50 protein-coding genes, 1 tRNA gene and 1 pseudogene (1 of these 52 cut by a window edge) are annotated in these 56,773 nt (G+C 64.7%); 28 read left to right on the forward strand and 24 right to left on the reverse strand.

Features of this window, described 5'->3' with window-relative positions; all coding sequences use genetic code 11:
* The first annotated feature begins 337 nt into the window (after window positions 1–337).
* The 3 genes from XI03_RS09280 to XI03_RS09290 all read left to right on the forward strand — a co-directional run bounded on the left by XI03_RS09280 (window position 338) and on the right by XI03_RS09290 (window position 2,192).
* Window positions 338–427 (forward strand) — tRNA-Ser (locus XI03_RS09280).
* Between the two features lie 49 nt (window positions 428–476).
* A complete protein-coding gene (locus tag XI03_RS09285) occupies window positions 477–1,220 on the forward strand; it encodes a DUF7168 domain-containing protein (protein WP_271591934.1) in 744 nt (247 codons plus the stop codon).
* Window positions 1,221–1,448: 228 nt separating this feature from the next.
* A complete protein-coding gene (locus XI03_RS09290; RefSeq protein ID WP_050995549.1) occupies window positions 1,449–2,192 on the forward strand; it encodes a cation transporter in 744 nt (247 codons plus the stop codon).
* Window positions 2,193–2,394: 202 nt separating this feature from the next.
* Here the strand turns inward: XI03_RS09290 and XI03_RS09295 are convergent, their stop codons facing one another.
* Window positions 2,395–3,003, reverse strand: coding sequence for a hypothetical protein (locus XI03_RS09295; RefSeq protein ID WP_271591935.1), 609 nt, complete (start codon window positions 3,001–3,003; stop codon window positions 2,395–2,397).
* Window positions 3,004–3,271: 268 nt separating this feature from the next.
* Between XI03_RS09295 and XI03_RS09300 the strand changes: the two genes are divergently transcribed.
* The 3 genes from XI03_RS09300 to XI03_RS09310 all read left to right on the forward strand — a co-directional run bounded on the left by XI03_RS09300 (window position 3,272) and on the right by XI03_RS09310 (window position 6,347).
* Complete coding sequence (locus tag XI03_RS09300) at window positions 3,272–5,305, forward strand: VTT domain-containing protein (RefSeq protein ID WP_271591936.1); 2,034 nt, start codon at window positions 3,272–3,274, stop codon at window positions 5,303–5,305.
* Window positions 5,305–6,024, forward strand: a complete 720-nt coding sequence (locus XI03_RS09305) for an endonuclease/exonuclease/phosphatase family protein (protein WP_038946790.1) — start codon at window positions 5,305–5,307, stop codon at window positions 6,022–6,024. The genes XI03_RS09300 and XI03_RS09305 overlap by 1 nt, the downstream gene beginning before the upstream one ends.
* Before the next feature lie 131 nt (window positions 6,025–6,155).
* Complete coding sequence (locus XI03_RS09310) at window positions 6,156–6,347, forward strand: hypothetical protein (protein ID WP_028144630.1); 192 nt, start codon at window positions 6,156–6,158, stop codon at window positions 6,345–6,347.
* A 58-nt stretch (window positions 6,348–6,405) separates the two neighbouring features.
* Here XI03_RS09310 and XI03_RS09315 read toward each other — a convergent pair whose 3' ends face one another.
* Window positions 6,406–6,630, reverse strand: a complete 225-nt coding sequence (locus XI03_RS09315; RefSeq protein ID WP_028144631.1) for a hypothetical protein — start codon at window positions 6,628–6,630, stop codon at window positions 6,406–6,408.
* Between the two features lie 258 nt (window positions 6,631–6,888).
* On the opposite strand from XI03_RS09315, the gene XI03_RS09320 reads away from it, so the two are divergent.
* Entirely contained in the window at window positions 6,889–7,209 is a 321-nt protein-coding gene (locus XI03_RS09320; RefSeq protein ID WP_038970337.1) for a DUF1476 domain-containing protein, read from the forward strand.
* A gap of 17 nt (window positions 7,210–7,226) precedes the next feature.
* Here XI03_RS09320 and XI03_RS09325 read toward each other — a convergent pair whose 3' ends face one another.
* Entirely contained in the window at window positions 7,227–7,805 is a 579-nt protein-coding gene (locus XI03_RS09325) for a TIGR00645 family protein (RefSeq protein ID WP_271591937.1), read from the reverse strand.
* A gap of 158 nt (window positions 7,806–7,963) precedes the next feature.
* On the opposite strand from XI03_RS09325, the gene XI03_RS09330 reads away from it, so the two are divergent.
* Window positions 7,964–8,254: a hypothetical protein gene (locus tag XI03_RS09330; protein ID WP_028144633.1), complete on the forward strand. Its 291-nt coding sequence runs from the start codon at window positions 7,964–7,966 to the stop codon at window positions 8,252–8,254.
* A gap of 19 nt (window positions 8,255–8,273) precedes the next feature.
* Here the strand turns inward: XI03_RS09330 and XI03_RS09335 are convergent, their stop codons facing one another.
* Entirely contained in the window at window positions 8,274–8,402 is a 129-nt protein-coding gene (locus XI03_RS09335; RefSeq protein ID WP_256379428.1) for a hypothetical protein, read from the reverse strand.
* A 790-nt stretch (window positions 8,403–9,192) separates the two neighbouring features.
* On the opposite strand from XI03_RS09335, the gene XI03_RS09340 reads away from it, so the two are divergent.
* Complete coding sequence (locus XI03_RS09340) at window positions 9,193–10,119, forward strand: septal ring lytic transglycosylase RlpA family protein (protein WP_271591938.1); 927 nt, start codon at window positions 9,193–9,195, stop codon at window positions 10,117–10,119.
* On the opposite strand, the gene XI03_RS09345 is transcribed toward XI03_RS09340, so the two are convergent.
* Window positions 10,116–11,069 carry an alpha/beta fold hydrolase gene (locus XI03_RS09345; RefSeq protein ID WP_038970320.1) on the reverse strand — a complete coding sequence of 318 codons (954 nt, stop codon included), beginning with the start codon at window positions 11,067–11,069 and terminating at the stop codon, window positions 10,116–10,118. The genes XI03_RS09340 and XI03_RS09345 overlap by 4 nt on opposite strands.
* Window positions 11,070–11,221: 152 nt before the next feature.
* Here XI03_RS09345 and XI03_RS09350 point away from each other — a divergent pair, with 152 nt between their 5' ends.
* The 6 genes from XI03_RS09350 to XI03_RS09375 all read left to right on the forward strand — a co-directional run bounded on the left by XI03_RS09350 (window position 11,222) and on the right by XI03_RS09375 (window position 17,944).
* On the forward strand, window positions 11,222–12,484 hold the full coding sequence (locus tag XI03_RS09350) for a D-alanyl-D-alanine carboxypeptidase family protein (protein ID WP_271591939.1): 1,263 nt from the start codon (window positions 11,222–11,224) through the stop codon (window positions 12,482–12,484).
* 2 nt (window positions 12,485–12,486) lie between these two features.
* Window positions 12,487–13,173 (forward strand): dTMP kinase, encoded by a 687-nt coding sequence (tmk, locus tag XI03_RS09355; protein WP_028144637.1) that lies wholly within the window; start codon window positions 12,487–12,489, stop codon window positions 13,171–13,173.
* Window positions 13,170–14,216 carry a DNA polymerase III subunit delta' gene (locus tag XI03_RS09360; RefSeq protein WP_271591940.1) on the forward strand — a complete coding sequence of 349 codons (1,047 nt, stop codon included), beginning with the start codon at window positions 13,170–13,172 and terminating at the stop codon, window positions 14,214–14,216. The genes tmk and XI03_RS09360 overlap by 4 nt, the downstream gene beginning before the upstream one ends.
* A gap of 109 nt (window positions 14,217–14,325) precedes the next feature.
* Window positions 14,326–16,344, forward strand: coding sequence for a methionine--tRNA ligase (gene metG / locus XI03_RS09365; RefSeq protein WP_271591941.1), 2,019 nt, complete (start codon window positions 14,326–14,328; stop codon window positions 16,342–16,344).
* Window positions 16,345–16,356: 12 nt separating this feature from the next.
* Window positions 16,357–17,133 (forward strand): TatD family hydrolase, encoded by a 777-nt coding sequence (locus tag XI03_RS09370; RefSeq protein WP_038946785.1) that lies wholly within the window; start codon window positions 16,357–16,359, stop codon window positions 17,131–17,133.
* Window positions 17,134–17,146: 13 nt separating this feature from the next.
* The gene (locus tag XI03_RS09375; RefSeq protein WP_095424155.1) at window positions 17,147–17,944 is read left to right on the forward strand and encodes an MBL fold metallo-hydrolase; all 798 of its coding nucleotides are present in this window, start codon (window positions 17,147–17,149) and stop codon (window positions 17,942–17,944) included.
* 113 nt (window positions 17,945–18,057) lie between these two features.
* On the opposite strand, the gene XI03_RS09380 is transcribed toward XI03_RS09375, so the two are convergent.
* The 4 genes from XI03_RS09380 to XI03_RS09395 all read right to left on the reverse strand — a co-directional run bounded on the left by XI03_RS09380 (window position 18,058) and on the right by XI03_RS09395 (window position 24,016).
* On the reverse strand, window positions 18,058–19,707 hold the full coding sequence (locus tag XI03_RS09380; RefSeq protein WP_271591942.1) for an acyl-CoA synthetase: 1,650 nt from the start codon (window positions 19,705–19,707) through the stop codon (window positions 18,058–18,060).
* A gap of 21 nt (window positions 19,708–19,728) precedes the next feature.
* Entirely contained in the window at window positions 19,729–21,618 is a 1,890-nt protein-coding gene (locus XI03_RS09385) for a TRAP transporter large permease (protein WP_271591943.1), read from the reverse strand.
* 15 nt (window positions 21,619–21,633) lie between these two features.
* Entirely contained in the window at window positions 21,634–22,653 is a 1,020-nt protein-coding gene (locus XI03_RS09390) for a TRAP transporter substrate-binding protein (protein ID WP_028144644.1), read from the reverse strand.
* 487 nt (window positions 22,654–23,140) lie between these two features.
* The gene (locus XI03_RS09395) at window positions 23,141–24,016 is read right to left on the reverse strand and encodes a ferritin-like domain-containing protein (protein WP_028144645.1); all 876 of its coding nucleotides are present in this window, start codon (window positions 24,014–24,016) and stop codon (window positions 23,141–23,143) included.
* Window positions 24,017–24,266: 250 nt separating this feature from the next.
* Between XI03_RS09395 and XI03_RS09400 the strand changes: the two genes are divergently transcribed.
* The 7 genes from XI03_RS09400 to XI03_RS09430 are packed head-to-tail and all read left to right on the forward strand — an operon-like array spanning window position 24,267 to window position 33,143.
* A complete protein-coding gene (locus tag XI03_RS09400; protein ID WP_244439097.1) occupies window positions 24,267–26,492 on the forward strand; it encodes a NosR/NirI family protein in 2,226 nt (741 codons plus the stop codon).
* 22 nt (window positions 26,493–26,514) lie between these two features.
* On the forward strand, window positions 26,515–28,461 hold the full coding sequence (gene nosZ / locus XI03_RS09405; protein WP_038974086.1) for a TAT-dependent nitrous-oxide reductase: 1,947 nt from the start codon (window positions 26,515–26,517) through the stop codon (window positions 28,459–28,461).
* A 24-nt stretch (window positions 28,462–28,485) separates the two neighbouring features.
* Window positions 28,486–29,841 carry a nitrous oxide reductase family maturation protein NosD gene (locus XI03_RS09410; protein WP_028144648.1) on the forward strand — a complete coding sequence of 452 codons (1,356 nt, stop codon included), beginning with the start codon at window positions 28,486–28,488 and terminating at the stop codon, window positions 29,839–29,841.
* Complete coding sequence (locus tag XI03_RS09415) at window positions 29,838–30,758, forward strand: ABC transporter ATP-binding protein (RefSeq protein ID WP_271591944.1); 921 nt, start codon at window positions 29,838–29,840, stop codon at window positions 30,756–30,758. Before XI03_RS09410 ends, XI03_RS09415 begins: the two co-directional genes overlap by 4 nt.
* On the forward strand, window positions 30,755–31,582 hold the full coding sequence (locus XI03_RS09420) for an ABC transporter permease subunit (protein ID WP_271591945.1): 828 nt from the start codon (window positions 30,755–30,757) through the stop codon (window positions 31,580–31,582). Before XI03_RS09415 ends, XI03_RS09420 begins: the two co-directional genes overlap by 4 nt.
* Window positions 31,579–32,151, forward strand: coding sequence for a nitrous oxide reductase accessory protein NosL (locus XI03_RS09425; RefSeq protein ID WP_271591946.1), 573 nt, complete (start codon window positions 31,579–31,581; stop codon window positions 32,149–32,151). The genes XI03_RS09420 and XI03_RS09425 overlap by 4 nt, the downstream gene beginning before the upstream one ends.
* Window positions 32,148–33,143 carry an FAD:protein FMN transferase gene (locus tag XI03_RS09430; protein ID WP_271591947.1) on the forward strand — a complete coding sequence of 332 codons (996 nt, stop codon included), beginning with the start codon at window positions 32,148–32,150 and terminating at the stop codon, window positions 33,141–33,143. Before XI03_RS09425 ends, XI03_RS09430 begins: the two co-directional genes overlap by 4 nt.
* Before the next feature lie 8 nt (window positions 33,144–33,151).
* On the opposite strand, the gene XI03_RS09435 is transcribed toward XI03_RS09430, so the two are convergent.
* The 5 genes and pseudogenes from XI03_RS09435 to XI03_RS09455 form a co-directional block, all read right to left on the reverse strand.
* Window positions 33,152–33,979: a hypothetical protein gene (locus XI03_RS09435; protein WP_271591948.1), complete on the reverse strand. Its 828-nt coding sequence runs from the start codon at window positions 33,977–33,979 to the stop codon at window positions 33,152–33,154.
* An 85-nt stretch (window positions 33,980–34,064) separates the two neighbouring features.
* A complete protein-coding gene (gene fsrB, locus XI03_RS09440) occupies window positions 34,065–35,354 on the reverse strand; it encodes a siderophore utilization protein FsrB (RefSeq protein WP_271591949.1) in 1,290 nt (429 codons plus the stop codon).
* 61 nt (window positions 35,355–35,415) lie between these two features.
* Window positions 35,416–37,404, reverse strand: a complete 1,989-nt coding sequence (locus XI03_RS09445; RefSeq protein ID WP_271591950.1) for a TonB-dependent siderophore receptor — start codon at window positions 37,402–37,404, stop codon at window positions 35,416–35,418.
* 626 nt (window positions 37,405–38,030) lie between these two features.
* A pseudogene (locus XI03_RS09450) lies at window positions 38,031–40,024 on the reverse strand (primary-amine oxidase).
* A 15-nt stretch (window positions 40,025–40,039) separates the two neighbouring features.
* A complete protein-coding gene (locus tag XI03_RS09455) occupies window positions 40,040–41,230 on the reverse strand; it encodes a serine hydrolase domain-containing protein (RefSeq protein WP_271591951.1) in 1,191 nt (396 codons plus the stop codon).
* A gap of 182 nt (window positions 41,231–41,412) precedes the next feature.
* Here XI03_RS09455 and XI03_RS09460 point away from each other — a divergent pair, with 182 nt between their 5' ends.
* Window positions 41,413–42,402, forward strand: a complete 990-nt coding sequence (locus tag XI03_RS09460; RefSeq protein ID WP_271591952.1) for a helix-turn-helix domain-containing protein — start codon at window positions 41,413–41,415, stop codon at window positions 42,400–42,402.
* A 14-nt stretch (window positions 42,403–42,416) separates the two neighbouring features.
* Here the strand turns inward: XI03_RS09460 and XI03_RS09465 are convergent, their stop codons facing one another.
* The 5 genes from XI03_RS09465 to XI03_RS09485 form a co-directional block, all read right to left on the reverse strand.
* Window positions 42,417–43,190, reverse strand: coding sequence for a MetQ/NlpA family ABC transporter substrate-binding protein (locus XI03_RS09465; RefSeq protein WP_271591953.1), 774 nt, complete (start codon window positions 43,188–43,190; stop codon window positions 42,417–42,419).
* A gap of 28 nt (window positions 43,191–43,218) precedes the next feature.
* A complete protein-coding gene (locus XI03_RS09470; RefSeq protein ID WP_038946766.1) occupies window positions 43,219–43,884 on the reverse strand; it encodes a methionine ABC transporter permease in 666 nt (221 codons plus the stop codon).
* On the reverse strand, window positions 43,874–45,013 hold the full coding sequence (locus XI03_RS09475) for a methionine ABC transporter ATP-binding protein (protein WP_271591954.1): 1,140 nt from the start codon (window positions 45,011–45,013) through the stop codon (window positions 43,874–43,876). Before XI03_RS09475 ends, XI03_RS09470 begins: the two co-directional genes overlap by 11 nt.
* Window positions 45,014–45,251: 238 nt before the next feature.
* Complete coding sequence (locus XI03_RS09480; RefSeq protein WP_038946763.1) at window positions 45,252–46,724, reverse strand: DASS family sodium-coupled anion symporter; 1,473 nt, start codon at window positions 46,722–46,724, stop codon at window positions 45,252–45,254.
* Between the two features lie 111 nt (window positions 46,725–46,835).
* Entirely contained in the window at window positions 46,836–47,642 is an 807-nt protein-coding gene (locus XI03_RS09485) for an enoyl-CoA hydratase/isomerase family protein (RefSeq protein ID WP_038946762.1), read from the reverse strand.
* Window positions 47,643–47,764: 122 nt separating this feature from the next.
* On the opposite strand from XI03_RS09485, the gene nthA reads away from it, so the two are divergent.
* From nthA to XI03_RS09500, 3 genes are read left to right on the forward strand one after another with little or no spacing between them, the layout of a single operon-like run.
* On the forward strand, window positions 47,765–48,400 hold the full coding sequence (gene nthA, locus XI03_RS09490) for a nitrile hydratase subunit alpha (protein ID WP_028144664.1): 636 nt from the start codon (window positions 47,765–47,767) through the stop codon (window positions 48,398–48,400).
* Window positions 48,397–49,059, forward strand: a complete 663-nt coding sequence (nthB, locus tag XI03_RS09495; protein WP_271591955.1) for a nitrile hydratase subunit beta — start codon at window positions 48,397–48,399, stop codon at window positions 49,057–49,059. The genes nthA and nthB overlap by 4 nt, the downstream gene beginning before the upstream one ends.
* Window positions 49,056–49,433, forward strand: a complete 378-nt coding sequence (locus XI03_RS09500; protein WP_271591956.1) for a nitrile hydratase accessory protein — start codon at window positions 49,056–49,058, stop codon at window positions 49,431–49,433. Before nthB ends, XI03_RS09500 begins: the two co-directional genes overlap by 4 nt.
* Before the next feature lie 207 nt (window positions 49,434–49,640).
* Here XI03_RS09500 and queC read toward each other — a convergent pair whose 3' ends face one another.
* Window positions 49,641–50,354, reverse strand: coding sequence for a 7-cyano-7-deazaguanine synthase QueC (gene queC / locus XI03_RS09505; RefSeq protein ID WP_271591957.1), 714 nt, complete (start codon window positions 50,352–50,354; stop codon window positions 49,641–49,643).
* A gap of 128 nt (window positions 50,355–50,482) precedes the next feature.
* Between queC and mazG the strand changes: the two genes are divergently transcribed.
* Entirely contained in the window at window positions 50,483–51,301 is an 819-nt protein-coding gene (gene mazG / locus XI03_RS09510; RefSeq protein ID WP_271591958.1) for a nucleoside triphosphate pyrophosphohydrolase, read from the forward strand.
* A 14-nt stretch (window positions 51,302–51,315) separates the two neighbouring features.
* On the forward strand, window positions 51,316–51,753 hold the full coding sequence (locus tag XI03_RS09515) for a GNAT family N-acetyltransferase (protein ID WP_271591959.1): 438 nt from the start codon (window positions 51,316–51,318) through the stop codon (window positions 51,751–51,753).
* A gap of 36 nt (window positions 51,754–51,789) precedes the next feature.
* On the opposite strand, the gene hflX is transcribed toward XI03_RS09515, so the two are convergent.
* From hflX to XI03_RS09535, 4 genes are all read right to left on the reverse strand, one after another.
* Complete coding sequence (gene hflX / locus XI03_RS09520; protein WP_271591960.1) at window positions 51,790–53,172, reverse strand: GTPase HflX; 1,383 nt, start codon at window positions 53,170–53,172, stop codon at window positions 51,790–51,792.
* Between the two features lie 11 nt (window positions 53,173–53,183).
* Entirely contained in the window at window positions 53,184–53,432 is a 249-nt protein-coding gene (hfq, locus tag XI03_RS09525; protein WP_007591126.1) for an RNA chaperone Hfq, read from the reverse strand.
* A gap of 292 nt (window positions 53,433–53,724) precedes the next feature.
* A complete protein-coding gene (gene ntrX, locus XI03_RS09530; RefSeq protein ID WP_212085276.1) occupies window positions 53,725–55,095 on the reverse strand; it encodes a nitrogen assimilation response regulator NtrX in 1,371 nt (456 codons plus the stop codon).
* A 17-nt stretch (window positions 55,096–55,112) separates the two neighbouring features.
* Window positions 55,113–56,773: the 3' portion of a sensor histidine kinase gene (locus XI03_RS09535; RefSeq protein ID WP_271591961.1), read on the reverse strand. The gene runs 736 nt beyond the window's last position; 1,661 of the gene's 2,397 nt are visible here — the last part of the coding sequence; its start codon lies off the right edge, out of view — the gene reads right to left on this strand; it ends in the stop codon at window positions 55,113–55,115.

Here is a 56,773-nt window from a genome sequence, read left to right on the forward strand (position 1 = left end):
TTGCGGCAATACTGGATGCCGATCCGCTACGCCCGCGCTCACTGATCACTGCGGACGTGGGAGCTCATGCCGGTTACGCTTGAGCGGGGCGGGCGCCAAGCTCCGAAGCGGCTTGGAGGATCTCAAGAGCTTGGGTAAAGCGGATCCAGCTCAGATCATCATCGCCTACAACGTCGAATGCCTGCCGAAGTAGGCCCTAGCCCGGGTGCCCGCATCTGTGGACGCGAATCGGCAATCGGCATGAGACCGCCGGCATCGTACCGATCGGTCCAAATTGGGTCCAAGTTCGCGTTGCGCTCAGTCCAAAGCTAAGCTAACTCCCTGGCATTGTTACGAGGGAAGGGTGGCCGAGTGGTTTAAGGCACCGGTCTTGAAAACCGGCGTGCCCGCAAGGGTACCGTGGGTTCGAATCCCACCCCTTCCGCCAGTCTATCCGAACGGGGTCTCTCGGTCGGGCTTTCCCGAGCAGGTGATCGGTGGACCAGGCGTTAAATCCGGACGGGCTCGGCAAGCTCAAGCTCCGCATTCAGGCGTTGCGCGCCAAGACCATCGCCAATGGCTGTACCGAGGACGAGGCCCTGTCTGCCGCCGCCAAGGTTGCCGAGCTGCTGGATCGCCACGATTTGTCGCTCTCCGACGTCGAGCTGCGCGCCTCGCCGTGCGAACGGAGGGTCTTTGAGACCCATGGCAAGAAGCGAATTCCGCTCGACGACTGCATCGGCGCGATCGCTCATTTCTGCGATTGTCGGGTCTGGCGCGAGAAGAACGCAGTCGGCGAGAACATCTATGTGTTCTTCGGTCTCGGCGCGGATGTCGAGGTCGCGCATTATCTGGCTGAATTGATCGACGGCGCCGTGCGCGCCGAACTTGGCCGCTTCAAGACGTCGGTCGACTACGCCCGGTTCCGGCACCAGGAGCGGCATCTGGCCAATGCCTCCTTCGCGCTCGGGATGGTGGCGTCCATCGCGCAAAGGCTGGTGGCGATGAAGGCCAGTCGCGATCAGGTCAACGAAAGCACCGGTCGCGGGCTGGTCGTCCTCAAGACCTCGGTGGTCGATGCAGAATTAGACAAGCTCGACCTCAAGCTCCGGACCGCGCGCAGCACCAGCCGGATGGTGTCGATGACGGCCTATGAAGCCGGCGGCGCCGCCGGCGCGTCGCTGGCCATCAATCCCGGCCTTGGCGAGTCGCAGTCAGAGACCGCTCGCAAGGGAAGCTGAGGGGCGCGGCTTCGGCCGGAGTCGAGAGCATGGCGATGTCGGTCGTCTATGCTGCCGGCGTGCTGATAACATGCAGCGTCACCGTAATTCGGCGGAGACTGTGAGAGCGGAAGCGACGAGGGGCGGTAGCGACTTCGTCGCGCAGCCGGCACCGGACTCGAAGTGGAACAGCAGCTACCGCGAAGCGTCAGTAGCTGGTAGGTTCGGCACGAAGTGAGGACCGACATCATGGCGACGGACTGCTGCGAACAGAGCGGCTCTTGCTGCAGCCCCCCACCGTTGAACCTCGAACCTGTTCGGCGCACAGAGTGCGGGTCCGCAGAGGCGGCGTGTGGTTGTTCCGGCGGTGTTCCGGTCTTCGACGGAATGGACCCCACGTACAAGCGGGTCCTCTGGACGGTAATCGCTGTCAACGGCTCGATGTTCTTGATCGAGATGCTTGCTGGGCAATTGGCAGGTTCACAGGCGCTGAAAGCCGATGCTCTGGATTTTCTTGGTGACACGGTGACGTATGGGCTCAGCTTGGCCGTGATCGGGGCGAGCCTGCGACGCCGAGCTACAGCCGCCCTTTTCAAGGGTCTCTCTCTCAGCGTGATGGCGCTCTGGGTTGTCGGGTCGACTGTCTACCAAACGCTCATTCTCGGTACGCCAAAAGCAGAAGTCATGGGAGTGATTGGATTTCTTGCTCTTGCGGCCAATCTCGGTTCGGTCTTGATGCTCAGGCCGTACAAGGATGGGGACGCGAACGTCCGGTCTGTTTGGCTCTGCTCGCGAAACGACGCAATAGGCAACGTGATCGTGATGGTCGCCGCCTTGGGCGTTTGGGGGACCGACACAGCTTGGCCCGACCTCCTCGTCGCTGCCGTGATGGGTGGCATCTTCCTGACCTCCTCGATCCAGATACTCCGACAGGCTTGGAGCGAGTTCAACGCGGATAACTCCGCAAGCCAGCAGACCGCTGCCGCTCGTTGACAACTCGGGCGGCTAATTAAGATTGGAAGCTTGTCCGCCAACATGAACAGTGATGCCTAGAACGTGCGCCTCTTGAACACCTGAGCATTGACCAAAGCGTACGAGGAAGGCGGATGATCTGCACCCTTCCTCGCGCAGCCGTGGCCCCACACGCTTGAGCCCCCCGTCTGTTCTGACGGGCAGCTCGACTGGAGAGAAAGCCTCAGCTCTTCGGATCGCCGCCCTTCAGCGCGTTCCAGGCGGCCTGGTTCGCCTGGTCGAACGCCTTGCGGGATTCGGCGAGCGCGGCGCTCAGGACCGACCAGGATTCGCTGCCGGCCTGCTTCAGCTTCTGCAGACGCGCTTCTGCTTCGGACGCATCGGATTTCATCTGCTTGAGCGCGGCATCGACATCGACGGTGCGAGCTGAGGCCACTTTACCCGCGGCTTCGCGGAATTTGTCCGCCGCTTCGCGCCACGCCTTTGCCTGGGCCGCTGCAACGTCCTTGAAGGTGGCCTGCTGCTGCTCGAACTGTTTTCCGGCGCCTTCGAAGTAGGTTTTCACCTGGGCCTCGAATCCAGCCCACTGCTTCTCCAGGTCGGCCTTGGCGTCCGTCCAGGCGGCTTCACCTGCTTGCGCCTGGGTCTTGAGCATCGCCTGAAACGCGTCACGGCGCGTCGTCAGATCGGACAGAAGTTGATCCGTCTTCACCTTGGACTCTGCCTTGGCCTGACCGGCCTTGACCTCGAACGAGGCTAATGCGGCGTCCATCTCGTCGATCCGCTCCTTGGCCCAATTGAGGTAGAAGTGCATGCTGCTCTGCTGTGACATGGCCGTCTCCATCTGCTTGCCGACGGCAGGTTCCCAGAGCTTCGGCTTGCTCGTATTGACCTGTCTCAATGATCGTGATCTCACGAAATTGCGACGGCGGCTTCGCACAGCGCAGACCCAGCGCCAGACCTCGACCTCCTGGATTTGTGGAACCCCTTGAGCGTTCAGCGCGTTTAGACGCGAATGCGATTGCGAGGTCCACCTGCTTCAGAGCTCATCCACCCTGATCCCCGGCGACACCGTCTGGCGGCGGTGCAAGGCGCGGCACGTGGCGGTTCTGAACGATGCTGCCGCTTATTTCGCGGCCCTGCGCGAGGCGCTGCTCGCGGCGGAAGGTATCGTCTACATCATCGGGTGGGACATCCACAGCGAGACCCGGCTGGTCGGAGCGTCGGGGCGGGCGGACGACGGCTTGCCGGAACTGCTCGGCCCATTTCTGCGCGCCCTCGTGCACCGCCGGCCGGACCTGCGGATCAACATTCTCGTCTGGGACTTCGTCTCGTTCTACGCCTCCGAACGGGAATGGAATTCCGCGGCCAAATTCACCGCCGACACGGACGGCCGCGTCCGATTTCATCTGGACTCCACGCTTCCGTTCGGTTCGGCCCAGCACCAGAAGATCGTCTGTATCGATGGTTCGCTGGCGTTCGTCGGCGGGCTCGATCTGACGATCAGGCGCTGGGACACGAGCGACCATCGCGCCGATCACGAACTGCGCTGCGACCCCCAGGGCAAGCCATACCCGCCGTTTCATGATGTTCAATGCGTGGTCGACGGGGATGCTGCCGCCTCGCTGTTCGAGCTGGCCGAGGAGCGCTGGCGTGCGGCAGGCCAACAAATACAGGATCGGCGTGCGCAAAAGGGGATGCGCTGGCCGGCGGATGTTCCGGTCGAGGCTGAGCTCATGCCGGTTGGGATCGCCCGGACCGAGGTGGTCTGTCCTGCAGGTTCGACCATCAGGGAGATCGAACGCTCCTTGATTGCAGCGATCCGTTCCGCGACGAGTTTTATCTACATCGAGAACCAGTTCACCAGCGCCATCAAGATCGCGCGTGAGTTGGCGGAGCAGATGCAGCGCGTGCCGTCGCTCCGGGTTCTGGTCGTCGCTCCAAAACTGCATTCCTCGTGGCTGGAATCCCAGGCCATGCAGAATGGCCGCGGCGCGTTCGTCGACTGCTTCAGCGAGGCCGGCGTGGCAGATCGCATCCGCTTCGTCTACCCGGTCTCACGAGAGGGAGACAAGCAAGCGGCCGTGATGGTGCACAGCAAGCTCATGATCGTCGATGACAGGATCTTGAGGATCGGCTCGGCCAATTTGAACAACCGGTCGATGGGCGCCGACAGCGAATGTGATCTGATCTTTGAAGCCGTATCCGACGAACATCGGGAGTCCGTCGCTTCAGTTAGGCATCGCCTGATAGCCCATTTTTGTGGCCTCGACGAACAGAGCGTCAGGCAAAACGACGATCGTCTTCTTGCTCTTATGGACGAGGTGTCGAAAGCCGATGGCCCGAAGACGCTGCGGGCAGTGGAAGCCTCAGTCCTGACCAGCACCCTTGCCACGATGGTTCAGCCGGTGGCGGACCCTGAGCGGCCCCTTCATCTCGAGCGGGCGGCATCGCGCATGTGGAGCACGAAGACCGTCATCGGGATCTTATCGATCGCCGTGTCGCTTTTTGGCTTGGCGATAGCCTGGTCGTACACCTCCTTGGGCGATTTCGCCGACACGGGCCGCATCTCGAATTTGCTGTCGACCTATTCCCAGTCCGTCTGGGGGCCGCCACTCGCAATCGCGGCTTTTGTCGTCGGCGGGCTGGTGGTGTTTCCGGTGCTCGTGCTCATTGCAGCAACGGCTGCCGCGCTTGGGCCATGGCTGGGTTTTGCCACGGCGATCGCCGGTGTCTTGCTCAGCGCCTTCATCCTTTTCGTGATCGGGCGCGCCCTCGGACGGCAGCGGCTCCAGCAGTTGCTCGGACGACGCGCCGCGCGGATCCAGGACCGCGTTGTCGGCAAGGGCGTCCTGGCTGTCGTCGTCATCCGGATGATTCCCATCGCACCGTTCTCGGTCGTGAATGTCGTGGCTGGCGCGAGCACGCTGCCTTTACGCGACTTCCTGCTCGGAACCCTGCTTGGCATGACGCCTGGTATTCTTGCCATGGCCGTGCTGGGGGCTCAGATCGCGGATTTGGCCCGCAATGCATCCTGGAGCAGCATGTTGCTGTTGGTGCTGGCGTTCCTGGGCTGGCTCGGCGTCTGCGCGGGCGCGCAATTCCTCGCGACCTGGCTCGCCGGGAGGCGCTGATGGCCCCGGTGCGTTTCATGACGTGGAATGTGCACGGCACGTTCAATCTCAATCCGAAGTTCGATCTGGAGGGGGTCTGCTCCATCCTTCGCAAATGGGCCCCTGATGTCGTCGCGCTTCAGGAGGTGGATTCGCGATCGAGGTCCGACGATCCGTTTGCGAAGCTGGCGAGTGTCGTCGGCGATCACCGCGTTCACGCCAAGTCGATTGTCACTGCGGATGGCGACTACGGTCAGATGCTGCTGAGCCGCTTTCCGTTCTCCGGGGTGCCCGAAATCGTCGACGTGTCGTATCGGGAGCGCGAGCCGCGCAGGGCCATTGCCACTGGCCTCCTGACGCCGGTCGGTGACGTGCGCGTGGTTGCCACGCATCTCGGCCTGAGCATCCACGAGCGGTATGCCCAGGCACAAACCCTGGTGAGCCTGGTGAAACCCGGAAGGACCGTCGTCCTCGGCGATTTCAACGATTGGTTTTGGGTCAAGTCGGTGCGGCGGGTGCTCGCGCAGGCCTGCCCCAACCGTACGCGGCTGCGCACCTTCCCATCGCGCCTACCCCTTATGCGGCTTGACCGGATTTATGCGACGTCTGATAGCCGGATCGAGAAGGTCTGGACCGACGTGGAGGCGAGAGCCTTCTCGGACCATCTGCCCGTCATTGCCGATGTTGAGATCCAGGGGCCTTCGAGAACCCAAGAAAATCTTTATTGTCCAATAGCATAGCTACTGTGCATGGGGTTGTTTTTCGATATTTGCTGGAGCGGCCTTCGGGCGGCGAACAGCTCGAGTTCCAATTTGCGGGTCCGCGGGGTCCACCTTATGGAACCCTTTCGCCGCGTCTGCGTTGTCTCCGCATGACTGAAGACCTTTCCTTCCGACGCAAACCCCTGACCCCCGAGCAGCGCCAGGCGCGCGATGCGGCACGCCGGATCGAGGCCGAAAAGGCCATGCGCGACCATGAAGAGGCGCAGAAGGCGTTTTACGCCAACAAGGAGCGGTTGAGGGCCGAACGGCTGGCGCGCGAGGCGGCGGCGGCGAAGGCCTGATCCTGTGCGGGTCCCTCCGGCAATATTCTGACGCGATCTGTCCGGGCGATGCCGCCGGCTAGTGCCTGTTCGGCGTCCTCGTCGCGCTCCAGGCCAGCCTCAGCGCCTGGACGGCACCGGTGAACGCGCCACGGGGCGATTGCGCTTCGATGGCTTCGGCTGCGATGCGGCAATCGTCGGCGACTTTGAGCAGCCCGCTTCGCGCGAGGTCCATGGTGGAGAGGGCGGCCTGCTCCAGGCAGACCCGTTCAAGCCGTCGAAACTCCCGCAGCTCTTTGTTCATGCGTCAGCTCTCGGTATGCCCCAAGCCATGCGGCGCTGAGTCTGCTTAACGATCGGTAAACGGTCTCTGCCTAGCCAAGTCGGCTGGCGCCGGGCTTGTGCGGGCCATGCACGCGCCCGGCGCGGGGGCGCATCGGCAGGCTTGACGGCGTCTGGCTTCCGCCGGAAGCTTCAACTGATCCGAACTGACGTGAAGCACGGAGACGTTCGCCCCCAGCCAGTCCGACACCCATCAGCGCAAGTGCAAATGGAGCTGACCATGACCACGTTCGACAAGCGCGAGCAGGGCTTTGAGGCCAAATTCGTCCACGACGAGGAGTTCATGTTCAAGGCCACCGCCCGGTCCAACAAGCTGCTCGGGCTCTGGGCTGCAGGCCAGCTCGGGCTCAGCGGCGATGCCGCGGCAAGCTACGCAACCACGCTGGTGACGGACCATCTGGAGAGCCGGGCGATCGCCGATGTCGTGGACAAGGTGTCAGGCGATCTCGCCGCCAAGGGCATCGCGCGTGAGCAGGTCGCGCTGAAGCTTCAGGAGTGCCTGCACCAGGCGCTGGCGCAGCTCGAAGTGGACAAGCAATAAGGCCGACGTTGGTAACCTCACTCGGCCTGCTTGCGCGTGCCGGAGTCACCGAGCTTGTCGACATAGGCAATGCCGATCGCCGAAACGACGAAGGTGAGGTGAATCAGCACCTGCCACATCACGCCGGTCTCGGTGAAGCCGGCGCGGTTCGAGCCGAGATTGCCGGCCTCGATGAAGGTGCGCAGCAGCGCGATCGAGGAGATGCCGATGATGGCCATGGCGAGCTTGATCTTGAGGACGCTCGCATTGACGTGGCCGAGCCATTCCGGCTCGTCGGGATGGCCCTGCAGGTCGAGCCGCGAGACGAACGTCTCGTAGCCGCCGACGATCACCATCACCAGCAGATTGGAGATCATCACGACGTCGATCAGCGCCAGCACGCTCATCATGATCTGCTGCTCGGTGAGATCGAGGGCGTGCCAGGAGAGGTGCCAGAGCTCTTTCAGGAACAGCGCGATATAGACGCACTGCGCCACGATCAGTCCCAGATAGAGCGGCAGCTGCAGCCAGCGCGAGCCGAAGATGATCATCGGCAGCAGGCCCAGGCGCGGCGGGGGCGAACGGGGTTCGGATTGGGGTGAAGGCTCAACCGACATTCAGGCTGCATCCTCGCAATCGAAACGATCGCTTTCATCTAGCCCGACAACATGGCCGGCGGAAGACGCCCCGCGTGTCTCGCCTTCGGCGGACCTGGCCATTTCGTGCTAGCGTGCCGAACGGCCATCGCGCGACGATGTGGATCGGGAGGCGGGGAGTGACGAGGAGCGGCTTTCGCAGATGGTCCGGCGGCATCGCGCTCGCCGGCGCGATCATGATCGGCGCGGGCACCGCGGAGGTCTCGGCGACACCGCTGACGCCGTTTCGCTACGAGGCGCAGGCGCAGCGTCATTGCCCGCACGACAAGGTGGTCTGGCTCGACTTCAGGAAGGGCATCTACTACCGCAAGGGTCAGAAGCGGTACGGCCAGGGGTTCGACGGCAGCTTCGTCTGCCTGAACGAGGCCCGTGACGGCTTCTATCGTCGCTCCGTGCTGGGCCTGCGCTGAGAGCGGCGCCTGACGCCGGCTATTTCTGCGCCGGCAGCCTGACCGGCACGTGCGGGGAGGTGCTGATGACCCGGGGGCTGCCGTCGGGATAGGAGCGGTCGCCGCGGATCAGGGATTCCAGGACCAGGAAGAATTTCTCGGCAAGCATTCGCGTCACCCTCGTTGGTGATGGCCTCTGGAAATGAGTCGAGGCAGCGAACGCGGGAATTCAATCAACAGATTGGGAGCGGGACATCGGCGCCTGATGCGCCTGATGGAGCTGTGCTGGAGGGTAACGAAGCGGAGCGGGGCTCAGGCGAACGCCAGTGCCACGAGGCTCGAGCAGAGCAGGACCAAGCCGCCGGCGGTCAATGCCAGGAAGCCGTCAGATACCAGGTCATGGTTGCGCATGTGACACCTGCCGCTCTCGTTTTCGATGCTCGGTCGGATCGATCAAAATTGTCCGAACGCGCCGCTTGAAAGAGGTGATGCTTGCCGATCGCGCGAGTGCCCTCAGGCCCTCGTGCGGTAACCTTCAAACGCATGGGCCAGGAAGATCCCCGCGCTTACCAGACCCATCAGTGCCGAAACCGTCTCGATCATCGTTAAATTCCAAATCCCGCCCTTGCATCCGAGAGAACGCGTGCGGCCTTGCACAGTCAAAAGAATTCCAGTGAAGGCAGCGACAATGGGGGTGGAGTGAGGATTTGGCGCAACAGAATGTCCAGCCGTGGCACAGAGCCGGTGCCATCGCTCCGTAGAACAACGGAAAAATGCGAACGTCTCGTTTACCATCCCGGCGGGATCGCTGTGGGCTCCCCATTTCCGCCGTGTTCGGGTTGCGTTATCGTTACCGCTTCCGACGCGGTGGTGGGCCGCCTCGGATTAGAGGACCGGACAGCGCTCCCCGTGGCCAAAGCGGGTTGGGTACGCCTCCGGCAAAGTGGTATTTGGGGCGCATGGGGATCCGTCGGTCAGATTCGGTTTTGCGGGCCGCGCGTGGTGCTGCGGCGGCCGCGGCCTGCGTTGCGCTTGCCAATTGCGCCTCCTCCAACAAATTCGCCAGCCGCGTCGATCCGAAATACGGCGTGTCCTCGAGCCCCCGGGTCGTGGCGTTGGGGGATCCGGTCCCGAAGGGCGGCGGCACCTACCGCGTCGGCAAGCCCTATGTCGTGGCGGGCCGGACCTACGTGCCGGAGGAAGACGTCAACTATCGCGCCGAGGGCATGGCGTCCTGGTACGGCGACGACTTCCACGGCCGCCTGACCGCCAATGGCGAAGTGTTCGACATGACCTCGCTGACCGCGGCGCATCCGACCCTGCCGATGCCGTCCTATGCGCGGGTGACCAATGTCTCGAACGGCAAGTCGCTGATCGTGCGCGTCAATGACCGCGGGCCCTATCACGGCAACCGCCTCATCGACGTCTCGAACAAGGCGGCCGAACTGCTTGAATTCAAAGGCAATGGCGTCGCCAAGGTCCGCGTCGAATATGTCGGCCGGGCGCCGCTCGAAGGCTCCGACGACCGCCAGCTTCTGGCGACCCTGCGCACCGGCGTTCCGGCGCCGTCGCCCTCGATGGTCCGGGTCGCCTCGGCCAAGCCCTTCGTGCCGGAATTGCCGGGATCGAGCCGCGGTGCCATTCGCGGCGACGTGCCGATGCCGGAGGGGCGGCCCTATAATCTCGGCACCACCTCCGCGGACATGGCCTCGCTCAACGCGACCTCGGAAATGTCGGCCTCGAGCCGCAGCCGGGGCCGGGCGGTCCACAACGCCCGCGCCGTGTCCTATGAAGAGGACGGCCGCTACGCGGCGGAGAACGCGCCGTCGTCGGCCGACGGCGCTGCCGAGGCCCGCAGCATCCTGAGCGGCCGCGGGCTCTACTAGACTGCGCTTTCGTTCAGGAATTGCACCAGCGCCGCGTTCACCTCGTCGGGCCGTTCCTGCTGCACCCAATGGCCGGCGCCCTCGATGATCAGCTTTCGCTTCAGATTGGGCAGCACGCGCTCGAGCTCGTTGACGCGCTTGGCGCCGATCAGGCCGGTGATGACGGCGTCCCTGGAGCCGGCGATGAACAACGAGGGCTGATGGATCTGCGCATCCTGCCAGGGCGCCGTCAGCTCCCAATTGCGGTCGATGTTGCGGTACCAGTTCAGCCCGCCGCGAAAGCCGGACTTGCGGAAGCTCTCGGTGAAATAGGCCAGATCAGCCTCGCCGAGCCAGGCGGGCAGCGTCTCCTCAGCGGTCGCGTGGCTGAGAAAGCCCTTGCCCTCCTGCACGAACATGGCGGCGGTGGGATCGGCAAGGCCGCGTCCGCCGAGCACGATGCGCATGGTGCGGGCGACGTCGCGTTCCAGCTCGGCCTCGGCGACGCCGGGCGCCTGGAAGTACTGCCAGTAGAAATTGGTGACGCCGCCCTGGCGCAAGAGGTCGAGCGGCTTGCCGCGGCCGCGGAACGGCGGCGGCACGCTAAGGCCGGCGACCGCCGTGAAGATGTCCGGCCGGAACAGCGCCGCGTGCCAGGCGACCGGCGCGCCCCAATCGTGGCCGACCACCATCGCCTTGGTCTCGCCGAGCGCCTGCACCAGGCCGACCACGTCGCCGACCGTATCGAAGATCGAGTAGGCGGCAACCTCAGGCGGCGCGGCGCTTTGGCCGTAGCCGCGCATGTCGGGGGCGACGACGTGAAACCCGGCCGCGGCGAGCGCGGGGATCTGGTGGCGCCAGGAATAGGACAGCTCCGGCCAGCCATGGCACAGAACGACCAGCGGACCCTGGCCGGCTTCGCGGATGAAGAGATCGATGCCGTTGGCCTTGATCACGCGGGTGGAAGACATCGCTTTTCCGCCTTGTTTCAGGGGTTTGGTCGAGAAACATAAGGCGCCACGATAGGGGCGCGGCGAGAATCGTGCAATCTCGCGGCAGGCGTCCAACGTCGTGTTGTTCGCACCGGTTCCAGCTGTTAGAACGCCGCTCTCAGGGCTTGGCCATGGCATTTCGTCCTTCTTCGCTTCGTCGCAGCCGCTTCACCGCGAGGGCGCTGGTGCGCGGGCTGATCGCGACGGTTCTGGTCGTGGGCGTCGGCTGGAGCGGGGCACTTCTGGCCGCCAACCAGAGCATTCAGGGGGCCAAGAAGCCGGACGATGCCGGCTTCGACGGCGATGCCCCGACTGCGATCCTGATCGAGGCCTCCTCAGGCAGCGTGCTGTTCGAGAAGAACGCCGACGAGCTGCGCGCGCCCTCCAGCATGATGAAGCTGATGACGGCGGAAGTCGTCTTCAATGCCATCAAGAAGGGCGACATCAAGCTCACCGACGAGTACCGGATCAGCGAGAATGCCTGGCGCCGGGGCGGCGCGCCCTCGGGCGGCTCGACCATGTTTGCCGCCATCAACAGCAAGGTCTCGGTCGACGATCTCCTGCACGGCGCGATCATCCAGAGCGGCAACGATGCCTGCATCGCGCTTGCCGAGGCCATGGCCGGCAACGAGAAGATCTTCGCGGCCGACTTCATGACCAAGCGCGCGCGTGAGCTCGGCATGACCAAGTCGACCTTCGGCAACTCCAACGGCTTGCCCGACCCCGCCAACAAGATGACGGTGCGCGAGCTCGGAATCCTCGCCCGGCACATTATCCTGGACTTCCCCGAATTCTACAAACTGTTCGGCGAGAAGGAGTACACCTGGAACAAGATCCGCCAGCCCAACCGCAATCCGCTGCTCAACTCGATGGAAGGCGCCGACGGCCTGAAGACCGGTTATACGAAAGAGGGCGGCTACGGTATGGTCGGCTCGGCCGTGCAGAACGGCACGCGGCTGATCGTCGTCGTCAACGGATTGGAAGATCCCGAGGATCGCGCCACGGAAGCCAAGAAAATGCTGGAGTGGGGTTTCCGCAATTTCGAGACCCGCACGCTGATCGCGGCCGAGCAGCCGGTCGGCTACGCCAAGGTGTTCGGCGGCGAGAGCCGTTCGGTCAAGCTCGTCGCCAAGACTCCGGTGAAGGTGATGGTGCACAAGAACGGCAGCGACAAGCTGATTGCGCGCGTCGTCTATAGCGGTCCGGTGCGGGCGCCGGTCGAGGCCGGCCAACGGGTCGGCGTGGTCAAGGTCTGGCGCAGCGGCAACATCGCGGTGGAGACGCCGGTCTATGCGGCCGAAGCGATCGGCACCGGCTCGACCGTGCGACGCGCGATCGACGGCGCCAGCGAGCTCGTGATCGGCATGTTCCGCGCAGGCGCCGAGAAGCTCTGATCATGAGTGAGAGCGCGCCACAGCGGCCGTCCGGACGCGGACGCTTCATCACCTTTGAAGGCGGCGAGGGCACCGGCAAGTCGACCCAGATCAAAAAGCTCGCCGACCGTCTCAAGGCGGCAAAGCTCCGCATCCGCGTCACCCGGGAGCCGGGCGGCTCGCCGGGCGCCGAGATCATGCGTCATCTGGTGCTGTCGGGCATGGGCAGGCTGCTCGGCCCCGAGGCGGAGACGCTGCTGTTTGCCGCTGCGCGCGATGACCATGTCCGCACCGTGATCCTGCCTGCGCTCAACCAGGGCACCTGGGTGCTGTGCGACCGCTTCGCCGACTCGACGCGGGCCTATCAGGGTAGCCTCGGCCAAGTGCCTGAGGGCCTGATCAACGCGATGCAGCGGGTCACGATCGGCGATCTCAAGCCGGACCTCACCATCATCCTCGACCTGCCGGTCGAGATCGGCCTGCAACGCGCCGCCGCGCGCCGGGGCGGTGGCACGCCGGACCGGTTCGAGGGCGAGAAGCTGAGCTTCCACCAGGGCCTGCGCGAGGCCTATCGCAAGATTGCCGAGGACGATCCCGCACGCTGCGTGCTGATCGACGCCAATTCCGACCCTGACACGGTTGCAGGCCGTGTTTGGACCGCGCTGCGCGATCGTCTTCTTCCCACGCCAGCCTCGGTGGTTTCCGTATGAGCCCGCGTCAGACCGAGCGCGAAACCGGCATTCCGCATCCGCGCGAGACATCGAAACTGTTCGGTCATCGCGAGGCGGAGACCGCGCTGTTGACGGCCTATCGCAGCGGCCGCATCCCTCACGCCTGGCTGATCGGCGGGCCGCAGGGCATCGGCAAGGCGACCCTGGCCTATCGCATGGCGCGCTTCGTGCTAGCCCATGGCCAGCCGCTTGCGCCTTCCGTGCAGCGCGCCGAAGACCTCGCGATCGATCCCGATGACGCCGTGGCGCGGCAGGTGGCGGCCGGCTCGCATGGCGGCCTGCTGACGCTGGAGCGTACCGCCAACGATCGCGGCGTGATGCGCACCGTGATCACCGTGGACGAGACGCGCGAGACGATCGGCTTCTTCGGCTCGACTGCCGCGGCCGAAGGCTGGCGCGTCTGCATCGTCGATACCGTCGACGAGCTCAATCCGAACGCGGCCAACGCGCTGTTGAAAATCCTCGAGGAACCGCCGCAGCAATCGCTGTTCCTCTTGGTGAGCCACGCGCCCGCGCGCGTGCTCGCCACCATCCAGTCGCGCTGTCGCAAGCTTCGCCTGCGATCGCTCGCCACGAATGATGTGATCGGGGCGGCGGCGTCGGCGGCCGAGCTCGATCCGAACGATCCAGCGCTGCGCGAGGCGGCGGAGGCCTCCGAGGGCAGCGTTGCACGGACTCTGACTCTCCTCGGCGGCGACGCGCTCAAGCTCCAGCAGCGCACGGCGGCGCTGCTCGCGCGCCTGCCGCAGGTCGATCCGCGCGAATTGCACACGCTCGGCGATTCGCTCGGCACCAGTGACCGCGTCGCGCTCGCGGCCTTCATCGACGGCATCGATCGCTGGATCGCGGAACGCCTGCATGCGGACGAGGCCAATGCCAACCAGAACCTGCCGCGCCTTGCGCGCCTAGCCGAGGTATGGGAAAAGATCGTCCGCGCCGCGCGCGACACCGAAACCTACAATCTGGAACGAAAGCCCTTGGTTTTCTCGGTGTTCGGCTGGCTGGCGGACGCAACGCGCTAAAAGCATGATCCGGAACAGTGCGCAGCGGTTTTCCGAAAGATCATGCGCAAATCAATAATCGAACCCAGGTTCGTCTCCAGATTTCGAGAAGCCGGTAAAGGAATTCGTCGTGGCAACGCGAGCTAAGAAAACTGCTAAAGGCAAGGGCCGCAACAAGGCTGCGAAGAAAGCCGCAAAGAAGGCCGTGAAGGCGCGCGCGTCCAAGGCCAACGCCAAGGCGGCCAAGAAAGTCAAGAAGACCAAGAAGGCCACGGCCAAGAAGGGCGCGAAGAAGAGCGCCGTGAAGACGGCAAAGAAGGCGGTCAAGAAGGCTGCGAAGAAGCCGGCTGTCGCCAAGAAGGCTGTGAAGAAGGCCGCCAAGAAGCCAGCCAACAAATCAGCCAAGACCCCCGCCAAGTCGCCTGCGAAGACGGTGGCCAAGAAGGCGAGGGTGGTCGCGCCTGTGATCGCAGCGCCGGCCCCCGCCGCCACGCCGCCGAAGGCTGCCAAGCCGAAGGCCCCGCGCGCGCCGAAGCCCGCTGCAGCTCCGCAAGCCGCAGCGCCCGCAGCCGCACCAAAGGCTGCCGCGCCCGTTGCCGCCCCCGCGCGCGACAATGTCTTCTACATCACGACCGCCATCGCCTATCCCAACGGCAGTCCGCATATCGGCCACGCCTATGAGGCGATCGCGACCGACGTGCTGGCGCGTTTTGCGCGGCTCGACGGCAAGGACGTGTTCTTCCTGACCGGTACCGACGAGCACGGCCAGAAGATGGTGCAGACGGCGGCCGGCGAGAACATGGCCGTATCCGCGCTCGCTGCCCGCAATGCCGGTCGCTTCAAGGAGATGGACGAGCGTCTGAACGTGTCGTTCGATCGCTTCATCCGCACCACCGAGGAGCAGCATCATCGCTCCAGCCAGGAGATCTGGCGGCGCATGGAAGCGAACGGCGATATCTATGCCGACATCTATGCAGGCTGGTATTCCGTGCGGGACGAGGCGTATTACGCCGAGGATGAGACGCGCCTGAACGATGACGGCGTCCGGCTCGGCCCGCAGGGCACGCCGGTCGAATGGGTCGAGGAGAAGAGCTATTTCTTCCGCCTGTCGGCCTATCAGGACAAGCTGTTGAAGCTTTACGCGGATCAGCCTGACTTCGTTGGGCCGGATTCCCGCAAGAACGAGGTGGTGAGCTTCGTCAAAGGCGGCCTGCGTGATCTCTCGATCTCGCGCACCACCTTCGATTGGGGCGTCAAGGTGCCCGGTGACGAAGAGCACGTGATGTATGTCTGGGTCGACGCGCTGACCAACTACATCACCGGCGTCGGCTTCCCCGATGAGAGCGACAAAAACTGGCGCTATTGGCCGGCCGATGTGCACATCATCGGCAAGGACATCATCCGTTTCCACGCGGTGTATTGGCCGGCGTTCCTGCTTTCGGCCGGCATCCCGCTGCCGAAGCGGGTCTATGCCCACGGCTTCCTGTTCAGCAGGGGCGAGAAGATGTCGAAGTCGGTCGGCAACGTCGTCGATCCCTTCAATCTTGCCGACCAGTACGGCGTCGACCAGGTGCGCTATTTCTTCCTGCGCGAGGTGCCGTTCGGACAGGACGGCAACTACAACCACGAGGCCATCGTGGCGCGCATCAACGCCGACCTCGCCAACGATCTTGGCAACCTCGCGCAGCGTTCGCTGTCGATGATCGCCAAGCAACTCGGCGGCGTGCTGCCCGAGCCCGGCGAATTCAGCGCCAACGACAAGGCAATCCTGGCGATGGCCGACGGCATGGTCGCCGCATCGCGCGAGGCCATGGCAACGCAGCAGATCCATCACTGGCTCAACGCCGTCTGGGCCGTGGTTGCGGAGGCCAACCGCTATTTCGCGGGCGAGGCGCCGTGGGCGCTCGCCAAGACCGACCCGGCCAGGCAGAAGACGGTGCTCTACGTCACGGCCGAAGTCGTGCGCCAGATCGCGATCCTGGCGCAGCCAGCGATGCCGACCGCTTCAGGATTGCTGCTCGACAGCCTCGGCATCCCGGACGGGGAGCGCAACTTCGTCATGCTCGGCGGTTCCAAGCGCATCGCACCCGGCTCGACCCTGCCGGCGCCAACGCCGGCGTTCCCGCGCTACATCGAGCCGGCAGCCTAGGACGTTTGCGCGATGCTGGTCGACAGCCACTGCCATCTGGATTTTCCGGATTTTGCGGAAGATCTCGACGGGATCGTATCGCGGGCACGCGCGGCCGGCATCGGCCGCATGGTCACGATCTCGACCCGGGTCCGGAAGCTCGACCAGCTTCTGGCCATCACTGAACGCTATGACGATGTCTACTGCTCGGTCGGCACTCATCCACATAACGCGGATGAGGAGGACGGTATCGCGCCGGACGAGCTGGTCGCGTTGACGGAGCATCCCAAAGTCGTCGCGCTCGGCGAGGCCGGGCTCGATTATTTCTACGACAACGGCTCGCCAGAGGCGCAGGCGAGGGGCTTTCGCGCCCACATCGCCGCCGCCCGCACCACCGGCCTGCCGCTGGTGATCCACACCCGCGAGGCCGACGCGGACTGCGCGCGCATCCTGGAAGAGGAGGCGGCCAAGGGGGCGTTTCGCGCCGTGCTGCATTGTTACACCGGCGGGCGCGAGCTCGCGCTGAAAGCGGTGTCACTCGGGCTCTATATCGGTTTCACGGGCATCCTGACCTTCAAGAAATCGGAGACCTTGCGGGCGCTGGCGGCCGAACTGCCGGCCGATCGCATTCTGGTCGAAACGGACTCGCCCTATCTTGCGCCCGGCAAGTTCCGGGGCAAACGCAACGAGCCCGCTCATGTAGTCGAGGTCGCAAAAGTGCTGGCCGCGACGCGCGGCGTGTCGCTTGACGAGATCTCGCGCCAGACCAGCGAAAACTTCTTCCGCCTGTTCTCGAAGGTGAAAGCTTGAAACCGGGAGCCGCATGACGCTGACGCTGACGATCCTGGGCTGCGGCTCCTCCGCCGGCGTGCCGCGCCCGGCGCTCGGCTGGGGTGCCTGCGATCCCAACAATCCCAAGAACCGCCGCCGCCGCTGCTCGCTGCTGGTCGAACGGACCTCCGAGCACGGCACCACGCGCATCCTGATCGACACCTCGCCGGATCTGCGCGAGCAATTGCTCTCGACCAATGTCGATCACATCGACGCGGTGTTCCTGACGCATGAGCACGCCGATCAGACCCACGGCATGGACGATTTGCGTTCGGTCGTGATGCACATGCGCCGTCGTATCCCGACCTATTTCAACCAGTCGACGGCCAAGGACATCCTGTCGCGGTTCTCCTATTGCTTCATCTCGCCGGAGGGCAGCGACTATCCGCCGATCCTGACGCGGCATTCGATCGAAGCTGGCGAAAGCCAGACCGTTCTGGGGAAGGGCGGCGCCGTGACGATGACGGCCTTCCTGGTGCAGCACGGCAACATTCCCGCGCTCGGCTACCGCATCGGGGATGCGGCCTACACACCCGACCTCAACGACATCCCGCGCGAGAGCTGGGGTGCGCTGGAGAATTTGGACCTTTGGATCGTCGACGGTCTGCGCTACACCAACCATGTCAGCCATTTCAGCATCAACGACGCGCTGTCCTGGATCGAACGGTTCAAGCCGAAGCGCGCGGTCATCACCAACATGACGGCCGACGTCGATTACGAAGTGATCCGGCAATCGCTACCCGCGGGCGTCGTGCCCGCTTTTGACGGGCTGCGGCTCGAGACGCGCTGAGCGCACCGGCCTGGCGCGATACGGCCTCGCCGGCAATGGAGCGGGAGCCTCAACGCTGCCGACACTTCTCGGCGCCGCCGGCGTCGATCCGCATTTTGAAATGGGAAATCAGCTCAGTCCGTAATCGCCTTCGCCGATCCCGCTTCGTTGCGCAGCAGGAATTTCTGGATCTTGCCCGTGGACGTTTTCGGGATCGGCCCGAACACGACGGCCTTCGGTGTCTTGAAGCCCGACATGTGGCTGCGGCAGAACGCGATGATGTCGGCTTCGCTCGCGCTGGCGCCGTCCTTCAACTCGACGAAGGCGCAGGGCACTTCGCCCCATTTCGGATCGGGCTTTGCGACCACGGCGGCAAACAGCACGGCCGGATGCTTGTAGAGGATGTCCTCGACCTCGACGGACGAAATGTTCTCGCCGCCGGAGATGATGATGTCCTTGGAGCGGTCCTTGATGATGACGTAGCCGTGCTCGTCGAGCACGCCGAGATCGCCGGTGTGAAACCAGCCGCCCTCGAAGGCCTCCCTGGTCGCCTTCTCGTTCTTGAGATAGCCCTTCATCACGATGTTGCCGCGGAACATGACCTCGCCGATGGTCTCGCCGTCGCGCGGCACCTCTTGCATCGTCTGCGGATCGATGACGGTGACGCCTTCCTCGAGCGGGTAGGGCACGCCCTGCCGGCGCTTCATGCGCGCGCGCTCGGCCGGCGGAAGCTCGTCCCAGCCGGGCTGCTCGGCGCAGACGGAGGCGGGGCCGTAGACCTCGGTCAGGCCGTAGACATGGGTCAGCTTGATGCCGATGCTCTCTGCACCTTCGAGCACCGCGACCGGCGGCGCGGCGCCGGCGATCAGGCCGACGACGCGGCGGGCCGCACCGCCCTTGGGCGCATCGGGTGCGTTGATCAGCGTGTTGTAGACGATCGGCGCGCCGCACATGTGGGTGACGCCGCGGCTCTTGATCAGCTCGAAGATCCTGGTCGGCTCGACCTTGCGCAGGCAGACATTGATGCCGGCGGCCGCCGCGATAGTCCAGGGGAAGCACCAGCCGTTGCAGTGGAACATCGGCAGCGTCCAGAGATAGACCGGATGCTGGCCGAGATTGCCGGCAAGGATGTTGCTGACGGCGTTGAGATAGGCGCCGCGATGATGGGTGACGACGCCCTTGGGATTTCCGGTCGTTCCCGAGGTGTAGCTCAGCGCGATCGCATCCCACTCGTCCTTTGGCGGAATCGCCTTGAACGCAGGATCACCTTCCGCGACTGCCGCTTCATATTCGATCTCGCCGATGCGACTGCCGCCTTTGAACGATGCGTCGTCGACGTCGACGACGAATGGCTTTGGCCCGCTCATCTGCGCCAGCGCGTCACTTATGACGCCCGAGAACTCGGGATCGACCAGGATGATCTTCGCGCCGCCATGGTCGAGCTGGAATGCGATCGAAGGCGCATCGAGGCGGATGTTGAGCGCGTTGAGCACGGCGCCGGTCATGGGCACGGCGAAATGCGCCTCGTTCATCGCCGGGATGTTCGGCAGCATCGCCGCCACGGTATCGCCGACGCCGATGCCCCTGCGCGCGAGCCAGGACGCGAAGCGCCTGCAGCGCTCATGGGTCTGTGCCCAGGTGAAGCTGCGGCCCTCATAGACCGAGCTGACATGATCGGGATAGACGGCGGCGCTGCGCGCGAGGAAGCTGAGCGGACTCAGCGGCACGTAATTGGCGGGTGTCCTGTCGAGGCCGATATTGTACTGGTTCTGCCGCTCACTCATCGACACCCTCCGTCAAACGCCTCAAAGGAATCCGATCGAGATCCACGGGAAGATCGCGACGATGATCAATCCCACCAGCAGCGCCAGCAGATAGCCCCAGATCGGGCGGATGCCTTCGGCCGGATCGACGCGTCCGATGGCGCAGGCGGCATAATAGCCGACACCGAAGGGCGGGGCGAATAGTCCGATGCCCATGGCGAGAATGATCACCATGGCGTAGTGCACCTCGTGCACGCCGACGGCCCGGGCGATCGGAAACAGCAGCGGACCGAACAGCACGATCGCCGGGATGCCCTCCAGCACGCTGCCGAGGATGGTGAAGGCCAGGATCGACACGGCGATGAAGGTCGCCGCTCCCCCGGGCAAACCGGTCATGGCCGCCGCCAGCGAGCGCGAGAAGCCTGATTGGGTCAGGCCCCAGGCCATACCGGTCGCCGTGCCGATGATCAGCAGGATGGCGCCCGACAGCGCCGCGGTCTCGACCAGCATCGGAAACAGCCGCGACCAGTCGAACCGGCGGTAGACGAGGAGGCCGACCAGGGCGCCATAGACGATGCCGATGGTGGAGACTTCGGTCGCGGTCGCGATGCCCTCGACCACGGCGTAGCGGATCACGAAGGGCAGCGCCAGCGCGGGCAGGGCGACGAAGAACGTCTTGCCGATCTCGCCACCGCTGGCGCGTCGGACATGGCTCATGTCCTCGTGGCGGTAGCGCCACCACACCAGCATACAGAGCGTGATCGCGAGCACGACGCCGGGCAGCAGGCCGCCGGTGAACAGGGCGGCGATCGAGACGCCCGTCACCGAGCCGATCGTGATCAGCACGAGGCTCGGCGGAATGGTCTCGGTCTGGGCTCCGGTCGCTGCCAGAAGCGCGACGAGATCGCCGGGCTTGGCGCCGCGTTGTTTCATCTCCGGAAACAGCACGGGCGCAACGGCCGCCATGTCCGCGGCCTTGGCGCCTGATATGCCCGAGACCAGGTACATGGCGCCGACCAGGACGTAATGCAGGCCGCCGCGGACATGGCCGAGCAGGCTCGCCAGGAACGCCACCATGGCCCGCGCCATGCCGGTCATCTCGATCAGGAGCCCCAGGAACACGAACAGCGGCACCGAGAGCAGGATGAGGTGGCTCATGCCCTCGTCCATCCGCCCGACCAGCACCATGACTGGCGTGCGCGTGGTCAGCGCGAGATAGCCGAAGATCGCAAGGCCGAAGCCGAACGCAATGGGAACGCCGGCAAAGACGCAGAAGCCGGCGACGCCGACGAAGAAGATGATGAGGTTGAGATTGCCGAGCGGCCGCAGCAACGGCTCCGCCAGCCAGAACAGGCCGGTGATGACGGCAACGCTGACGACGGCAGCTGCGACCATCCGGTAATCGGCCGCGCGCAGCAGTCGCAACAAGGCAAAGGCCGCCATCAGCCCGATGCCGGCCGGCAGCGCGGCGGCGCGCCACATATTGGAGATCTGCAGCGCCGGCGTCGTGATGTAGCTCTCTTCGTAGGCGTAGTCGCAGGCCGGCCAGACGATCAGGACCAGGAACGCCAGCGCCGCCGAGGTCGCGACCAGATCCAGATAGGCCCGCATGGCAGGCTTGGCGCTGGCGACGATCGCGGTCATACGCATGTGCTCGGAGCGGCGGAACGCCACCGCTGCGCCCAGCATGGCGAGCCACAGGAACAGGATCGAGGCGAGCTCGTCCGACCAGATCAGCGGCCGGTGCAGGCCGTAGCGCGCGACTACGCCTGCAAACAGGATCACGATCTCGGCGACGACCAGGATCGCCGCCGGGATTTCGACGATGAGACCGAGCATGCGCTCGACCGAAGCCAGCACGGAAGGTCGGCGAGGGGACTGAAACGCCGCCTCGCCCACCACTGCGGTCACCTCGACCTCGACATGAGCCATGATGGCCCCAACGCGTTACGACAGCTTGCCGACGGCCTTTTCCAGGAGGTCCCAGGCCTGATCGCCATACTTGCCCTTCCACTCGGCATAGAAGCCGGCGGTCCGCAGCTTGTCGCGGAACGGCGCCACAGTGGGCTGATTGAAGGTCAGGCCCTTGGCCGCGAGCTCCTGCTGCAGATTGGCATTGAGCTTGGCGGTGTCCTCGCGCTCCTTGACGGCAGCGGCGTTGATGTTCTTGGCGACGACGGTGCGCACGTCCTGCGGCAGCTTCTCCCAGGCGCGGCGGTTGGCCAGGAACCAGAAGCCGTCCCACATGTGGTTGGTCAGCGAGCAGTACTTCTGCACCTCGTAGAGCTTGGCAGTGGAGATGATCGCCAGCGGGTTCTCCTGGCCTTCGACGATCTTGGTCTGGAGCGCCGAATAGACCTCACTGAAATTGATCGAGGCGGGCGCCGCGTCGAACGCCTTGAACATCGAGGTCCACAGCGGCGACACCGGCACGCGGATCTTGAAGCTCTTGAGGTCATCAGGGCCGGTGATCGGCTTGCTCGACGAGGTGGTCTGGCGGAAGCCGTTGTCCCAGATCTTGTCCATGACCTCGAGGCCGGCCTTCTTGATCTCGCCGCGGACATGGGCGCCGAGGTCGCCGTCCATGGCCTTCCAGACCGTGTCGTAGTCCGGGAACGCGAAGCCGATGCCGTTGATTGAGGCCGCCGGCACCAGGGTCGACAGGATCAGGCCCGATAGCGTGAAGAACTCGACGCCGCCGGAGCGGATCTGGCTCAGCATGTCGGTGTCGGACCCGAGCTGGTTGTTCGGGAAGATCTGGAGGTCGAACTTGCCGTTGGTCTCGGTCTTGATCGCCGCCGCCATCTCCTTGGCGCGTACGTTCAGCGGATGGGTGTCCGGCAGGTTATTGGCGTATTTGTAGGTGAACTCGGCGCTCTGGGCGCGGGCCACATGGGGCGCACCGATGCCGCCCAGGACCGCGGTCGCGGCGGAGGCCTTGAGAAGCGTGCGTCGGGAAAAACTCATGGGTCTGCTTCCTCGGAAGTTTGTTGTTGTTCTGAGACGCAAACCTATACGGACGGAAGGCCTGAAGGTCATCTGCGATCTCGCGAGGCCTCGCTTATTGCAGCCGGACAAGGTCCCGGCAATATCGGCTTTCGCAGAGATGGGCCGGATTCAAAATCTGAAAAACGACCCCATGCACAGGAGCCGTCGAGAACCGGGGTAGCGTCGAGGCCCGAACCGAAAATCGCGCGAGGGCGAAGGTGCGATGACAGGAGTTCCGCCTAAACAATTGATCCAATTGCACATAAAAATATTCCATAATATACCTTATGCGAATTACGGATTGGGCTATGGCCGTACGCGGCCTGCCAGTCAGATCTCGCCTGAGCTGAGCGCCTATCGCCACACCTGGTGTCTGCTCCGCCGCCGAAGGACCTGCGGCCACTGCCCCGGCCGAGCGGCCATGCGGCTCTGAACTGCGGCAGCCTTGATTGTTGCCGTAAGCGCGTCACTCCGCCGCAAGCGATCGCAGCCAGGCCAGTCTCGAGATCGCGCGCTCGGCCAGGTGCTGCAGGCTTTCGAGGTGGGCTGCGTCGCTCGACCGCTCGGCGCCGTCGAGGTAGCCGTCGACCAGGGCTTCGGCGATCTCCAGTGGATCCTTTCGTTCCATGGAGGCCGGAAAGCTGCCGAGGCCCGCGGCGGCGTCGGCCATCGCGATCGTCTGTTGGCGCATGTCCCGTGTCCGGACCGCGGCCGGCCCGCTCAGGCGCCGTTCGATATCGCCAAGTTGAGCAATCAGGCGAAGCTCGAGCCGCCGCGCATCGATTTGTGGCGGCCGAGGTGTCGATGCGTCGGCGCTGCTCCGTTCGTGTTCGAGATGATAGGCGCGGCGCCTCTCCTTCCGCAGCGTCGCGACATGGCCGAGCTCTTCCCTGGCCATCGCCTCGGATGCTCTCTTGATGTCAGGGTCCTTGGAATAGGCGGCGAGATAGGACCAGAATGCGAAGGCTCGCTCTTCGTTGCGGACCGCCATGGCGAGCGCGCGGTACGGTGTCATCAGCCGCGATGTCTTGACTTCGGCGGCAGCTTCCGGGGCAAGGGCTTCCGGCGCTTCCCAACGCACCAAAGCGGGATCCGGGCTCTTGCCGCGGCGCGATTGCGACCACTGCGTGACGCTGTCCACGTGCTCGCGCTCGGCGGCCGCGAGCTTAGTGAATACCTCGGCGAGATCAGCCTTGCCCTGCCCGCGCATGTCTTGCGCGAGAGATTCGTACCTGTTGGCGGCTTCCTGCTCCATTGCATGCGCTAGCGCAAAGAGCTCGTCGAGAGATTCCAATACACCTGCGGGCTCAGCACTGAGCAATGATGTGCGTAGGAATGGCATACCAAGGACTCCACATGCAGATTTCTGAACCGGTTCCGCGCACGCACAAATCTCAAGAGCGGGGTTGACAGAGTCAGTCGCGCGCGATGAGTGTTGCATGTCAGCGGCGACAAATCATCGAAGAAGATATCAAGGCACGCGCGCCTCTGTCCGTCGCGCAAATCGCATTTGTATCGATATGTTGAAGCGACCGGATGACGATACCGCCTTCGCGAGGCGTGCAGCGCTAGCGCTCGCAGGCTTGCTGCTGATGTGTCTGACTTATATTTCGCCCGCGTGCGCCGCCGGTGACTTACCAACATACCTGCCGAAGATTACGCCTGCGGAATTTTTCCCGAATGCGGACCGTTTCGGCCCGCCGCAAGGCGATCCGCCCATCGTACCAGTGTACCGCGGCGACCAGCTCCAGGGATTCATCTTCCTCAACTCCGATTTCGCGAACTCCGTCGGGTACTCGGGCAAGCCGATTCACTTGCTGGCCGGGATCGATCCGAAAGGCGTCATCACCGGAATCAAGCTCGTCGATCACAAGGAGCCGATCGTGCTGGTCGGCATTCCCGAGGCCCGCATCGTCGCCGCCATGAACGCCCTGATCGGCAAGGACATGAAGCCGGTCGCAAGTGGTGCCGAGAAGCCGCCGCAGGTCGACATCGTGAGCGGCGCGACCGTCACCGTACTGGTAATGGGCGACAGTGTCGTCCGTGCGGCATCCAAGCTCATTCGCAGCGGTCGCGTCGGTGGCGGCGACGGCGCGGCGGCTTCGGCAGCCCTTCCCCCCGTCGTCAAGACGCTCGATCTCGCGCGCAGTGACGTGCGCGACTGGGAGAGCCTCGTCGGCGATGGCTCGGTACGCCGGCTTCATCTCGGCATCGGCGACATCAACGACGCCTTTGCGAAGTCCGGCAGCGCCGCGGCGGGCCAGTATCCCGAACCGGGTGAAGCGAGCGATACCTTCATCGAGCTCTACGTGGCGCTCGTGACCGCGCCCACGATCGGCCGCAGCCTGCTCGGCGAGGACGGCTATCAGCGGCTGAAGGACAGCCTGAAGCCGGGGCAGCAGGCCATCGTCGTCGCCGGCAACGGCCCCTACTCCTTCAAAGGGTCGGCCTATGTCCGCGGCGGCATCTTCGACCGCATCGAAATCCTGCAGGACGGCAACAGCACCCGCTTCCGCGACCGCAACCACACCCGTCTTGGCGCACTGGACGCGGTCGGCGCGCCCGAGTTCAGGGAAATCGGCCTGTTCGTCACCCCGCCTGAGTTCACCCTGGATCCGACGCAGCCGTGGCAGCTTCAACTGCTGGTGCAACGCAGCCTCGGCGGCCGCGACAAGGCGTTCCTGACTTTCGATCTCGGCTACACCCTGCCCGACGGTTATATACGCCGCGAGCAGCGTGCGGTGACGGTACCGGAGAGCGCGGCGCCTCCGGCCTCGCAGCAGGCCACCGCTGCGGCCGCCCCGCCCCCAGATGCAGACGAGCCGTTGTGGATGCGGATCTGGCGGTCGAGCACCATCTCGATCGGCATCACCGCGTTTATGCTGGCCACCCTCACCGGTATCTTCTTCTTCCAGAATCTGCTCGTGCGCCGCCCGGTGTTCTACACCTGGGTGCGGCGGGGGTATCTCGCCCTCGTTCTGGTCTGGCTCGGCTGGTACGCAAACGCGCAGCTCTCCGTCGTCAACGTCGTCACCTTTACCAATGCGCTGGTGACGGGCTTCCGCTGGGAGTTCTTCCTCGCCGCTCCGCTGATCTTCATTCTGTGGGCTGCAACGGCCGGCGGGCTTCTGTTCTGGGGTCGCGGCCCGTTCTGCGGCTGGCTGTGCCCCTTCGGCGCACTGCAGGAGCTCACCAACACGGCCGCGAAATGGCTGAAGGTGCCGCAGATAACGGTGCCGTGGGGGCTGCACGAACGGCTATGGCCGATCAAGTACATCATCTTCCTCGGTCTGTTCGGCTTGTCGCTCTATTCGGTCGACATGGCCGAGCGGTTCGCCGAGGTCGAACCGTTCAAGACCGCGATCATCCTGAAGTTTTCGCGAAGCTGGCCGTTCGTGGCCTACGCAGTCGCCCTGCTCGTCATCGGACTCTTCATCGAACGCTTCTTCTGCCGCTACCTCTGCCCGCTCGGCGCCGCGCTCGCGATCCCTGGCCGCATCCGAACCTTCGAATGGCTCCGCCGCTGGGAAGAATGCGGGTCACCCTGCCAACGCTGCGCCAAGGAATGCCCGGTGCAGTCGATCCATCCCGAGGGTCACATCAACGTCAATGAGTGCATCTACTGCATGCATTGCCAGGAACTCTATTACGACGATCACCGCTGCCCGCACATGATCCAGGTGCGGCTCAAGCGCGAGAAATTCGCGGCGATGTCCTCGCCCGCGATGCGCTCAGGCGGCAAGGGTCCCGCGACCGTCATCACCGCCGGCGGCAAGCCTGTCGTGGCGTCACCCGTCGCAACTCCACCACCAAACTGAACCGAAAGCCGAGGAGGCAATCATGAGCGAGAACGAACAGGCAAAGGGCGTTAGCCGGCGAGCAGTGCTCGGAACGACGGCGGCTGCGGCGGGCGTAGGCCTTGCGGGCGGAGTGGCGCTGAAGGACGGCGGCTTCGTCTCGTCTGCCGACGCGCAGACCAAGAACGCAGCTCCGAAAGCGCCGGCGGCAAGGCCGGCCGTGCAGAAGACCGAGGTCGCGCCGGGAGAGCTCGACGAATACTACGTGTTCTTCTCGAGCGGCCAGTCCGGCGAGATGCGCATCATCGGCCTTCCTTCGATGCGCGAATTGATGCGTGTTCCGGTGTTCAACCGCTGCAGTGCGACCGGCTGGGGCCAGACCAATGAAAGCCTCAAGGTTCTGACCGAAGGCATGCAGCCCGCCACCCGCGAATTCCTCAAGAACCGCGGCGGCACGTTCATGAACGGCGATCTCCACCACCCCCATATTTCGTTCACGGACGGCACCTATGACGGTCGCTATGCCTACATGAACGACAAGGCCAACAGCCGCGTCGCGCGGGTGCGGCTCGACATCATGAAATGCGACAAGATCGTCGAACTGCCGAACCAGCACACGGTCCACGGCCTGCGTCTGCAGAAATATCCGCGCACGGGCTATGTGTTCGCCAACGGCGAGGATGGCGTGCCGTTGCCCAATGACGGCAAGGTCCTCGACGATCCCAAGCAGTATCACTCCATCTTCAGCGCGATCGACGGCGAAACGATGAAGGTGGCCTGGCAGGTGATCGTCAGCGGAAATCTCGACAATGTCGACGCCGACTACCAGGGCAAGTACTGCTTCGCGACCTGTTACAACGGCGAGGAAGGCGTCACGCTCGCCGAAATGACCGCCAGCGAACAGGACTGGGTCGTCATCTTCAACATCAAGCGGATCGAAGAGGCCGTAAAGAAGGGCGACTTCAAGGAAATGAACGGCGTGCCCGTCATCGACGGCCGCAAGGGCTCGGCTTACACCCGCTACATTCCGGTCTCGAATAATCCGCACGGCATGAACACGGCTCCGGATGGTATCCACATCGTGGCGGCCGGAAAGCTCTCGCCGACCGTGACCGTGATGGACGTGCGCAAATTCGACGATCTGTTCGACGACAAGATCAAGCCGCGCGACGTCGTCGTCGCGGAGCCCGAGCTGGGACTCGGACCGTTGCATACTGCCTATGACGGCAAGGGTAACGCCTACACGACGCTGTTCCTCGACAGCCAGGTCTGCAAGTGGAGCATCGACCTCGCCAAGCGGGCTTTCAAGGGTGAGAAGGTCAATCCCATCATCCAGAAGCTCGACGTGCATTACCAGCCGGGTCACAACCATTCCTCGATGGGCCAGACCAAGGAGGCCGATGGAAAGTGGCTGATCTCGCTGAACAAGTTCTCGAAGGATCGCTTCCTGAACGTCGGACCGCTCAAGCCCGAGAATGATCAGCTGATCGACATTTCGGGCGATCAGATGAAGCTGGTGCACGACGGCCCGAGCTTCGCCGAGCCGCATGACGCGACCATCGTCCACCGCTCGAAGATCAACCCGATCTCGATCTACGATCGCGCGGATCCGATGTTCGCCGATGCGGTCAAGCAGGCCAAGGCGGACGGCATCAATCTGGAGGCGGATTCGAAGATCATTCGCGACGGCAACAAGGTGCGCGTCTACATGACGTCCACCGCGCCCGCCTATGGCCTCGATCAGTTCCAGGTCAAGCAAGGCGATGAGGTCACCGTCTTCATCACCAATATCGACGCGGTCGAGGACCTGACGCACGGCTTCTGCATCGTCAACTACGGCATCAACATGGAGATCGGCCCGATGGCCACCTCGTCGGTGACTTTCACGGCCGACAAGCCGGGAGTCTACTGGTACTACTGCTCCTGGTTCTGCCACGCCATGCATATGGAGATGAAGGGCCGGATGTTCGTCGAACCCAAGTCGGTTTGACGTCGGTCTGATTGGAGCGACCTCGTGGGTCTTCTCTTACGCATGTTTCCGGCGGCGCTGGTCGCCGCTGGATTGTCCGGCTTCGCCGATGCGGAGACGTTGACGGCTGCGCCGGGGCAGCCGCTTCAGGCGCTGCTGGATGGCGCGCGCGCCGGCGACGTCGTCGAACTTTCCCCCGGGGAATATCACGGTTCGATCCGGATCGACCGTCCCCTGGAGCTGGTTGGGAGCCGTGGCGCGGTGCTCGACGGCGACGGCTCCGGCAACGTCATCACCGTCACCGCGCCCGACGTCACGATCCGGGGTGTGACCATCCGGGCATCCGGCCGCGACCTGCAGGAGATGAATTCCGGGATATTCCTGCAAAAGACGGCAGAACGCGCCAAGATCGAGGACAACCGGCTGGTGGGAAACCTGTTCGGCGTCTATGTGCATGGCGCCCAGGGTTCGCGCGTCGTCCGCAACGAGATCGAGGGACTGCGTGGCGGGCGCCTCAGCGAGGCAGGCAACGGAGTCTCGCTCTGGAACGCGCCCGACGTCACCATCGCCGGCAACACGTTCCGCTACGGCCGCGACGGCATCTTCACGATTTCGAGCCGAAAGGACCGCTTCATCGACAACCGCTTCGAGCAGGTCCGCTTCGCAGTCCACTACATGTACACCAACGACAGCGAAGTCAGCGGCAACGTCTCGATCGGCAACCACGTCGGCTACGCCATCATGTATTCGAACCGTCTGGTGATCCGCGGCAACTCCTCCGATCACGACCGCGACCATGGGATGCTCTTCAACTACGCGAACTATGCCCAGATCGAGGACAACCGGGTCACGGGCGGCCCGCTCGGCTCGATGACACAGAGTGCGGAGGAAGGTCCCGCCGACGAGAGAGGCATGCTTCCGCAGCAGGCACGGGAGACCACTCTCAAGAGCGGCCCGGAGAAATGCGTGTTCATCTACAACACCAATCACAACAAATTCCGCAACAACTGGTTCGAACGCTGTGCCATCGGCGTGCACTTCACGGCCGGCTCCGAAGGCAACGAAATCACGGGCAACGCCTTCGTCGGCAACGCCAACCAGGTGAAATATGTCGGCACCCGGCACCTCGACTGGTCGACCGGGGGGCGCGGCAATTACTGGAGCGATAATCCGGCATTCGACCTCAACGGCGACGGTATCGCCGACACGGCGTACCGGCCGAACGACCTCATCGATCGCGTGCTGTGGACGGCGCCGGCTGCGAAGGTTCTGATCAACAGCCCTGCCGTCCAGGTGATCCGCTGGGCGCAGGCACAGTTTCCAGCGCTGCTGCCGGGCGGCGTGGTCGACAGCCATCCGCTGGTGTCGCCGCCGCGGACCTCGGCGAAGGAAACACGATGACCAGCACGGTACGCGTCAGCGATGTCACCAAGGCGTATGGCCGGGTCGAGGCCGTGCGCGGTGCGTCGTTCACGCTTGGCCAGGGCGAGCTGGTCGCCTTGATCGGGCACAACGGCGCCGGCAAGACCACGCTCATGAAGCTCATGCTCGGGTTGATCCGGCCGACCAGCGGCGCCATTGAGGTTCTCGGAGACAATCCCGCCGCAGGCGAATTCGCCGGCCGACGACAGCTCGGCTACCTGCCGGAAAACGTCTCCTTCGACCCCGCCCTCACCGGCCGCGAGACGCAGGCCTTCTATGCCAGGCTGAAACGAGAGCCGGTCACAAAGTCGCTGGAGCTGCTCGACGCCGTGGGCCTCGGTGCCGCCAGCCGCCGCCGGGTCGGCACCTACTCCAAGGGCATGCGACAGCGGCTGGGGCTCGCGCAGGCGCTGCTTGGCGAGCCGCGCGTGCTGCTGCTGGACGAGCCGACCACCGGTCTCGATCCGGAGCTGCGCCAGACCTTCTACGACATCATCGCCCGGCTCTCCGCTGCGGGCGCGACCGTGCTGCTGTCGTCGCATGCGCTGACCGAGCTCGAGGAGCGCGCCGGGCGGGTCATCATCATGAACCGCGGCATCAAGGTCGCGGACGGATCGATCGACGAGCTGCGTCGCCTCGCCCGCCTGCCCACCAGGATCCGTCTCAAGGTGGCCGGCCTCGCCCCGAGCGAGATGCCGCCCTGGGCGCCCAAGGACGTGGCCTGCCGTCGTTTGAACGGCCACATCGTCGAGATCGACGCCGCGCCGGAGCGGAAGATCGAGCTTCTGCATCGTGCGACGGCCGCCGGCAATTCCGTCGAGGACGTCGACGTGGTCCCGCCCACCCTCGACGAGCTCTATGCTCATTTCCTCCGGCAATCGGAGCAGGCGCCATGAATGTCCTGATCATCGCCGCCAAGGAAGTCCACCAGGCCATCCGCAATCGCTGGGTGCTTGCCGCAACGCTCCTGCTCGCCGGGCTTGCCCTGTCACTGACCTTTCTCGGCAGCGCGCCGACCGGGAACGTCGGCGTTCGCACGCTGGACGTGGTCGTCGTCAGCCTGTCGAGCCTGACGATTTTTCTCGTTCCGCTCATCGCGCTTCTGATCTCCCATGACGCCATCGTCGGCGAGATGGAACGGGGGACGATGCTGTTGCTGCTGAGCTATCCGGTCGCGCGATGGCAGGTGCTGCTCGGCAAGTTCTTGGGCCACCTCGCCGTCCTCGCCTTTGCGACCTGCCTCGGCTACGGCGCGGCGGTCGGAGCGCTGGCGGCGACGGGCAGCCAGATCGATAGCGATAGTTTTCTCGCGTTCGCGGCGATGGTGGGCTCCTCGGTGCTGCTTGGCGCCGCTTTCGTCGCCATCGGATATCTGGTCAGCGCGCTCGTGCGCGACCGTGGAACGGCGGCCGGCATCTGCATCGGATTGTGGCTGCTGCTGGTGCTGATCTACGACATGGCGCTGCTGGGCGTGCTTGCGCTCGATCAGGGACGCAGCATCTCGGCGAGCGTGCTCAACGCCATGCTCCTGTCGAATCCGACCGACGCCTACCGGCTGATCAACCTGACCGGGTTCGCCAATGTCAGCACCTTCGCCGGCATGGCTGGCCTTGCCCAAACCACATCCCTGACGATACCCGTCCTTCTGACCGCCCTGCTCTGCTGGACGTTGCTGCCGCTGGGGCTGGCCGCGCTCGCTTTCTCGCGGAGGGAGCTATGAGGCGCCGAACGATCCTCCTCGCCCTGCTTGTGCCGCTCGCGCTGGCGGGCTGCAACGAGAAGCAGGCCGCGAAGATTCCGCCGCCGCATCGGATGACCGCGGAAGACATCGGCCATTACTGCGGCATGAACGTGCTCGAGCACCCGGGACCGAAGGGCCATATCTTCGCCGCGAGCCTGATGGAGCCCGTGTGGTTCTCGTCGGTGCGGGACACAATCGCCTTCACCATGCTGCCGGACGAGCCCAAGGACATTCAGGCGATCTACGTGTCCGACATGGGCAAAGCGCCGGACTGGGACAAGCCCGGCGCCGACAACTGGATTGAGGCGCGCAAGGCGCTGTACGTGATCGAGAGCCGGGTCAAAAGTGGCATGGGCGGAGACGAGGCCGTTCCGTTCTCGGACCGCGCGGCGGCGGAGAAGTTCATCGGAGAGAACGGCGGCAGGATCGTCGGCTTCGACGACGTGCCCCGGAACTATGTCTTGACGTCGGTGAATGTCACCGGCGCCGCTGCGGCCGGCGAAGCGGCCGAAGCCCCGCCGGGCGAACGACCGAGGAGGACGCCATGACGCGAGCACTGACGCGCCGACGCTTCATCCGGATCAGCGCGGCGGCAGCGGGCCTCGGCGCGCTGTCCCCGGGACATCCTGCTCGTGCGGAGGTCGCGACGGTGACGTGGCGTGGCACGATGCTGGGCGCGGTTGCCACGATGGAGATCCATGACGAAGACCGCAGCCGGGCGGAACGGCTGATCTCGCTGGCCTGTGCCGAGGCGCGGCGGCTCGAGCGGCTGTTCAGCCTTTACCTGAACGATTCGACCCTGGTCGCGCTGAACCGGACCGGTGTCCTGATCGATCCCGCCGCCGAAATGGTCGATCTGCTGGCGACCTCGCAGCACTATTCCACGCTGACGGGCGGTCTGTTCGATGTCACGGTGCAGCCGCTGTGGGATCTCTACGCCAGCCATTTCGCGCGAGATGACGCGGATCCGGCCGGTCCTGCGGCAGCCGAGATCCAGACCGCGCTCGCGCGCATCGGCAGCAGCCGGCTGTCGATCAGCCGCGACCGGATCGTGATGCCCAAGGGCATGACCGTCACCCTGAACGGGATCGCGCAGGGCTACGTCTCGGACAAGGTGGTCGACCTGCTGCGGGCGCACGGCATCTCGCGCAGCCTGGTCGACATGGGCGAACCCCGCGCGATCGGCGCGCGTCCGGACGGACTGCCCTGGGAGATCGGCATCGCCGATCCCGACATCGTGGGCCGCACGAAGACGGTGCTGCCGATCGTCGACCGCGCCGTGTCCACCTCGGGCGGCTACGGCTGCCAGTTCGATTCCAGGGCGCGCTTCAACCATTTGTTCGATCCCCGATCAGGCGGCTGCGCCCACCGCTACCGCAGCGTGACGACTGTGTCCCGCAGCGCCACCGCCGCGGACGCATTGTCGACGGCGTTCAGCCTGATGCCGGAAGATGAGATTCGATCGCTCTTGCCGCATGTCGACATCGACCGCGTGCATCTGATCGATGGGGCCGGCCGATCGGTCGAATTGTCGGCCTAACCTGCGCGCTACCGCAGCGGCAGCAGCTCCAACTGGCTCTGCGCCTTCTTCACGGCCGCTGCGTACCAGCTCTGGCTCGGCGCTTCCTTGGCGAAGCATGTCGTGTAGGCGTCCATGGCCTGATCCTCGCGGGCCATGTCGCCACGCGGGTCCTCCTTGTTGACGGGTTTGGCCATCATCTGTTTCCACACGCGCTCGCAGGCCGGAATTTCAGCGGTCTTTACCGCGTTTGATGTGGCGAGGAAGTAGACTTTATCGCCCTTGATCGCGACGACGTCGATTTCATCGGGCGCTCCCTTGAGCCCGCCATTGCCGCGCAGGCCGAGCACGGCGACTGCAGCGCTCGCGGATGCGGGCTTTGTGATCGGCAGCTCGGCATATTTGGCGAAGGCGGCGTCCTGGATCGCCTGATAATAGAAGCGGTCGGACTTGAACGCGGCGCCGTTGTCCTGCGGCATGCCGCCCTCGCGATGCTCGCGTAGCCAGTGCGTGAGCAACCCCGTGGTGGTCACCACGGCCTGCATCTTGTCGCCTTCGGAAGCGAAACCGAGCCCGTCGAGATGGCCGAACCCGATATCACTCTTGAAGAGCGTGTCGACGTTCGACTTGCCGTCTGCGGGGAGCCCCTTGATCGTGACAGGTCCCACCAGGCCGCGCAGCACGCCCGCCAGCTCCTTGAGCGCCGCATCATGCTGCTTGTAGATATCGTCGCTCTCCTTGGCACTCGAGAATTTTGCGATGTAGCGGTCGCGCAGGTCCAGATAGTGCTGCTCGGGCGTGGCCGCATGGACGGGCGTCGCCAGGACGAGCAGGCAGAGCAAGGCAAGCGATTTCATTCGATGTCCGCGGACTGGGAGCGATCTCCAGTCTTTGTGCCCGCTGCAGGCGGGAAGGTTCATCCGCAACGACCTTGCGGGAGCCCTACTCCGCCGGCGTCAGCTGCCGGGTCAGACGCACCGCCGCGGTCTCGCGGACGCGGATGCGGGCGCGGCGCTTGCGCCACCAGATCACGACGCCGGTCACCGAGAGTGCGGCGACCACCAGCCCCATGATCGAGATCAGGATGCGGCCGAACAGTCCGACGATGCGACCCGAATGCAGCGGAAATTGCGCCTGGACGAAGATGTCGGCGGCAGTACCGACCCAGGGCAGCCGCTCGCCGATCGGGCGGCCGTCCTCGCTGTCGTAATAGAGCTGGGCCGGGCCGACGCCGCCGGCGCCGTGATCGTCGCCGGGGTGGAAGAAGGCGGCGGCATAGACGCCATGGGCCGGGCCGTAATTGACCGAGCCGACCGGGATCGTCCACCCCCGCGCCTTGCCGTCGGCGGCGGCGCGTGCGGCGATGTCGGCGAAGGTCACCTTGGGCTCGATGGGATCGTCGAGATCGCGATAAGGCCGCTGTTCATAGGGTGTCGGCGTGTAGTTCGAGACCATCTTCATCAGCGGCGAGAACACCTCGAAATAGAGGTTCAGCGAGAACGCCGTGAAGGCGATGACGAACAGCACGCCCCAGGTCCAGAGACTGAAGGCGCGGTGGATGTCGAAATTGATCCGGTAGGCGCTGCCGGAGGTCTTGATGGTCCAGGCCGGCGCCCAGCGCGCCCAGAAGCCGCGGTCGAGCTGGCGCGTGACGGCAGGCGCCCGCGCCGCCTTGGCGCGCCGGCGCGAGGGCAGCGTCAGATAGAAGCCGACGAAGCAATCGATGGTCCAGATGATGGCGATCACGCCGAGCACGCGCATGCCCCAGCGGTCGCTGCCCCAGAACTCCGGGATGTGCATCGTGTAGTGCAGCTTGTAGAGAAACGAGACGAAGTTCTCCCGCGTGACGGGCCAGACCGCGCCCCAATAGCGCCGGCCCAGCTCCGCGCCGGTGTTGGGATCGAGGAAGACCTGATTGTAGTCGAGGGCGTAGCGCTTGCCGGTCGCCGGATCGATCCGCGGCATGACGAAGAACCACAGCGAATGGCCCTGCTCCGGCGTCATGAAGAGGTAGACGACGCGCGCGCGGGGATCGCGCTGCTCGATCGTCTTGGCGAGCTCGATCGAGGGGATCGCCGGGCCTTTGCTGCTGACGTCGAACAGATGGCTGTTCAGAACGTCGTCGATCTCGTGATCCCAGGAGATGATCGCGCCGGTGATGCCGGAAAAGAACAGGAATCCGGCCGTGAGCAGTCCCGCCCAGCGATGCAGCCTGCCGAATATCGCTCTCATGGTCGTCAACTCTCATCAAGCGGTCCGGCTCGCCTTTACCGGGACCGTCCTCAGAATGAACTCACCAGCGGTAAGTCAGCTTGCCGATGGCTTTCCGTCCCTCCGCATAGAAGCAGCCGGACAGGCTGTAGCAGGCGGCGACATAGCGCGTGTCCGCGAGATTGGTGACGTTCAGCGACAAGCGCCAATTGTCACGGGTATAGGCAAGAAGCGCATCCAGCACGGTCGCCGATCCCACCTTGAAGGTGTTGGCATCATCGCCCCAGGTCGCGCCGACATAACGGATGCCGCCGCCGAACTGCAGGCCTGCCAGCAGTCCGCTCTGGAGCGTGTAGTCGCTCCACAGCGAGGCGCGATTGAGCGGCACGGTGACCGGCGCCTTGCCGACATTCACAGGATCCTGCGTGACCATCGCATCGACATAGGCATAGGCCGCGCGCAGGTTCCAGCCATCGGCAAGCGACATCGAGCCTTCGAGCTCGATGCCGCGGGATTTTACCTGCCCGGTCTGTTCGGCTAAGTTGAGCGGCGGCGCGTAGGTGACGACGTTGTCGCGGGTCAGGTCGAAGGCGGCGAAGGTGAACAGCGCATTCCAGCCGAGCGGCTGATACTTGACGCCGACCTCGTACTGGACGCCGGTCTCGGGATTGAGCATCTGTCCAGCCGGACCGGTCGCGAGCACCGGCAGGAACGACTCGGAATAGCTGAAATAGGGGGCGATGCCGTTGTCGAAATTGTACATCAATGCGGCGCGGCCGGTGAAGGCTGACGCATCTTTCGAGACCGAGGTGTTCGAGAGTCCGCTGTCGACCTGCGTCGTCACGAAATCCTGGCGCCCGCCGAGCTGGAACGACAGCCGACCGAGCTTGATCTGATCCTGCGCATAGAGGCCGACCTGCGACTGCTTGACGCCGGTGTTGTCGCTCATGCCGCCGATGGTCCAGTCGTAGCTGTAGACCGGGTTGAAGACGTTGATCTCGGGCGCTGATGTGCTGACGGAGAAAGCGGTGTCGCGGAACGATGTGTTACGGTAGTCGACGCCAACCAGCGTGGTGTGGCTGAGGATACCGGTGGTGAACCTGCCCTGGAGCTGGTTGTCCACTGCAAAGGAGTTGATGTAGGAGTTGCTGTAGCTGCCGAAGTGCGCGAGCTGCCCCGCTGCCTCGTCGGTATAGCCGCCGCCGTAAAACACCTTTTCCTCGTTGTGCTGATAGGCGTAACGCAGGTTCTGCCGGAAGGTGATGTTGTCGGTGAAATTGTGCGACAGCTGGTAGCCGGCGGTCGCGATCTCGGTGTTGAACGCGTTGAAGCTCGGCACGCCCGCGAAGAACGAGACCGGAATGGTGCGGCCGTTGTTCGGCCACACCGTGCCCGAGGCCGGCAGGAACTGAAGGCCCCACCCTGCCCTGTCCCTCTGATAGTTGGCGAGCAAGGTAATGGTGGTGTCTTCGTTCGGCTTGAACGTGACGGCGGGGGCGATGAAGACGCGGTTGTCCTTGGTGAAGTCGACCTGGGTCTGGCCGTCGCGGACGACGCCGGTGAGGCGCCACAGCACCGTGCCTTCCTTGTTGGCGGCGCCGCCCATGTCGAACTGGCCCTGATAGCGGTTGAAGCTGCCGCCGGAGATCGAGACCTCGCCGAACTGCTGCGCTGTCGGCAGCTTGGTCACGTAGTTGAGGATGCCGCCGGTGCCGCTGCCGCCATACATCGCCGAGGACGGTCCTTTGAGCACCTCCAGGCGCTCCGCCCCGTAGGGATCAAGGCCGTTGAAGTGCACGTAGTTGCTCGAGGGGATTCGCAGGCCGTCGACATAGAGACCCGACATGGTCGTGTCGAAGCCGCGGATCTGGAGAGCGCCGAAGCGGGTGTCCGAGCCGCCATTGACGTCGCCGCTGACACCGGCGGTGTAGCGCAGCGCCTCGCCGATCGAGACCGCGCCCTGGTTCCTGACCTGGTCGGTGGTGACGACGGAGACCGACTGCGGGGTTTCGATCAACGGTGTATCGGTCTTGGTGGCCGTGCCGCTTCGCGTGGCGACGAAACCGCGCACCGGGCCATTGGCACGTTCGCCCGTCGCGCCGTTCGACGAGGCCGACTGGGTTGGCGCGGCTGGTTGCGCAGATGAGCGACGATTGGCGCGAGAGGTGCGTGTTGCCGCTCTTCGCGACGAAGCAACCGCGGCAGGACGGGCGCGCTCAACCGGCGCATCGACGGTGACAGCGGGAATCTGTGTCTGCGCCTCCACGGAACCAAAGGGAACCACGAGCGAGAATGTACTGACCGCCCCGAGGAGCAGCACTCGAATCTGTCCACGACGCGCGCATTCACGCGAAGAAAGTTGGTAGTCGGTCACGTCTTTCGAGGCCCCACGCACTGCCGGCTTTGCCGGTATCGTTTTTGGTGTCCCGCCCTAACTCAGGCGGTTTGGGAGTGCGATAGGAACGAAGTTAGAATCTCTCCAGAGGCGTGCGCGGCGCGTGCGACGAATGCGCTCATGCCGATGCCGCGTACGGTCCACGCAGCCGTCGTGCTCCACACGTTTGGAATGCTTCTAGACAGAAACATTCCCTCACCATTCGGCGATGGTCGGAAACGATCAGCTTGCTACCGCGCGAGAATTGCCAATAACCACGCCGGTCGGCGCTACCGGAGAATCCGATCGAGCCCGATCGAACTCTATGACTTGCCGGCGCGGCAACAGGATTCGTCGGCCGTGTTGCTCGCGGTTGCGAGCACGCTGCGGCTGTTGCGGTCCGGCGGGATGTCGCCGGCCGCATTGGCGGCGAAAAAGCCGGTCGGCTTCAGCAGGAAGCCGGCATATTCCACCGGCATGATCGGAAAGTCCTCGGGCTTGCAGACATGGGTGTGGCCGAAAGAGTGCCACACCACGATATCGGCATTCTCGATGTTGCGGTCCTTCGCGGCATAACGCGGCAGGCCATCGCCGCCGGCATGGACGTTGGGATAATCGCCGCTTGCGTATTTCTCGGCCGGATCGAATGCAGTCACCCAGACATGCTTGGTGGCGAAGCCGCCGCGCTTGCGCACGTAACTGCCCTCCTGCGCCAGCATCAGCGGGCTCGGATTGACGACGAGCTTGTAGGCCGGAGCATTGCCGACCGAGTTGGTCTCGTTGGGATTGCTGATCTTCCAGAACCGGCCGGTTTGGCCATTGGCGATGCCCGCCGCGTCATGCTCGCGCGACAGCACCCGCGTCGTGGTGTCGAAGACATTGCCGTGCGGATTGTCGTCACCCCAGGGCCGCGGCACGAAATCGTGCTCGGTGACGGTGTTGCCGCCGCCGTCGAGATCCATGTGCAGGCGGACGTTGAGAAGTGCTGGTGCGTCGGTCCGCCCAGATTGTCGTCGACCATGCCGCCCCATTTGTATGTCTCGCCTGACGGCACCGCGGCGGTCTGGATGATGCCGGTGAGCTTGGTCTCCAGCTGGATCGTGCCGTCCTGGTAGAGATACCAGTAGAAGCCGTAATCGTAATTGCCGACGGTGGCGAAGAACGAGATCACGAGCCGCAGCGAGCGGCGGACCTCGAACAGGCCGTTGCGGAACTCATAGTGTTTCCAGGCGATCCCATAGTCTTCCTCGTGCATGCAGATGGCGTTCTGCATGACGAAGGGCTCGCCCTTGCTGTCCGCCGCCGGTACGTTGAAATAGCGGATGTTGCCGAGACAGTCGCAGCCGAGCTCGAGCGCGTTCGCAAGCATGCCGAGACCGTATTCGCCGGCATCGAACGCCGACTTCCAGAAATGGTTCGCGGTCGGATCGGCGTAAGGCACCACCATCTCGGTGACGCTGGCGCGATGGATCAGGGAGCGCTTGCGCGCGCCGTCCTGGTAGGCGAGCTGATGCAGCACGAGGCCCTCGCGCGGCGTGAAGCCGATGCGAAAGCTCCATTTCTGCCAGTCGACCTTCCAGCCATCGACGCGAAAGCTCGCGCCCTCGGGTTGCTCGATGTGCAGCGGCTTGATGTCGGTGCGCAGATTGGTCATCTCATGCGCGCCGTAGTCCCGCTTCTTGCGCGGAATCGGCACGATAGGATCCTCATCCGTGAGGTCGATGACCTTGCCGCCGATCAGGTCGACGACAGCGACCACGCCTTCGATCGGGTGCGCATAGCCGTTATCCTGAAGGTGCTCGCGAAAATAGCTGACGGCACGCACGATACGGGCGCCGCGCTCGAACTCCTTGTCGAAGAAGCCCGACGAAAACGGATCGACCTGGATCAGCTCGATGTCCTTGTCGGAGAGCCCGCGCCGAGCCATCGCCGCGCGCCATCCGGGATCGGCCTTCACCACGGCCTCGCACTTGAAGAACTCCTCCAGCATCACCGGCGGCTGCCCGTAGGGCGCCTCGCGGTTCGGGACGACCTTGCGGCCGACGATCTCGCCACGTCCGAGATCGACGATATGCTCGATGGCCTCGCCCGTGGTGACGTCGAGCGTCAACGCGAAGGCGCGGCGCCCTACGCCGCCTGCAGCCAGCTCATGCTTGGTCGGCTCCTCCAACCGGACCGTCGGGAAGCGGCAGTTCCCGGGTGAGGTCACGTCGGCGCGCACCAGCGTGCAGGCGGCGGTGATCTCCTCGGCCGTCAGCGGATCGAGCGGATGCGGCGCGGTCTCTGCTTGCGATTTGGCTTTGACGCTATTGAGCATGGGGATGTCCAGAAATCAGGCGAGATGCGCGGCGATGGCGCTGAAGGCGGCAAACCAGCGCTGGTCGATCGGCACGTCCATCGCCTTGGGCTGTGTGGCGAGCTTGACGATGACGGTGTCCGAGTCGAGGTCGACATAGAGGTGCTGGCCATGAATGCCGATCGCGGTCAGCGCGTTGCGCGCCGGATCGATGGTGAACCATTTGCTGCGGTAGCGCGCGCCCGGGAAGAACTCGGCGAGGTCGCCGTCGGCCCAGGCCTTGGGATCGCCGTTCTCGCGGATGTCGTCGATCCACCAGCCCGGCACCACCTGCCGCCCCTCGACCACGCCGCGGCAGCGGATCATCTCGCCGAACCGGATGAGGTCACGCGCGGTGACGGAGATGCCGCCGGCGATGCGGCCCATGCCGTGGCTGTCGAGCGTGAGCGAGCCGTCCTCCTCCGCGCCCAGGGGCTGCCAGAGATATTCGGAGAGGATGCGATGATAGGGCATGCCGCAGGCACGCTCATAGACCCAGCCGAGCACCTCGGTATTGGGCGAGACGTAGTGGAACACCTTGCCGTGCGGCTTGCCGGTGCCGCGCAAGGTCGTGAGATAGGCGCGCTGGTGGCCTGCCTCGGCGCCCGGCGGCGGCACGTCCCAGCCCGAGGAGAACCGATAGCGCGCAACGTCGCCGGCGGGGTCCTCGTAATCCTCCTCGAACTTGATGGCGACGGCCATGTCGAGCAGGTTGCGGACAGTGCAGCCGGCGTAGACCGACGTCTCCAGTTCCGGCACGTAGCGCACCACCCTCGCCTCGGGATCGAGCAGCCCGCGCGCGGCGAGCACGCCGCCGAGCGTGCCGGCGATCGCCTTGCTGATCGAGCAGATCAGATGCGGTGTGGTCACGCCCATGCCGTCGCCGTACCATTCGTGGATCAGCGTGCCCCGGTGCATGACGAGGAGCGTATCGGCAAAGGTCTCGCGGAGCGTGGCTTCGATCGTGGTCGCTTTGCCATCAGGCGCGGTGAAGCCGAGTTTTGCCAGTTCGCGCGGCGCGCTTCGCATTAGCGTCGGCTGGGCCGAGCGGCGGATCTCTGCGGTCGGCAGCACTTCGCGGGTGTGGGTAAAGCCCCAGCGGATCGCGGGAAAGCTGCGCCAATTGGCGCGCGTCACCTGCGCCTCGGGCGCGGGCGGGCTGCCGCGCATGATCTCGGTCGGTCGCATCTCGATCCCTCCGCAAAGCGCCGTCCCGGCTGCGATGTCGGAACGGCAGGACCGAAGCCTGCACCGCGGCGCCATCGGGCGCTATCGAGATCCGGCAATATTTTTGCTGGACAGCGCCTATGGCCGTGCCAGTCTGGCGTGGTTCTTGCTGGCTATCGGGTGGTGAATATCGACGTGTCGTCATGCCCTTAGGCACAACTCTTCCGACTCTGGACTCGGCTGCCGGCCTGTTTCAAGCCAGCAGCACCGATGTCGACGAGCATTGCGCTTCGCTCGGTCGCTGGCGGCTCAGCTACGACCAGATCAGCGCCGGAGCCTTCAGGGGCAGCTTCACCCAACTCTCCCTGCCCCAGCTCGACGTCTTCCGCGAGATCACCAGCCAGCAGGTCCGCCAATACGGCCAGCTGGGGGCCGACAGCTTCGGCATCGGTCTGCCCTGGCACAGTGACGGCGAGGTCAATTGCAACGGCGCCAGCGTTGCAGGTGCCCAGGTCATCGCCTGCATCGACGCCGAGGTCGATATGTGCACGCCGAAATCATTCGAGCTACGCGGTGTTGTCGCCAGCGCGGCGCTGATCGAGGAGCTTGCGGCCCGGCTCGATATCGAGCTGCCGCGCGCAGTCTGGCACCAGTTGCGGGTGATCGAGATGGCGCAGGCACCGGTCGCGCGATTGCGCGCTCACCTTGCCGCGATCCACGAGACCATCTCGACTGCCCCCGAACGGTTCGACGATCCGGCCGTCGGGCATGCGCTGGAAGACGCCCTTCTCGTCGAGATCATGGACATGCTGCCGACCGCACGCCCCAGCGATCCCGGCCGCAGCGCCGCGGCGCGCAAGCGCACCGTCGATCGTGCGCGGGCGCTGATGCATGGCAGCGGCGATCGCTCGCTCTCGCTGCTGCAGATCTGCAAGGCGGTCGGCGCCAGCCCGCGCAAACTCGGCTATTGCTTCCAGGAGGTGTTGGGCACGAGCCCGATGCATTACTGGCGGGCGATGCGGCTGAACCGCGTGCGGCGCGATCTGAAACGCGCCGGCGGCACCGATGCCTCGGTCTACGACGTCGCCGCGCAGCACGGCTTCTGGCACTTCAGCCAGTTCTCGCTCGACTACAAGCGTCACTTCGCCGAAAAGCCCTCGGAGACGCTGCGACGCGCCAGGCTGGCGGCCTGACGCGCCCGCTCGCCTTACCAGGTCGGCAGATAGGTGCCCTTGAAGCGCTTCTCCAAAAACTCCTTCACCGGCGCGGAGTGATAGGCCTCGATCAGCGGCTTCACCCAGGGCTTGTCCTTGTCCTCTTCGCGAACGGCGAGGATGTTGACCCAGGGGCCGTCGGGATTCTCGCGGGCGATTGCGTCGGTCGCCGGATTGAGGCCGGCCTGCACCGCGTAATTGTTGTTGATGGAGACGACGTCGACGTCCTGCAGCGCGCGCGGCAGCTGGGCGGCATCGAGCTCGACGAAGCGCAGCTTCTTCGGGTTCTCGGTGATGTCGGCAATGGTCGAGGCGACGTTGTTGTTGTCCTTCAGCTTGATCACGCCGTGCAGCGCCAAGATCATCAGGCCGCGCGCGCCGTTGGAGGGATCGTTGGCGATTGCGACACGAGCACCTTCCGGCAGGTCGGCGAGCGTCTTGTATTTCTGCGAATAGACGCCCTGCGGCGAGCCGATCGTGTTGGCGACCTTGACGATCTTCCAGCCGGTCTTGGAGATCTGGTTCTTCAGGTACGGCTCGTGCTGGAACGAATTGGCCTCGAGATCCTTCAGGGCCAGCGCCTGGTTCGGGATCACATAGTCCGTGAACTCGACCACCTTGATGTCGAGGCCACGTTCGGCGCCGACCTTCTTCACGACGTCGATGATCTCGGCGTGGGGACCGGCGGTGACGCCGACGCGGATGGTTTCGGCCTCGACCGTGGTCGCAAGCAAGGCTGCAGCCGCAAGGGTTGCGAGAAAACGCATTGAAGTCTCCAGTTTCGGGATGGTGGTATCAGTGATGCCGCAGCCGGCGATTGACCCGCCGCGCCAGATAATCGCCGGCGCTCTGGACGAGCTGCACCAGCGCGATCAGCACGACGACGACGGCCAGCATCATCTCCGGCATGAAGCGCTGATAGCCGTAGCGGATGCCGAGATCACCGAGGCCGCCGCCGCCGACCGCACCGACCATCGCGGAGTAGCCGAGCAGGCTGACCACTGCGAGCGTCAGCGCCAGCAACAGGCCCGGCAGCGCCTCGGGGATCAGCACCTTGAACACGATCTGAAGCGGCGAGGCGCCGAACGAGGACGCCGTCTCGATCAGGCCGCCATCGACCTCCCGGATCGCAGCTTCGACCAGACGCGCGATGAACGGCGCCGACGCGATCGTCAGCGGCACGATTGCGGCGGTCGAACCGATCGAGGTGCCCGCGACAAGGCGGGTGAACGGGATGATGGCCACGACCAGGATGATGAACGGCGTCGAACGCGTCGCATTGACGACGATGCCGAGCACGCGGTTGACGAGTGGGGCCGCGAACAGCTCGCCTTTCCGGCTGGTCGCCAGGAAGACGCCGAGCGGCAGGCCGAAGACGGTGCCGAGCAGCGCCGCGATGCCGACCATGTACAGGCTCTCGAAGGTAGCCTGGATGATCAAATTGATGAGTTCAGGCGACATAGCCGAGATGCTCCGCCGGGAATTGATATTGAGACAACCAGGCAAGGACCCGCGCCTGCGCGTCCTCGCGGCCAGGAATGCCGAGAACGAGCGAGCCGACATGCTGGCCGCCGATCTCGTCGATGCGCGCCGACAGCAGCGCGACGTCGAGGCCGAGCTCGCGGGCGAGCCGCGCCACCACGGTGTCGCCGGCCCCTGCCCCGCGGACCTGGACGCGGATCACGGCCTGCCCGCCAACGGGCGGCTCCGCCACGATCCGGCTCGCCAGCGAGACCGGCAGGCTGTCGCCGATGACCTCCGCGAGGAAGGACTGCGTGATCGGGTGTTTTGGATGGGTGAAGATGTCGGCGACATGGCCGCTCTCGACCACGTGGCCAGCGTCGAGCACGACCACTTCCTTGGCGAGCTGGCGTACCACGGACATTTCGTGGGTGATCAGCACGATGGTCACGCCCAGCTCGCGGTTGATGTTGGCGAGCAGATCGAGGATCGCGCGCGTCGTCTGCGGATCGAGCGCGGACGTCGCCTCGTCCGACAAGAGCACGCTCGGCCGCGTCGCCAGCGCGCGGGCAATGCCGACGCGCTGCTTCTGGCCGCCGGAGAGCTCCGAAGGATAACGGTCGTGCTTGTCGGCGATGCCGACGAGCGCGAGCAGCTCGGTGACGCGGGCCTTGATGTCGGCCTTGGACCAGCCGGCGATCTCGAGCGGCAGCGCGATGTTGTCGGCGGCAGTGCGCGACGACAGCAAGTTGAAGTGCTGGAAGATCATGCCGATCGAGCGCTGCGCCAGCCGCAGCTCGCGGCCCGCCAGCGCCGAGATGTCGCGGCCGTCGACGACGACTCGTCCCGTGGTCGGCTTCTCCAGCCCGTTGATGAGCCGGACCAGGCTCGACTTGCCGGCGCCGGAGCGGCCGATCACGCCGGTGATGGAACCGCGCGGGATTGCGAAATCGATATCTTGCAGCGCGTTGACGCCGGGCTTGCCGCGATAGGCCGGATAGGTTTTCGAGATGCCGGCGAAGCGAACCATCGCGTCCGGCTCGGCTGCGGCAGGTGAAATCGCTTCAGGCGGCGCAATCGGCTGTCCGACGGCGAGCGATTGGTGAGCGTTCATGGAGACGGCCTTCATGCACAATAGTTCTCTCGCCCACCCGAAAAGGCAAACGAAAGCCGGGTCGCATCAGCGACTGAATATGGAACAGCAGCAAACGCCTCTGGGGGTAACGCGCTGCACCGCAGCACGCACCATCGCCCTTTCCAGTCTTTCTTGCAATTTCAGATATTTGCGAGGAGATGGACGAAGATTCCCCAATCCCTCTCCGGGGAAGAATATTCCTTCGCAGAGGGTATCAGTCTCCCGCCCGGGCTCATCCCATCTGCAACCAGGGCAGCACGATCAGCAGAAGACCTGCGAAATAGAGCAGCCCGAAGAGCAGGCCAAAACCCCAGAACTGGCCCTTTCCGATATAGCCGCTGCCGAAATACATCGGCGCCGGTCCTGTCGCGTAAGGCGAGATCACGCCCATCAGGCCGAGCGAGTACATGCAGAGCATGGCGAGGGTCGTGACCGGCAGACCGGGAATGCCCGATCCGACCGCGAGCACGACGGGCAGCACGGCGGCGGCATGCGAGGTGATGCTCGAGAAGAAATAGTGGATCCAGAAGAACAGCGCGACCAGCAGCAGCATCGCGGTCGACGGCGATAGCCCGGCGAGCGGCTTTGCGTATTCGGTCGCGAACCATTTGATGAAGCCGATCTCGTTGAGGCCGGAGGCCAGCGTCAGCAGCGAGGTGAAATAGAAGAACACCTCCCAGGCGCTCTTCTCGCTGACGATGTCGGCAAACTCGATCACACCGGTCACCAGCATCAGGGAGATCACGATGAACACCACGGTGGTGGCATTGACGAAGTTCGAGCCGAGCACGGGCACGTGGATGTCCGGGCTGGAGCCCGCGATCCACAGGAACATCGCGAGCACGATCAGGCCGAGCATGATCCACTCGTTGCGCGACATCGGGCCCATCCCGGCGAGTTCCTTCGCCGCCCATTCGGTGATTTCCGGGCTGCGCTTCACCTCGGGACGGCAGACCAAATAGCTGAGCAGCGGCACGAGGACCATCAGCAGGATGCCGAGCGGCGCGAAGCCGAGAAACCACTGGCCCCAGCTGACCTCGACCCCGGCGGTCTTCTTGGCGATCGCCAGCGCCGCCGCGTTGGGCGCAAGCGCGGTGAAGAACAGCGAGCTCGTGACGGCGGTCGCGGCGAAGGCCGTCCACATCACATAGGTGCCGATCCTGCCGGCGGTCGGCCCCGGCTCTGAGCCATAGATGCGCGGGATGTTGCTGATGATGGGATAGACGATGCCGCCGCTGCGCGCGGTGTTCGAAGGCGTCGCCGGCGCGAGCAGGAAGTCGGACATCGCCACGGCATAGCCAAGGCCGAGCGTGTTGCGGCCAAGGCGCTGCACCAGCACCAATGCAATGCGCCGGCCGAGCTGGCTCTTGCGATAGCCGATCGAGAACACGAAGGCGCCGACGATGAGCCAGACCGTGCTCTCGGCAAAGCCCGCCAGCATCCAGCGCAGCGACTTGCCGGGATCGGGATCGATATAGCCGGCAACGCCCGCGACCGTGAGGCCGATGAAGCCGACCGCGCCGACCGGCATCGATTCCAGGATGAGCCCGGTGATGACGGCCGCGAACACGGCGAAATAGTGCCACTGATTGACGTTGAGCCCTGCAGGCACCGGCCACAGATAGATCACCAGCCACACCACGAGCGGCGCGACCAGTTTCCAGCGAAACCCTTTCGCCTCTGGCGCCTGCGAGCTAGCAGTCATGGGCCCTCCCCCTCGATCGTCGTCGCCTGTGCGGCCCGTGGGCGAGCCTGCTCTTGTCCCTGCGCCGCGTATACGAACTGCCGGTTGTGCGATCAATGGCCTGGCATCAATCTATCGCCCCTTGAAGCGTGGCTTGCGGCGGCCCAGGAACGCCTCGACGCCCTCCTTGTGATCCTCGCTGAGGCTGGCGAGCGCGAACTGGTCGACGTCCATGTGGCTGGCGAGATCGTCCAGCGCATGCGCGAGCCGGTTGACGGTCAGCTTGGTCATCGCGACCGAGAGCGGTGGCTGCGCGGCGACCTTGCGCGCAAGATCCATGGCGGCATCGAAGGCATGGCCGGGATCGACCACCTGCTCCACCAGTCGCCATTGATGGGCCTCATCCGCTGAGATGCGCTCATCAGCCAGGATCACCGCCTGCTTGGTGCGGGCCGGCCCCATCAGGTGCAGCATGCGCGGGATGCTCTGCCAGCTCATGTTCATGCCGAGGCCGATTTCGGGCACGCGCAGATGTGCATCGCGGCCCATGATGCGGAAGTCGAGCGCGACGGCGAGGGCCACGCCGCCGCCGACACAAAAACCCTCGATCGCCGCGATCGTGATCTGCTCCATCGCTTGCCAGGCGTGCGTTAGGCGCGGTCCGAGCTTGAGGTGCCGCCGCAGCGTGCCGAGGTCCATCTCCTTGCGCGAGCGCCCTTCGGCGTCCTTGAGGTCGAAGCCGGCGCTGAACGCGCCCGAGCTGCCGGTCAATACGACGACCGACGTCGCGGCATCGTCCTCGAAGCTGCGCGCCGCCGCGGTCAGCTGCCGCATTGCCTCGGGTGACAGGGCGTTGATGCCGTCGCCCCGATCGAAACGCACCACCGCAATCCGTCCCTCGGGTCCGAGGCCCTTTTCGATCTTCACGTAGTCCGTCACCAACGTCTCCCCATCTGCTTTGCGGCGATGCTAGCCTACATCCGGCCTCACGAATATGGGACCCGGTTGCGCCGCAGCGCATACTCGACAGGCCTGGGCCATTGCGCTTAATCTTCGCCGCCATGAGCCATGATCACGACCATCACCACCACCACGATCACGACCATTCCGAGCTGTCGGAGACCGAGCTGCGCGTGCGCGCGCTCGAGACGATCCTGACCGAAAAAGGCTATGTCGAGCCCGCCGCGCTCGACGCCATCATCCAGGCCTATGAGACCAAGATCGGCCCGCACAACGGCGCACGCGTGGTCGCCAAGGCCTGGACCGATCCGGCGTTCAAAAAGGCGCTGCTCGAGGATGGCTCCAAGGCGATCGGCACGCTCGGCCATGTCAGCCGCGTCGGCGACCATCTCGTCGTGGTCGAGAACACGCCTGCGCGCCACAACATGGTCGTGTGCACGCTGTGCTCCTGCTACCCCTGGGAAATGCTGGGGCTGCCGCCGGTCTGGTACAAGGCGGCGCCCTATCGCTCCCGCGCCGTGAAGGATCCGCGCGGCGTGCTCGCCGACTTCGACGTCACCCTGCCGAAGGACATCGAGATCCGGGTGTGGGATTCCACCGCCGAGACGCGCTTTCTGGTGCTGCCGATGCGCCCCGAAGGTACCGAGGGCTGGAGCGAGGAACAGCTCGCCGAGCTCGTCACGCGCGATTCCATGATCGGCACCGGCTTCCCGCGACAGCCCGGAGCGCCGTCATGAACGGCGTGCACGACATGGGCGGCATGGACGGGTTCGGCAAGGTCGAACCCGAGCCCAACGAGCCGGTGTTCCATGCGGAATGGGAATCCCGCGTGCTGGCGATGGTGCGTGCAATGGGCGCGGCCGGCGCCTTCAACATCGACACCTCGCGCTTCTATCGCGAGATGATCCCGCCGCACGTGTATCTGTCGAGCTCCTACTACAAGAAGTGGTTTCTCGGGCTCGAGGAGATGCTGATCGAGAAGGGCTACCTCACAAGGGAGGAAGTCGCCGCCGGCCACGCGATGCAGCCGGCCAAGGCGCTCAAGCACGGCAAGCTGAAGGTCGAAGGCGTCGAGCGCACCATGGTGCGCGGCAAGTTCGCCCGCCCTGCCCCCGCGCCCGCCAAGTTCAACATTGGCGATCGCGTGCGCGCCAAGAACATCCATCCGGCCACGCATACGCGGCTGCCGCGCTATGTGCGCGGCCATGTCGGCGTGGTCGAGCTGAACCACGGCTGCCACGTGTTTCCGGATTCAGCGGCGATGGAGCTCGGCGAGAACCCGCAGTGGCTTTACACGGTGGTGTTCGAAGGCCGTGATCTCTGGGGCGAGGATGGTGACCCCACCCTGAAAGTCTCGATCGACGCATTCGAGCCGTATCTGGACCCGGCGCAATGAGTGGTACCGATGCTGCCGCAGCTACCGCGGCCATACCCAGCATTCCCCGGGATGACGACGGCCCGGTGTTCCGCGCGCCGTGGGAGGCTCACGCGTTCGCGATGGCATTGACGCTGCACGAACGCGGCGTGTTCACCTGGCCGGAATGGGCGGCTAGCCTCGCGGACGAGATCAAGCGCGCCCAGGCGGCCGGCGACCCTGATACGGGCGAGACCTATTACCGGCACTGGCTCGCTACGCTGGAGGGCCTGGTTGCGCGCAAGGGCGTCGCCTCGGCGGAAACCCTGCACCGCTACCGCGACGCCTGGGACCATGCGGCCGATCGCACCCCGCACGGCAAGCCGATCGAGCTCAGGCCGGAGGATTTTGGTTAGCTGGCGCGAAGTTCGGCGTTGCGACGCTCGTGTCCCGGACAAGCTGCAACGCGCAAGCGTTGCGGCGCAGAGCCGGGACCCAGACGGCGACACGATACCTTGCGGAAGCATGGGCCCCGGCTCTGCAGCGCACCGCTGCCGGACGATGCTTCGCATCGCCGCGGGAGCGCTGCGCTGCGTCCGGGGCACGAGAGCAGTGCAACGAATCTACCTCCCCGCCACAAACTCCCGCCACCCCTTCGCCCGCAGGCTGCACGCCGGGCACTCGCCGCAGCCATAGCCCCACTCGTGCTGCGCGCCGCGTTCGCCGAGATAGCAGGTATGGGAATGCTCGCGGATGAGGTCGACCAGCCCCTCGCCGCCGAGATCCTGCGCCAGCTGCCACGTCGCGGCCTTGTCGATCCACATCAAGGGCGTGTGCAGCTCGAATGGTCTGGCCATGCCGAGCGAGAGCGCGGCCTGCATGGCGCGGATGGTGTCGTCGCGGCAATCGGGATAGCCGGAATAGTCGGTCTCGCACATGCCGCCGACGATATGGGTGATGCCGCGCCGATAGGCCAGCGCCGCGGCAAAGGTCAAAAACACCAGGTTGCGGCCGGGCACGAACGTATTCGGAAGGCCGTCGGCGCCCATCGCGATCGCGACATCGCGCGTCAGCGCCGTCTCGGACACTGCCGCCAGCGTCGGGATCGACAGCGTATGGCTCTCGCCGAGTTTTGCGGCCCAATCGGCGCGCAGGTCCTTGATGCCGTCGAACAGCCGGTCGCGGCAATCGAGTTCGATGGCGTGGCGCTGGCCGTAGTCGAATCCCAGCGTCTCCACGCGCGAAAAGCGGCTCAGCGCCCAGGCGAGGCAGGTGGTGGAGTCCTGGCCGCCGGAAAACAGCACCAGCGCGGTTTGTGATGAAATTGCGTCTCTCATGGTCCGCGCGCTTTAGCACTGCGGACGCGGCCCGCCAATCGGTGGAAATCGGCCTGTTCCGCCCCGCCGCGCTGGGAACGGCGGGCCGCTTTTGGCATAAGGTTTTGGAGCCAGGAGAGCGCCCCGCAATGACCCCTTCCCGCGACATTTCCCGCCTGATCGAGATCATGGCGGCGCTGCGCACGCCGGTGACCGGCTGCCCCTGGGACCTCGAGCAGGATTTTGCGACGATCGCGCCCTACACGATCGAGGAGGCCTATGAGGTGGTCGAGGCCATCAGCCGCGGCGATCTCGACGATCTCCGCGAGGAGCTCGGCGACCTCCTGCTCCAGGTGGTCTTCCACGCCCAGATGGCTTCGGAGCAGAACGCCTTTGCTTTCGGAGATGTCGTCGAGGCGATCACGCGAAAAATGATCCGGCGCCATCCCCACGTCTTCGCCGACAAGGACGGCAATCTCGCCTCCTCCCACGTCAAGGAAGTCTGGGACCGTATCAAGGCCGAGGAAAAAGCCGAGCGCGCCGCGCGCCGGCCGCTGGAAGAAGTGCCGGCGCACACATCGCTGCTGTCGGGGGTGAAGGCCGGTCAGCCCGCATTGACGCGCGCCATGGAGCTGCAACGCAAGGCCTCCACCGTCGGCTTCGACTGGAACGACCCGCGCGCGGTGCTGCAAAAGATCCGCGAGGAAGCCGACGAGATCGAGGCCGCGCTCGACCGCAACGACAAGCAGGAGATTGCGGAAGAGACCGGTGACCTGATGTTCGCCCTCGTCAACCTCGCCCGCCACGTCGATGCCGATCCGGAGGCCGCGCTGCGTGCGACCAACGCAAAATTCGAGCGGCGCTTTGCCTACATCGAACGGTCGCTGGAAGCGCAGGGCCGCACGCTGGAGCAAGCGTCGCTGGCGGAGATGGACGCGCTGTGGAATGCGGCGAAGACCGCCACCTGACACAAGGTAACGACGTGGACATCAGGCAGGACGATCCGACGGCACCCTATGTCGGCGACTTGCTGGCGCATCATCTGGAAGAGCTGCGCAGCGTCATGGGCGAGCATGCGCAGGCACTGGACGCGAGCGGCCTGTCGGCCTCGTCAGTGACATTCTGGACTGCTTGGCAAGACGGAGTGCTAGCTGGCTTCGTTGCCCTGAAGCAGCTGGATGAGACGCATGGCGAGGTGAAGTCGATGCGCGCAGCGCCCACTGCGCGGCGAACCGGGGTCGGGCGAGCTATTCTTGACCACATCGTTGCCGAAGCCCGCATGCGCGGTTTGCGCGTCTCAGCCTGGAGACCGGCACTGCGCCGCTGCACGCCCCCGCGATCTCGCTCTACCGCAGCGTCGGCTTCATATCTTGTGCGCCGTTCGCCGATTATCAGGCGAGCCCGCACAACCAGTTCATGAGCCTCGATCTGTCGAGGTGATCTTCTCAGGCAGCGCCTAGGCCGAGAGGCGCGGCACCGCGTCGAACCTGTTCACCACGATATCCCGCTTGGTCTCGTCCACCCGTACGGTCATGTCGAAGCGGCCGTCGTGCAGCTCCTTGGCCAGCACCTCGGCATTGCGGTGCAGCCAGCTGATGCCGGCGCCGTCGGCGGCGTCGATGGAGAGGTCGAGCGTGGTGCGCTTGGCCGCTAACCGCTCCTCGATCGCGGCAAGCAGGGCGTCGACCCCCTCGCCTGACACGGCCGAGACCAGCATCGCGGGATGGTCCTCCGGCCTGCGCGCGGCGATGTTCAACAGCTCTTCGCGCTGCTCGGAATCGTAGCGGTCGATCTTGTTCCAGACCTCGATGATGCGGCCGGAATCATCGGGGTTGATGCCGAGCTGGCGCAGCACGGCGTCGACGTCGCTCTGCTGGGCCTCGGCATCTTCATGGGATATGTCGCGCACATGCAGGATGACGTCGGCTTCGAGCACCTCCTCCAGCGTGGCGCGGAAGGCGGCGACGAGCTGCGTCGGCAGGTTGGAGATGAAGCCGACGGTGTCCGACAGCATCGCCTTGCCGCCATGTGGCAGGTTGAGGGCGCGCAGCGTCGGGTCGAGCGTGGCGAACAGCATGTCGGCAGCCTGCACGTCGGCACGCGTCAGGCGGTTGAACAGCGTCGACTTGCCGGCATTGGTGTAGCCGACCAGCGCCACGACGCGATACGGCACGCGCTGGCGGCCGGCACGATGCAGCCGCCGCGTCGCCTGCACCTTCTTGAGCTCGCTCTCGAGCTTGGAGATGCGCTCCTGGATCAGGCGTCGGTCCGCTTCGATCTGCGTCTCGCCGGGACCGCCCATGAAGCCGAAGCCGCCGCGCTGGCGCTCCAGATGGGTCCATGATCGCACCAGGCGCGAGCGCTGGTAGTTGAGATGCGCGAGCTCGACCTGGAGCGAGCCTTCCTTGGTCTTGGCGCGGCGGCCGAAGATTTCCAGGATCAGCCCGGTGCGGTCGAGCACCTTGGCGTGCAATTCCTTCTCGAGATTGCGCTGCTGGATCGGCGCCAGCGCGCAATCCATCACCACGAGCTCGACATCGAGGCTCTTGGCGAGTGCGGCGATCTCCTCGACCTTGCCCTTGCCGATATAGGTCGCGGGACGGATCTGACTGATCGGCACGATGATGGCGTCGGCTATGACGAGATCGATCGCACGCGCGAGGCCGGCGGCTTCATCGAGCCGGGCCTCGGCGTTGCGCTGGATATGAGTCTCCGATTGCGCGTCGGCACCGCCTGCGCGCACCCGCAAATAGGGGCCGATGACAAGCACCCGCCCCGTCTGCTTAGCCCCTGCCGACCGTGGACGGTCGGCATCCCCGTCGAAATTCCGGGGTTCCAATCAGATCACTCTCAAGCCGGCTGATCCTCGCCGCCTTCGAACAACTGGATCGGCGCACCCGGCATGATGGTCGAGATCGCATGCTTGTAAACGAGCTGCGAATGACCGTCGCGCCGAAGCAGTAAACAGAAATTGTCGAACCAGGTCACGATGCCCTGGAGCTTCACTCCGTTGACCAGAAAGATCGTCAGTGGCGTCTTGGTTTTGCGAACGTGATTAAGGAAGGTGTCCTGTAGGTTTTGTGCGCGGTCTGCCGCCATTGTTTTTTTCTCGCTTTGAGTTTCTTTTTATTGCGCCGGTTGCGGCCCTCTTTGTGAAGGTCGGAGCCTCTCCCGGTTGCCGTTCCTCATGAGATCCCCCTCGGAAGGAACAGCTGTGCAATTAGAGGACAGGTGGACCTATTAGGCAAGCCGCTTCACGCGGCAGCTGGCGCGGTATTGCCCCGAAAAACTACGGAAATCGATGAATTTCCTCGTTTTCGTCAAAGGTGTCGCCGCAACGTCGCGGCGTTAGAATCTTGTTTCGACGGCGTTTTCCCTGCACAAAAACGCGCTAGCCGACACCGAGCGCTTTCAACTTTCGATGCAGCGCCGACCGTTCCATGCCAACGAACTCGGCTGTGCGAGAAATATTTCCTGAAAAACGGCTGATCTGTGCAATCAAATAGTCGCGCTCGAACACTTCGCGCGCTTCGCGCAGCGGCAGGCCCATGATGTGCTCGCCATTGTTGCTGGTCGGCATCGCCGGCACCATGGAGCCGACGTCCTGCGGCAACATGTCGGCCGTGATGATGACCTCCGGTCCACCGGCGGCGAGAATCATGACTCTTTCAACGTTGTTGCGGAGCTGGCGCACATTGCCCGGCCAGACATGCGATTGCAGCACCGCCATCGCGTCCTGCCCGATCTGCCGCTTGGGCAGGCCGCTACCGGCCGAGATCTGCTCCATGAAATAGTCGATCAATTCCGGGATGTCCTCGCGCCGCTCGGAGAGCGCAGGCACGCGGATCGGCACCACCGAGAGCCGATGATAGAGGTCCTCGCGGAAGTGGCCGGCCGCGATCTCCTCTTCGAGATTGCGCGCGGTCGAGGAGATGATGCGCACATCGACCTGCACCTTGGCGGTGCCGCCGACGCGCTGGAACGATTGCTCCACCAGCACCCGCAGGATCTTGTTCTGGGTCTCGCGCGGCATGTCCGCGATCTCGTCGATGAACAGCGTGCCGCCATGGGCTTCCTCGAGCGCGCCGGGCTTGCGCGCCTGTTCGCCGTTGGACTGCTCGATGCCGAACAGCTCGTGCTCCATGCGCTCGGGCGTGATCGCGGCGGCGTTGATGACGACGAAGGGACCGTCGGCGCGGCCCGAGGCCGTATGCAGCGTGCGTGCCGTCAATTCCTTGCCGGCGCCGGCGGGACCGACGATCAGGATGCGGCTGTTGGCCTTGGCCGCGCGCTCGATGGTCTGGCGCAACTGGTTCATGCTCGGCGAGCGGCCGACGAGCTGGCTTGCGCTCGGCGCCAGCTGCTTCAGCTCCTTGACCTCGCGCTTGAGCCGCGAGTTCTCCAGCGCCCTGGTCGCGACCAGGATCAGCCGGTCGGCCTTGAACGGCTTCTCGATGAAGTCGTAGGCGCCGCGCTTGATCGCGGCCACCGCGGTCTCGATGTTACCGTGGCCGGAGATCATCACGACCGGCAGGTCGGCATTGTCCTTCTTGACCTGCTCCAGCAGCTGCAAGCCGTCGAGCTTGGAGCCCTGCAGCCAGATGTCGAGGAACACCAGATGCGGCCGCCGGTTGGCGATTTCAGCCAGTGCAGAGTCGCTGTCGCGCGCAGTCCGCGTGACAAAACCCTCGTCCTCGAGAATGCCTGCGACGAGATCTCGAATATCGGCCTCATCATCGACAATCAGAATTTCACTTGCCATGGGTCGCGCCTGTCTTGTCAGATGCCTGTCGAGGCTTCGATTTTCGTTGAATCATTGGTCTTTTCAGCGGCCTCTTTGGTTTCGGCCGCCAGCTCTTTTGTTTCCTGCGCCGGGTCCTTGACAGGAGCGCCGGCCTGCTCGCCGGTTGCTTCCTTGACCGCGGCCGCCGGGGCCTGCTCGGCTCCCTCGGACTTCGCGGGTTGCCCGGAGATCGCAAAGCGCATCCGCATCCAGGCACCGCGCTGGCCCTCGCGGAAGTCGGAAGCATCTTTCAGCTCGATGCGTCCGCCATGGTCTTCCAGCACGCGGCCAACGATCGCAAGGCCAAGGCCGGTGCCCTTGGCGCGCGTCGTGACATAGGGCTCGAGCAGCCGCGAGCGCGCGACCTTGGGCAGGCCGATACCGTTGTCGATGACGTCGATCAGCACGTCCTCGCCCTGACGCGACACCACGACGTCGATATGACCTTTGCCGAGCTCCTCCGGCGGGACCTGCTCGATCGCTTCGGTGGCGTTCTTGACGATGTTGGTGACCGCCTGCGAGATCAGCCGCCGGTCGAACTGGGCGCGGAGCGGATCCTCTTTGAATTCGGCCTCGATATCGATCTCGGGATGGGCGACCTTCATCAGGAACACGGCCTGCCGCACGGCGTCGGCGACGTCCTCGCCCTCCATCACCGGTTTCGGCATCCGTGCAAAGCGCGAGAACTCGTCGACCATGCGGCGGATATCGTCGACCTGGCGCACGATGGTGTCGGTGCACTGCTCGAAAATCTGCTTGTCCTTGGCCTCTGTGATGCCCTTGCCGAACTTGCGGCGAATGCGCTCGGCCGAAAGCTGGATCGGCGTCAGCGGGTTCTTGATCTCATGCGCGATGCGCCGCGCCACGTCGCCCCAGGCCGAGGTGCGCTGCGCCGAGACCAGCTCGGTGATGTCGTCGAGCGTGATGATGTAGCTGTCATGCGGCTGGTTCTTCTCGGCGCTGACGCGGACCGAGAGATTGCGCTCGGCGCCGTCGCGGGTGATCGTGATCTGCCCCTGCACCAGACGCTGGCTCCCTTCCCGCGCCGCCTTCATCATCTCGTCCAGCTCGGGCAGCACGTCGGAGAGCGGATGACCAAGCGTCTCCGATTCGGCGTGCCCGATCAGCTTCTCGGCCGAGCGGTTCAAAATGCCGACGCTGCCGGAGGTGTCGACGCCGATGATGCCGGCGCTTGCGGAGGACAGCACCGCTTCGATGAAGCGGCGGCGGCTGTCGATCAGGTCGCTGGCGTTGACGAGCTCGTCGCGCTGGCTGCGCAACTCCTGCGTCATCTTGTTGAAGGTCTCGCCCAGCTGGGCGAGATCGCCTTCCGACTGGTGCACCGGCACCTGGACATGGAGGTCGCCGGTCGAGACCGTGTGGGCCGCGTTCATCAGCCGCCGGATCGGCGAGACCAGTGAATTGGCGAAGTTCAGGCCGATCAGCACCGAGGCCATCAGGATGGTCAGCGCGATCACGGCGAACATGAGCGCGAAGGCAACCTGGATTCCGAGCCTGCGCGACTCGATCTGGGCGTATTCGGCGACGCTGACCTCGGTCTGCTTGAGCTGATTGACGACATTCGGATCAAGCGGACGGGCGACATAGAGGAAGGTGTCGCTGAAGGCGCGCAGCCGGATCACGGCGGCCACGAAGC

It is taken from the genome of Bradyrhizobium sp. CCBAU 65884, from assembly GCF_028128835.1.
Lineage (GTDB): Bacteria > Pseudomonadota > Alphaproteobacteria > Rhizobiales > Xanthobacteraceae > Bradyrhizobium > Bradyrhizobium ottawaense.

Excerpts from the sequence above, each read along its gene's own strand:
- XI03_RS09290 (WP_050995549.1), top strand. The coding sequence starts at position 1,449 with ATGGCGACGGACTGCTGCGAACAGAGCGGCTCTTGCTGCAGCCCCCCA.
- XI03_RS09295 (WP_271591935.1), bottom strand. The coding sequence starts at position 3,003 with ATGTCACAGCAGAGCAGCATGCACTTCTACCTCAATTGGGCCAAGGAG.
- XI03_RS09305 (WP_038946790.1), top strand. The coding sequence starts at position 5,305 with ATGGCCCCGGTGCGTTTCATGACGTGGAATGTGCACGGCACGTTCAAT.
- XI03_RS09310 (WP_028144630.1), top strand. The coding sequence starts at position 6,156 with ATGACTGAAGACCTTTCCTTCCGACGCAAACCCCTGACCCCCGAGCAG.
- XI03_RS09315 (WP_028144631.1), bottom strand. The coding sequence starts at position 6,630 with ATGAACAAAGAGCTGCGGGAGTTTCGACGGCTTGAACGGGTCTGCCTG.
- XI03_RS09320 (WP_038970337.1), top strand. The coding sequence starts at position 6,889 with ATGACCACGTTCGACAAGCGCGAGCAGGGCTTTGAGGCCAAATTCGTC.
- XI03_RS09325 (WP_271591937.1), bottom strand. The coding sequence starts at position 7,805 with ATGTCGGTTGAGCCTTCACCCCAATCCGAACCCCGTTCGCCCCCGCCG.
- XI03_RS09335 (WP_256379428.1), bottom strand. The coding sequence starts at position 8,402 with ATGCTTGCCGAGAAATTCTTCCTGGTCCTGGAATCCCTGATCCGCGGC.
- XI03_RS09340 (WP_271591938.1), top strand. The coding sequence starts at position 9,193 with ATGGGGATCCGTCGGTCAGATTCGGTTTTGCGGGCCGCGCGTGGTGCT.
- XI03_RS09345 (WP_038970320.1), bottom strand. The coding sequence starts at position 11,069 with ATGTCTTCCACCCGCGTGATCAAGGCCAACGGCATCGATCTCTTCATC.
- XI03_RS09350 (WP_271591939.1), top strand. The coding sequence starts at position 11,222 with ATGGCATTTCGTCCTTCTTCGCTTCGTCGCAGCCGCTTCACCGCGAGG.
- tmk (WP_028144637.1), top strand. The coding sequence starts at position 12,487 with ATGAGTGAGAGCGCGCCACAGCGGCCGTCCGGACGCGGACGCTTCATC.
- XI03_RS09360 (WP_271591940.1), top strand. The coding sequence starts at position 13,170 with ATGAGCCCGCGTCAGACCGAGCGCGAAACCGGCATTCCGCATCCGCGC.
- XI03_RS09370 (WP_038946785.1), top strand. The coding sequence starts at position 16,357 with ATGCTGGTCGACAGCCACTGCCATCTGGATTTTCCGGATTTTGCGGAA.
- XI03_RS09375 (WP_095424155.1), top strand. The coding sequence starts at position 17,147 with ATGACGCTGACGCTGACGATCCTGGGCTGCGGCTCCTCCGCCGGCGTG.
- XI03_RS09380 (WP_271591942.1), bottom strand. The coding sequence starts at position 19,707 with ATGAGTGAGCGGCAGAACCAGTACAATATCGGCCTCGACAGGACACCC.
- XI03_RS09385 (WP_271591943.1), bottom strand. The coding sequence starts at position 21,618 with ATGGCTCATGTCGAGGTCGAGGTGACCGCAGTGGTGGGCGAGGCGGCG.
- XI03_RS09390 (WP_028144644.1), bottom strand. The coding sequence starts at position 22,653 with ATGAGTTTTTCCCGACGCACGCTTCTCAAGGCCTCCGCCGCGACCGCG.
- XI03_RS09395 (WP_028144645.1), bottom strand. The coding sequence starts at position 24,016 with ATGCCATTCCTACGCACATCATTGCTCAGTGCTGAGCCCGCAGGTGTA.
- XI03_RS09400 (WP_244439097.1), top strand. The coding sequence starts at position 24,267 with ATGTGTCTGACTTATATTTCGCCCGCGTGCGCCGCCGGTGACTTACCA.
- nosZ (WP_038974086.1), top strand. The coding sequence starts at position 26,515 with ATGAGCGAGAACGAACAGGCAAAGGGCGTTAGCCGGCGAGCAGTGCTC.
- XI03_RS09415 (WP_271591944.1), top strand. The coding sequence starts at position 29,838 with ATGACCAGCACGGTACGCGTCAGCGATGTCACCAAGGCGTATGGCCGG.
- XI03_RS09420 (WP_271591945.1), top strand. The coding sequence starts at position 30,755 with ATGAATGTCCTGATCATCGCCGCCAAGGAAGTCCACCAGGCCATCCGC.
- XI03_RS09425 (WP_271591946.1), top strand. The coding sequence starts at position 31,579 with ATGAGGCGCCGAACGATCCTCCTCGCCCTGCTTGTGCCGCTCGCGCTG.
- XI03_RS09430 (WP_271591947.1), top strand. The coding sequence starts at position 32,148 with ATGACGCGAGCACTGACGCGCCGACGCTTCATCCGGATCAGCGCGGCG.
- XI03_RS09435 (WP_271591948.1), bottom strand. The coding sequence starts at position 33,979 with ATGAAATCGCTTGCCTTGCTCTGCCTGCTCGTCCTGGCGACGCCCGTC.
- fsrB (WP_271591949.1), bottom strand. The coding sequence starts at position 35,354 with ATGAGAGCGATATTCGGCAGGCTGCATCGCTGGGCGGGACTGCTCACG.
- XI03_RS09455 (WP_271591951.1), bottom strand. The coding sequence starts at position 41,230 with ATGCGACCGACCGAGATCATGCGCGGCAGCCCGCCCGCGCCCGAGGCG.
- XI03_RS09460 (WP_271591952.1), top strand. The coding sequence starts at position 41,413 with ATGCCCTTAGGCACAACTCTTCCGACTCTGGACTCGGCTGCCGGCCTG.
- XI03_RS09465 (WP_271591953.1), bottom strand. The coding sequence starts at position 43,190 with ATGCGTTTTCTCGCAACCCTTGCGGCTGCAGCCTTGCTTGCGACCACG.
- XI03_RS09470 (WP_038946766.1), bottom strand. The coding sequence starts at position 43,884 with ATGTCGCCTGAACTCATCAATTTGATCATCCAGGCTACCTTCGAGAGC.
- XI03_RS09475 (WP_271591954.1), bottom strand. The coding sequence starts at position 45,013 with ATGAAGGCCGTCTCCATGAACGCTCACCAATCGCTCGCCGTCGGACAG.
- XI03_RS09480 (WP_038946763.1), bottom strand. The coding sequence starts at position 46,724 with ATGACTGCTAGCTCGCAGGCGCCAGAGGCGAAAGGGTTTCGCTGGAAA.
- nthA (WP_028144664.1), top strand. The coding sequence starts at position 47,765 with ATGAGCCATGATCACGACCATCACCACCACCACGATCACGACCATTCC.
- nthB (WP_271591955.1), top strand. The coding sequence starts at position 48,397 with ATGAACGGCGTGCACGACATGGGCGGCATGGACGGGTTCGGCAAGGTC.
- XI03_RS09500 (WP_271591956.1), top strand. The coding sequence starts at position 49,056 with ATGAGTGGTACCGATGCTGCCGCAGCTACCGCGGCCATACCCAGCATT.
- queC (WP_271591957.1), bottom strand. The coding sequence starts at position 50,354 with ATGAGAGACGCAATTTCATCACAAACCGCGCTGGTGCTGTTTTCCGGC.
- mazG (WP_271591958.1), top strand. The coding sequence starts at position 50,483 with ATGACCCCTTCCCGCGACATTTCCCGCCTGATCGAGATCATGGCGGCG.
- hfq (WP_007591126.1), bottom strand. The coding sequence starts at position 53,432 with ATGGCGGCAGACCGCGCACAAAACCTACAGGACACCTTCCTTAATCAC.
- ntrX (WP_212085276.1), bottom strand. The coding sequence starts at position 55,095 with ATGGCAAGTGAAATTCTGATTGTCGATGATGAGGCCGATATTCGAGAT.